Source organism: Streptomyces diastatochromogenes, assembly GCF_002242805.1.
Classification (GTDB): domain Bacteria; phylum Actinomycetota; class Actinomycetes; order Streptomycetales; family Streptomycetaceae; genus Streptomyces; species Streptomyces diastatochromogenes.
Genome location: NZ_MCGQ01000020.1, coordinates 283,111 through 339,840, shown reverse-complemented (window position 1 = coordinate 339,840; position 56,730 = coordinate 283,111). Strand labels below are relative to the sequence as shown.

General features: G+C 71.7%; 56 protein-coding genes and 1 tRNA gene (2 of these 57 cut by a window edge). 36 read left to right on the top strand and 21 right to left on the bottom strand.

Annotated features, from left to right (window positions below; all coding sequences use genetic code 11):
- The 5 genes from BEK98_RS24575 to BEK98_RS24555 all read right to left on the bottom strand — a co-directional run.
- Positions 1-374 carry the start of a cucumopine synthase-related protein gene (locus BEK98_RS24575; RefSeq protein WP_244201957.1) on the bottom strand. It extends 586 nt beyond the left edge of the window, so 374 of the gene's 960 nt are visible here — the first part of the coding sequence; the start codon lies at positions 372-374; its stop codon lies off the left edge, out of view.
- Between the two features lie 376 nt (positions 375-750).
- Entirely contained in the window at positions 751-1,203 is a 453-nt protein-coding gene (locus BEK98_RS24570; protein ID WP_179851893.1) for a nucleoside deaminase, read from the bottom strand.
- Positions 1,204-1,559: 356 nt separating this feature from the next.
- Positions 1,560-2,369, bottom strand: a complete 810-nt coding sequence (gene xdhC / locus BEK98_RS24565; RefSeq protein WP_094218810.1) for a xanthine dehydrogenase accessory protein XdhC — start codon at positions 2,367-2,369, stop codon at positions 1,560-1,562.
- 1 nt (position 2,370) lies between these two features.
- Complete coding sequence (gene xdhB / locus BEK98_RS24560) at positions 2,371-4,803, bottom strand: xanthine dehydrogenase molybdopterin binding subunit (RefSeq protein WP_094218809.1); 2,433 nt, start codon at positions 4,801-4,803, stop codon at positions 2,371-2,373.
- Positions 4,800-6,269: a xanthine dehydrogenase small subunit gene (locus BEK98_RS24555; protein WP_094218808.1), complete on the bottom strand. Its 1,470-nt coding sequence runs from the start codon at positions 6,267-6,269 to the stop codon at positions 4,800-4,802. Before BEK98_RS24555 ends, xdhB begins: the two co-directional genes overlap by 4 nt.
- A gap of 518 nt (positions 6,270-6,787) precedes the next feature.
- Here BEK98_RS24555 and BEK98_RS24550 point away from each other — a divergent pair.
- Complete coding sequence (locus BEK98_RS24550; protein WP_094218807.1) at positions 6,788-7,066, top strand: ribbon-helix-helix domain-containing protein; 279 nt, start codon at positions 6,788-6,790, stop codon at positions 7,064-7,066.
- The gene (locus BEK98_RS24545; RefSeq protein ID WP_094218806.1) at positions 7,063-7,488 is read left to right on the top strand and encodes a PIN domain-containing protein; all 426 of its coding nucleotides are present in this window, start codon (positions 7,063-7,065) and stop codon (positions 7,486-7,488) included. Before BEK98_RS24550 ends, BEK98_RS24545 begins: the two co-directional genes overlap by 4 nt.
- 42 nt (positions 7,489-7,530) lie before the next feature.
- Here BEK98_RS24545 and BEK98_RS24540 read toward each other — a convergent pair whose 3' ends face one another.
- From BEK98_RS24540 to argH, 7 genes are all read right to left on the bottom strand, one after another.
- Positions 7,531-8,796 carry a cation:proton antiporter gene (locus BEK98_RS24540; RefSeq protein ID WP_094218805.1) on the bottom strand — a complete coding sequence of 422 codons (1,266 nt, stop codon included), beginning with the start codon at positions 8,794-8,796 and terminating at the stop codon, positions 7,531-7,533.
- 31 nt (positions 8,797-8,827) lie between these two features.
- The gene (locus BEK98_RS24535; protein WP_094218804.1) at positions 8,828-9,592 is read right to left on the bottom strand and encodes an enoyl-CoA hydratase/isomerase family protein; all 765 of its coding nucleotides are present in this window, start codon (positions 9,590-9,592) and stop codon (positions 8,828-8,830) included.
- Complete coding sequence (locus tag BEK98_RS24530) at positions 9,579-9,947, bottom strand: hypothetical protein (RefSeq protein WP_094218803.1); 369 nt, start codon at positions 9,945-9,947, stop codon at positions 9,579-9,581. The genes BEK98_RS24535 and BEK98_RS24530 overlap by 14 nt, the downstream gene beginning before the upstream one ends.
- Before the next feature lie 43 nt (positions 9,948-9,990).
- A complete protein-coding gene (locus tag BEK98_RS24525) occupies positions 9,991-10,839 on the bottom strand; it encodes an EamA family transporter (RefSeq protein ID WP_094218802.1) in 849 nt (282 codons plus the stop codon).
- A 70-nt stretch (positions 10,840-10,909) separates the two neighbouring features.
- Positions 10,910-11,857, bottom strand: coding sequence for a methionyl-tRNA formyltransferase (locus BEK98_RS24520; RefSeq protein ID WP_094218801.1), 948 nt, complete (start codon positions 11,855-11,857; stop codon positions 10,910-10,912).
- Positions 11,858-11,880: 23 nt separating this feature from the next.
- Positions 11,881-13,053 carry an argininosuccinate synthase gene (locus tag BEK98_RS24515; protein WP_094218800.1) on the bottom strand — a complete coding sequence of 391 codons (1,173 nt, stop codon included), beginning with the start codon at positions 13,051-13,053 and terminating at the stop codon, positions 11,881-11,883.
- Between the two features lie 44 nt (positions 13,054-13,097).
- The gene (gene argH / locus BEK98_RS24510; protein ID WP_167444250.1) at positions 13,098-14,639 is read right to left on the bottom strand and encodes an argininosuccinate lyase; all 1,542 of its coding nucleotides are present in this window, start codon (positions 14,637-14,639) and stop codon (positions 13,098-13,100) included.
- Between the two features lie 451 nt (positions 14,640-15,090).
- On the opposite strand from argH, the gene BEK98_RS49100 reads away from it, so the two are divergent.
- From BEK98_RS49100 to BEK98_RS24445, 14 genes are all read left to right on the top strand, one after another.
- A complete protein-coding gene (locus tag BEK98_RS49100; RefSeq protein ID WP_167444249.1) occupies positions 15,091-15,255 on the top strand; it encodes a hypothetical protein in 165 nt (54 codons plus the stop codon).
- Positions 15,256-15,410: 155 nt separating this feature from the next.
- Positions 15,411-16,418: a helix-turn-helix transcriptional regulator gene (locus BEK98_RS24505; RefSeq protein WP_094218798.1), complete on the top strand. Its 1,008-nt coding sequence runs from the start codon at positions 15,411-15,413 to the stop codon at positions 16,416-16,418.
- Between the two features lie 508 nt (positions 16,419-16,926).
- On the top strand, positions 16,927-18,183 hold the full coding sequence (locus BEK98_RS24500; protein WP_094218797.1) for a beta-ketoacyl-[acyl-carrier-protein] synthase family protein: 1,257 nt from the start codon (positions 16,927-16,929) through the stop codon (positions 18,181-18,183).
- Between the two features lie 38 nt (positions 18,184-18,221).
- Complete coding sequence (locus tag BEK98_RS24495; protein WP_094218796.1) at positions 18,222-19,643, top strand: NAD(P)/FAD-dependent oxidoreductase; 1,422 nt, start codon at positions 18,222-18,224, stop codon at positions 19,641-19,643.
- 154 nt (positions 19,644-19,797) lie between these two features.
- Positions 19,798-21,279: a class I adenylate-forming enzyme family protein gene (locus BEK98_RS24490; protein WP_094218795.1), complete on the top strand. Its 1,482-nt coding sequence runs from the start codon at positions 19,798-19,800 to the stop codon at positions 21,277-21,279.
- Entirely contained in the window at positions 21,276-22,421 is a 1,146-nt protein-coding gene (locus tag BEK98_RS24485) for an acyl-CoA dehydrogenase family protein (protein ID WP_094218794.1), read from the top strand. The genes BEK98_RS24490 and BEK98_RS24485 overlap by 4 nt, the downstream gene beginning before the upstream one ends.
- A 2-nt stretch (positions 22,422-22,423) precedes the next feature.
- A complete protein-coding gene (locus tag BEK98_RS24480) occupies positions 22,424-23,053 on the top strand; it encodes an FMN-binding negative transcriptional regulator (protein WP_094218793.1) in 630 nt (209 codons plus the stop codon).
- 8 nt (positions 23,054-23,061) lie between these two features.
- A complete protein-coding gene (locus BEK98_RS24475) occupies positions 23,062-26,094 on the top strand; it encodes an AMP-binding protein (protein WP_094218792.1) in 3,033 nt (1,010 codons plus the stop codon).
- On the top strand, positions 26,084-27,283 hold the full coding sequence (locus BEK98_RS24470) for an alanine racemase (protein WP_094218791.1): 1,200 nt from the start codon (positions 26,084-26,086) through the stop codon (positions 27,281-27,283). The genes BEK98_RS24475 and BEK98_RS24470 overlap by 11 nt, the downstream gene beginning before the upstream one ends.
- On the top strand, positions 27,283-31,179 hold the full coding sequence (locus BEK98_RS24465; protein WP_094218790.1) for a non-ribosomal peptide synthetase: 3,897 nt from the start codon (positions 27,283-27,285) through the stop codon (positions 31,177-31,179). The genes BEK98_RS24470 and BEK98_RS24465 overlap by 1 nt, the downstream gene beginning before the upstream one ends.
- Positions 31,176-31,421: an acyl carrier protein gene (locus tag BEK98_RS24460; protein ID WP_094218789.1), complete on the top strand. Its 246-nt coding sequence runs from the start codon at positions 31,176-31,178 to the stop codon at positions 31,419-31,421. Before BEK98_RS24465 ends, BEK98_RS24460 begins: the two co-directional genes overlap by 4 nt.
- Before the next feature lie 38 nt (positions 31,422-31,459).
- Entirely contained in the window at positions 31,460-32,299 is an 840-nt protein-coding gene (locus BEK98_RS24455) for a TauD/TfdA dioxygenase family protein (protein ID WP_094218788.1), read from the top strand.
- A 47-nt stretch (positions 32,300-32,346) separates the two neighbouring features.
- Positions 32,347-32,859 carry a peroxiredoxin-like family protein gene (locus BEK98_RS24450; protein WP_094218787.1) on the top strand — a complete coding sequence of 171 codons (513 nt, stop codon included), beginning with the start codon at positions 32,347-32,349 and terminating at the stop codon, positions 32,857-32,859.
- Complete coding sequence (locus BEK98_RS24445) at positions 32,856-33,215, top strand: rhodanese-like domain-containing protein (protein WP_208643210.1); 360 nt, start codon at positions 32,856-32,858, stop codon at positions 33,213-33,215. Before BEK98_RS24450 ends, BEK98_RS24445 begins: the two co-directional genes overlap by 4 nt.
- A gap of 50 nt (positions 33,216-33,265) precedes the next feature.
- On the opposite strand, the gene argJ is transcribed toward BEK98_RS24445, so the two are convergent.
- The gene (gene argJ / locus BEK98_RS24440; RefSeq protein WP_094218785.1) at positions 33,266-34,420 is read right to left on the bottom strand and encodes a bifunctional glutamate N-acetyltransferase/amino-acid acetyltransferase ArgJ; all 1,155 of its coding nucleotides are present in this window, start codon (positions 34,418-34,420) and stop codon (positions 33,266-33,268) included.
- Positions 34,421-34,540: 120 nt separating this feature from the next.
- Here argJ and BEK98_RS24435 point away from each other — a divergent pair, with 120 nt between their 5' ends.
- The 5 genes from BEK98_RS24435 (at position 34,541) to BEK98_RS24415 (ending at position 39,587) form a co-directional block, all read left to right on the top strand.
- Positions 34,541-35,320: an enoyl-CoA hydratase/isomerase family protein gene (locus BEK98_RS24435; protein ID WP_244201956.1), complete on the top strand. Its 780-nt coding sequence runs from the start codon at positions 34,541-34,543 to the stop codon at positions 35,318-35,320.
- Positions 35,317-36,762: an asparagine synthase C-terminal domain-containing protein gene (locus BEK98_RS24430; RefSeq protein ID WP_094218784.1), complete on the top strand. Its 1,446-nt coding sequence runs from the start codon at positions 35,317-35,319 to the stop codon at positions 36,760-36,762. Before BEK98_RS24435 ends, BEK98_RS24430 begins: the two co-directional genes overlap by 4 nt.
- 32 nt (positions 36,763-36,794) lie before the next feature.
- The gene (gene catA / locus BEK98_RS24425; RefSeq protein ID WP_094218783.1) at positions 36,795-37,652 is read left to right on the top strand and encodes a catechol 1,2-dioxygenase; all 858 of its coding nucleotides are present in this window, start codon (positions 36,795-36,797) and stop codon (positions 37,650-37,652) included.
- A 130-nt stretch (positions 37,653-37,782) separates the two neighbouring features.
- A complete protein-coding gene (locus BEK98_RS24420; RefSeq protein ID WP_094218782.1) occupies positions 37,783-38,994 on the top strand; it encodes an FAD-dependent monooxygenase in 1,212 nt (403 codons plus the stop codon).
- Entirely contained in the window at positions 38,991-39,587 is a 597-nt protein-coding gene (locus tag BEK98_RS24415; RefSeq protein WP_094218781.1) for a cation efflux transmembrane domain-containing protein, read from the top strand. The genes BEK98_RS24420 and BEK98_RS24415 overlap by 4 nt, the downstream gene beginning before the upstream one ends.
- Before the next feature lie 20 nt (positions 39,588-39,607).
- Here the strand turns inward: BEK98_RS24415 and BEK98_RS24410 are convergent, their stop codons facing one another.
- From BEK98_RS24410 to BEK98_RS24385, 6 genes are read right to left on the bottom strand one after another with little or no spacing between them, the layout of a single operon-like run.
- Positions 39,608-40,222: a poly-gamma-glutamate hydrolase family protein gene (locus BEK98_RS24410; RefSeq protein WP_167444248.1), complete on the bottom strand. Its 615-nt coding sequence runs from the start codon at positions 40,220-40,222 to the stop codon at positions 39,608-39,610.
- Positions 40,223-40,227: 5 nt separating this feature from the next.
- A complete protein-coding gene (locus tag BEK98_RS24405) occupies positions 40,228-42,021 on the bottom strand; it encodes a copper resistance CopC/CopD family protein (protein WP_244201955.1) in 1,794 nt (597 codons plus the stop codon).
- Between the two features lie 57 nt (positions 42,022-42,078).
- Positions 42,079-42,840: an SDR family NAD(P)-dependent oxidoreductase gene (locus BEK98_RS24400; protein WP_094218778.1), complete on the bottom strand. Its 762-nt coding sequence runs from the start codon at positions 42,838-42,840 to the stop codon at positions 42,079-42,081.
- Entirely contained in the window at positions 42,837-43,313 is a 477-nt protein-coding gene (locus BEK98_RS24395; RefSeq protein ID WP_094218777.1) for a cupin domain-containing protein, read from the bottom strand. Before BEK98_RS24395 ends, BEK98_RS24400 begins: the two co-directional genes overlap by 4 nt.
- Complete coding sequence (locus tag BEK98_RS24390) at positions 43,300-43,902, bottom strand: GNAT family N-acetyltransferase (RefSeq protein ID WP_094218776.1); 603 nt, start codon at positions 43,900-43,902, stop codon at positions 43,300-43,302. Before BEK98_RS24390 ends, BEK98_RS24395 begins: the two co-directional genes overlap by 14 nt.
- On the bottom strand, positions 43,880-45,994 hold the full coding sequence (locus tag BEK98_RS24385) for a penicillin acylase family protein (protein ID WP_094218775.1): 2,115 nt from the start codon (positions 45,992-45,994) through the stop codon (positions 43,880-43,882). The genes BEK98_RS24390 and BEK98_RS24385 overlap by 23 nt, the downstream gene beginning before the upstream one ends.
- Before the next feature lie 78 nt (positions 45,995-46,072).
- Here BEK98_RS24385 and BEK98_RS24380 point away from each other — a divergent pair, with 78 nt between their 5' ends.
- The 5 genes from BEK98_RS24380 (at position 46,073) to BEK98_RS50910 (ending at position 48,891) form a co-directional block, all read left to right on the top strand.
- The gene (locus BEK98_RS24380) at positions 46,073-46,795 is read left to right on the top strand and encodes a siderophore-interacting protein (protein ID WP_094218774.1); all 723 of its coding nucleotides are present in this window, start codon (positions 46,073-46,075) and stop codon (positions 46,793-46,795) included.
- A 24-nt stretch (positions 46,796-46,819) separates the two neighbouring features.
- On the top strand, positions 46,820-47,413 hold the full coding sequence (locus tag BEK98_RS24375) for an HhH-GPD-type base excision DNA repair protein (RefSeq protein WP_094218773.1): 594 nt from the start codon (positions 46,820-46,822) through the stop codon (positions 47,411-47,413).
- Positions 47,414-47,649: 236 nt separating this feature from the next.
- Complete coding sequence (locus BEK98_RS24370) at positions 47,650-48,318, top strand: HdeD family acid-resistance protein (protein WP_094218772.1); 669 nt, start codon at positions 47,650-47,652, stop codon at positions 48,316-48,318.
- 77 nt (positions 48,319-48,395) lie between these two features.
- Complete coding sequence (locus BEK98_RS24365) at positions 48,396-48,719, top strand: hypothetical protein (RefSeq protein WP_244201954.1); 324 nt, start codon at positions 48,396-48,398, stop codon at positions 48,717-48,719.
- A 46-nt stretch (positions 48,720-48,765) separates the two neighbouring features.
- Positions 48,766-48,891 carry a hypothetical protein gene (locus BEK98_RS50910; RefSeq protein ID WP_257033393.1) on the top strand — a complete coding sequence of 42 codons (126 nt, stop codon included), beginning with the start codon at positions 48,766-48,768 and terminating at the stop codon, positions 48,889-48,891.
- A gap of 279 nt (positions 48,892-49,170) precedes the next feature.
- Here the strand turns inward: BEK98_RS50910 and BEK98_RS24360 are convergent, their stop codons facing one another.
- Positions 49,171-50,706, bottom strand: a complete 1,536-nt coding sequence (locus BEK98_RS24360) for a helicase HerA-like domain-containing protein (RefSeq protein ID WP_094218770.1) — start codon at positions 50,704-50,706, stop codon at positions 49,171-49,173.
- A gap of 115 nt (positions 50,707-50,821) precedes the next feature.
- On the opposite strand from BEK98_RS24360, the gene BEK98_RS24355 reads away from it, so the two are divergent.
- Complete coding sequence (locus BEK98_RS24355) at positions 50,822-51,118, top strand: type II toxin-antitoxin system VapB family antitoxin (RefSeq protein ID WP_003999914.1); 297 nt, start codon at positions 50,822-50,824, stop codon at positions 51,116-51,118.
- A 99-nt stretch (positions 51,119-51,217) separates the two neighbouring features.
- Positions 51,218-51,850, top strand: coding sequence for a LytR C-terminal domain-containing protein (locus tag BEK98_RS24350; RefSeq protein ID WP_244201953.1), 633 nt, complete (start codon positions 51,218-51,220; stop codon positions 51,848-51,850).
- A gap of 97 nt (positions 51,851-51,947) precedes the next feature.
- Here the strand turns inward: BEK98_RS24350 and upp are convergent, their stop codons facing one another.
- A complete protein-coding gene (upp, locus tag BEK98_RS24345; RefSeq protein ID WP_094218768.1) occupies positions 51,948-52,583 on the bottom strand; it encodes a uracil phosphoribosyltransferase in 636 nt (211 codons plus the stop codon).
- 96 nt (positions 52,584-52,679) lie between these two features.
- Between upp and BEK98_RS24340 the strand changes: the two genes are divergently transcribed.
- The 8 genes from BEK98_RS24340 to BEK98_RS24305 form a co-directional block, all read left to right on the top strand.
- Positions 52,680-52,877, top strand: a complete 198-nt coding sequence (locus BEK98_RS24340) for a hypothetical protein (protein WP_094218906.1) — start codon at positions 52,680-52,682, stop codon at positions 52,875-52,877.
- Between the two features lie 345 nt (positions 52,878-53,222).
- Entirely contained in the window at positions 53,223-53,759 is a 537-nt protein-coding gene (locus BEK98_RS24335; RefSeq protein WP_094218767.1) for a tRNA adenosine deaminase-associated protein, read from the top strand.
- Between the two features lie 56 nt (positions 53,760-53,815).
- Positions 53,816-54,247: a tRNA adenosine(34) deaminase TadA gene (gene tadA, locus BEK98_RS24330; RefSeq protein WP_244201952.1), complete on the top strand. Its 432-nt coding sequence runs from the start codon at positions 53,816-53,818 to the stop codon at positions 54,245-54,247.
- A 45-nt stretch (positions 54,248-54,292) separates the two neighbouring features.
- Positions 54,293-54,377, top strand: a tRNA-Ser gene (locus BEK98_RS24325).
- A 155-nt stretch (positions 54,378-54,532) separates the two neighbouring features.
- Positions 54,533-54,712, top strand: a complete 180-nt coding sequence (locus tag BEK98_RS24320; RefSeq protein WP_094218765.1) for a hypothetical protein — start codon at positions 54,533-54,535, stop codon at positions 54,710-54,712.
- A gap of 31 nt (positions 54,713-54,743) precedes the next feature.
- On the top strand, positions 54,744-55,037 hold the full coding sequence (locus BEK98_RS24315) for a Dabb family protein (RefSeq protein ID WP_094218764.1): 294 nt from the start codon (positions 54,744-54,746) through the stop codon (positions 55,035-55,037).
- 175 nt (positions 55,038-55,212) lie between these two features.
- The gene (locus BEK98_RS24310; RefSeq protein WP_094218763.1) at positions 55,213-56,082 is read left to right on the top strand and encodes an RNA polymerase sigma factor SigF; all 870 of its coding nucleotides are present in this window, start codon (positions 55,213-55,215) and stop codon (positions 56,080-56,082) included.
- Positions 56,083-56,394: 312 nt separating this feature from the next.
- On the top strand, positions 56,395-56,730 hold the 5' portion of the coding sequence (locus BEK98_RS24305; RefSeq protein ID WP_094218762.1) for an RNA polymerase sigma factor SigF. Its footprint extends 591 nt past the window's final position; only the first 336 of its 927 coding nucleotides appear in the window; the start codon lies at positions 56,395-56,397; its stop codon lies beyond the right edge, outside the window.

The following is a 56,730-nucleotide window of genomic DNA, read 5'->3' as shown; positions in this document are numbered from 1 at the left end:
GCCCCGGCTTCCAGCAGGGCGGGCATGTCCGCCTCACGAATCTGGCCGACGGGGGTGGCGGGCATCGGCTCGGTCAGGGTGCCGTACTTGATGCCCAGGTGCTGCAGGCCGGAGCAGAACACGGTGCCGTCGGGGGCCTCGCGCCGGTCGGGGACACGGGTGGCGTGGGGGGTGTGCAGCAGAGTCGGTATCGGCGCTACGTGGTAGAGGTGTTCTCCCGCGATGAGGGCGTGTCCCTGGAGGCTTTGGTAGGGCAAGGACTCCCACAGGGCGTCGGCGAGTGCCGGGTTGCGGTCGTCAAGGTCGGCGGTGACCGTGATGCCAAGGTCGGGCCAGGAGATCTCGATCTGACGGCCAGGCAGCTTCTCGAACAAGGCTTTTCCAGTTCGTCGATTCGGCTTGTCCCAGGAGTTCATCTCCAACTGGCTTGTTCCAGCGAGGCGTTGAAAACATGAAACCTTGATCGCTCTGAGATCGGCGGTTCGTGTGATTCCCAGGAACCGCAGCTCAGGCGGGCTGGACGCGCTCACCGAGGAAGTGAGCGGGGAGTAACTGGCGCCTACATAAAGGGTGTTGCACCGCCCGGCCGAAACAGGCCCGGGTCGACGCCTGCGCAACGGCCCGAGGATGGAAAGCCAACGAGGCCCCCGGGCTGNNCAGCCCGGGGGCCTCGTTGGGGTTCGCGTCGACCAGCCCGGCACCTGAGCCGGTGACGACGAGGTCCCTGAAGACCTCCGGTCGACCGGGTTTTCAGTAGTCGATGCGGTCGGACTTGGCCAGCCACGCGTCGAACGGCGCCGTACGGTTCGGCATGTCCACTCGCTCGATCGCCATCGGCCACAGCTCCGCGGGCCTCTTTTCGAACAGATCGTAGAACTTGCGATCATCGAAACCGGCCACCGCAGCGTCATCTCGATCAGCGGCGAAGATGATCCGGTCGACTCGCGCCCACAGCGCGGAGGAAAGACACATCGGGCACGGCTCACACGAGGTGACCAGGACACAGCCCTCGAGCGAGAAGGTGCCCAGCTTCTGGCAGGCGGCCCGGATCGCGCTCACCTCGCCATGCGCCGTCGGGTCCAGGTTCGAAGTGACCTTGTTGTTCCCTATCGCGACAATCTCGCCATCCTTGACGATCAGTGCGCCGAACGGACCGCCGCCGTTCTTCACGCTGTTGGTGGCAAGGCCGATGGCCTCGTCCATCCAGGCGCGCTCGCCCTCCTGGATGCTCGCTTCTTGGATGTGCGCGGTCACGGTTACTCCTTTTTTTGCAGTCGGTGGCAAAAGTGGGGCTCCGCAGGTGCCGCTTCGAGATCAGTTCGGTCGGCGACGCCCGGGGAGATCAGCGCTGCTGGACGCCGACAAGGTGCTGGATGGCGTTCACGAACGCCGGGGTTGCGGAATAGCGCAAGTACACCCGCCGGGCCCCGTCGAGGGTCAGTCACCGAAACCATGAAGGAGTTGACTGGTCGGCCGGCCCCTCTTGGAGATTCGCATGAATGGCAGGACTCGGTGACCCCAGCACCTTCGCCGAGGTGCCGCTCCCTCCGGTCGGAGAGTCAGTTCTCCTCGGTTTCGAAGGTGCGCAGCAAATCGGCAGCGACGCTCACGGCAATGGTCGCGGGTTCCTTGCCGGTGATGTCGGCCAGCCCGATCGGGGTCTTGATCCGATCGATGGTGGCTTCGTCGTGACCGCCCTCGGTGGCGAGGCGTTTGCGGAACCGCACCCACTTGGCCGCCGACCCGATCAGCCCGATGGAGCCGAGATGGGTGGTGCGCAGGGCGGCGTCGCACAGAGCGGCGTCCTCGGCGTGATCATGGGTCATGATCAGGATGTGGGTGCCACGCGGCAACTCCTCCAGCACCTCCTCGGGCAGCAGCGGCGTGTGATGCGTGTGCACCTGCGCCACCGCGTCCGCCAACACGTCGAGCCGCTCCTTGGTGAGGATGTCGGAGCGGGTGTCGATCAGATGGAGGTCGAGGTCCTGACGTGCCAGGATGCGCGCCAGTTCCAGCCCGACGTGCCCGACGCCGAAGATCGCCACCGCCCGTACCACCGGCAGCGGTTCGAGCAGCACCTGAACCGTGCCGCCGCAGCACTGCACGCCGTGCTGGTTGGTCACCTTGTCGTTCAGCGCGAAATCCATCAGCTCGGGCTCCGGCTTGGACACGGCGATCATCTCCCTGGCCCGATCGATCGCGACGGCCTCGACATTGCCGCCGCCGATCGAGCCCCACGTGTCGGTCTGCCCCACAACGAGTTTCGCGCCGGCGTCACGCGGGGCATGGCCGCGCACGGTCGCGACGGTCACCAGCACACCGGGCTCCCGGCGTGCTCGCAACCGTGCGACCGCGGCGATCCACGTCATGTCAGGCACCGCTCAGTGCTTCTGCGTCGGTTCGGACCTTGCCGTTGCCGGCGTGGCCGTTGGCGGCAGATCCGTTGAGGGCGTGACCGTTCCGGGAGGCTTCGCCCTGGCGAGCCTCCTCGATCGCCCAGTACACCGCCTCCGGCGTCGCGGGGCAGCCCAGATCGACACTGACCCCGCTCGGCCCGAACGCGGCGGCGGCCTGCCGCAGCGCCTCGCGCACCGAGAACGCCAGCATCAGCGGAGGCTCACCCACCGCCTTGGAGCCGTAGACCGCGCCCTCTTCGGTGGCGTTCTCAAGGAGCGTGACGTTGAACTCCTCGGGCATCTCCGAGAAGCTCGGCAGCTTGTAGGTGCTCGCAGCCTGGGTCAGGAACCGGCCGCGGTTCGGGCCGTCGCTGGTGTCCCAGCGCAGGTCCTCGAGCGTCAGCCAGCCCGCGCCCTGCACGAAGCCACCCTCGACCTGACCGATGTCGATCATCGGGGAGAGGCTCTCGCCGACATCGTGCACGATGTCCACGCGCCGGATGCGGTACTTGCCGGTGAAGCCGTCGACCTCCACCTCGGTCGCCGCGGCGCCGTAGGCGAAGTACTTGAACGGCGTGCCCCGGAACGACTTCGCGTCCCAGTGCAGCCCCTCGGTCCGGTAGAAACCGGACGCCGACAGCTGGACCCGCTGGAAGTACGCGGTGTGCACCAGGTCGTCCCAGGCCAGCTCCTTGTCGCTGCCCAGGACGCGCGCGACGCCCTCGACGATGCGCACGTCCGAGGCGTTCGCACCCAGCTGGGAGGCGGCCACCTGAAGCAGCCGCCCGCGCAGCTGCTCACAGGCGTTCTTGATCGCCCCGCCGTTGAGGTCCGCACCGGAGCTGGCGGCGGTGGCGGAGGTGTTGGGCACCTTGTCGGTACGCGTCGGGGCCAGCCGCACCTTGTGCAGCGGGATGCCCAGCGTGGTCGCGGCCACCTGCATCATCTTGGTGTGCAGGCCCTGGCCCATCTCGGTGCCGCCGTGGTTGATCAGGACGGAGCCGTCCTTGTAGATCAGCACCAGCGCGCCGCCCTGGTTGAAGGCGGTGAGGTTGAACGAGATGCCGAACTTGATGCCGGTGATCGCGAGGGCCCGCTTGGTGTGCGGGTGCGCGGCGTTGAAGGCCGCGATCTCGCGCTTGCGGTCGGCGATGCCGGCGTCGTCCTGCACCTGCTGCCAGATGGTGGAGATCCGCTCGGCCTGCGTGACCGGTTGCCCGTACGGCGTCGTCTGGCCCTGGCCCGGCTGGTAGAAGTTGCGCTCCCGCAGCTCCATGGCGTCCAGGCCCAGCTGCGGCGCGCAGCGGCCCAGGATGTCCTCGATCACCAGCATGCCCTGCGGTCCGCCGAAGCCGCGGAAGGCGGTGTTGGAGACCGTGTTGGTCTTGGCGATGCGACCGGCGACGCGCGCGTTCGGGATCCAGTACGTGTTGTCGATGTGGCACAGCGCGCGGGCGAGCACCGGCTCGGACAGGTCCAGGCTCCAGCCGCCGTCCGCGACCAGGGTGGCGTCGAGGGCCTGGATACGGCCGTCGGCGTCGAAGCCGATCTTCCACGTGGCGTGGAAGCCGTGCCGCTTGCCGGACATGGTCATGTCCTGAGTCCGGTTGAGCCGGAACCGGACCGGCCGACCGGTGAGCTTGGCGCCGAGCGCGGCGACGGCCGCGAACCCGTGCGGCTGCATCTCCTTGCCGCCGAAGCCGCCGCCCATCCGCAGGCACTGCACGGTCACCTCGTGGGCGGGCACACCGAGCACGTGCGAGACGATTTCCTGGGTCTCCGACGGGTGCTGGGTGCTGCTCTGGATGAACAGCTGCCCGTTCTCGTCGACCTGGGCCAGCGCCGCGTGCGTCTCGAGGTAGAAGTGCTCCTGACCGGAGAACTGGAACTCACCGGTGAAGACGTGCGCGGAGTCGGCGAAGCCGGCGTCGATGTCGCCGTGCACCATCAGGGGCTGGGCGCCGTGATAGCTGCCCGCCGCCATCGCGTCCTGCAGCGAGATCAGGGAGGGCAGCTCCTCGAGCTCCACCTCGACGGCCGCCGCACCGAGCCGGGCCGCCTCCAGGGTCTCGCCGAGCACCCAGGCGACCGCGTGGCCGTGGAACATGACCTCGTCGGGGAACAGCGGCTCGTCGTGCTTCATGCCGGCGTCGTTGACGCCGGGCACGTCGGCACCGGTCAGCACGCGGACCACGCCGGGCACGGCGAGCGCGGGCTCGGTGCGCAGCGCGGTGATCCGGCCGCGGGCCTTCATGACCTGGACCGGGTAGGCGTGCAGCACGTCCTTGGTGCGCTGAACCAGGTCGTCGGTGTAGAGCGCGGTGCCGGTGACGTGCAGGAAGGCACTCTCGTGCGGCATCGAAACGCCGACTACGGGCTTCTCGGGACGCTCGGAAAGATGACTCATGACGACACCGCCTCGGTGGTCTGTGCGTGCAGCTTGAGCAAGCTCTGGCCGAGCATCGCGGAACGGTAGAGGGAGCTGGCGCGGTGGTCGTCCATCGGCGTGCCCTCACCCCGCAGCACCCGGGCCGCGGCCTCGACCGTCTCCGCCGACCACGGCTTGCCCTCCAGGGCCGCCTCGGTGGCGAGCGCACGGATCGGGGTGGCGGCCACGCCGCCCAGGCCGATGCGGGCCTTGCGGACGATCCCGTCCTCGATGTCGAGGGCGAAGCCGACCGCGACGCTGGAGATGTCGTCGAAGCGCCGCTTGGCGATCTTGTGGAAGGCCGTGACCGGAGACAGCGGCAGCGGGACGCGCACCGCGCGGATCAGCTCGCCGGGACGGCGCACGCTCTGCCGGTAGCCGGTGAAGTAGTCGGCCAGCGGGACCACGCGCTCACCGTCGACATCGGAGAGCACCAACGACGCCTCAAGGGCGAGCAGCACCGGCGGGCTGTCACCGATGGGCGAGCCGGTACCCAGGTTGCCGCCGAGGGTCCCACTGTTGCGGATGAGCCGGGAGGCGAACTGCGGGAACAGCTCTGCAAGGAGCGGGACGTCGCCGTCGAGGCGGCGCTCGATCTCGGTGAGCGTCAGCGCCGCACCGATCTCGATGTGGTCGGACTCGACGCGCAGCTCCCGCAGTTCGGGCAGCCGGTCGATGGCGACCACGCAATCCGCCCGGCGGGAGCGGATGTTCACCTCGACGCCGTAGTCGGTGGAGCCGGCGACCACCACCGCGTCGGGCCGCTCGCGCAGCAGCTGCAGCGTTTCGGCCAGGGTTTCCTTCCGCAGGAACGTGCTGTCGTCCTGGGTGTACTCGGTGGCGACCGGCGCGGGCGGGGCCTGCTCGCGACGCTGCGCCAGCGGGTCCTCGTCCGTGGGCTCGCCGACGGCGAACGCGGCATCGCGAATCGGGCGGTAACCGGTACATCGGCACAGGTTTCCGCTCAGCGAGTGCAGGTCGAAACCGTTCGGACCGTGCTCGTGATCGGTGCTGTCGGCCGAGTCCGAGTCCGCGTGCGCGCAGCGGTCGGGCCGGTAGTACTCGGAGGCCATGCTGCAGATGAATCCCGGCGTGCAGTAGCCGCACTGGGAGCCGCCGCGGACGGCCATCTCCTCCTGCACCGGGTGCAGGGTGGGCGCCGTGCCGTCTTCGCCGACCGTGGCGAGGCCCTCGGAGGTGATGACCTCCTGGCCGTCGAGCGCCGCGGCCGGGACCAGGCAGGCGTTGACCGCCACCCAGTCGGTGGGCTTGTTCACCCCGGGACGGGCCACCAGGACCGAACAGGCGCCGCATTCACCCTCGGCGCAGCCCTCCTTGGTACCGGTGAGGCCACGCTCGCGCAGAAAATCCAGCACGGTGGTGTGGGGCGCAGCCGGTGAAATCGGTGTTTCTTTCCCGTTGACCGTGATCCGCGCCTCTGTCATGACAGGCCTTCGTTTCCGTGCATGATCGGTCGATTCATGATGTTCGCCAATTTCAGGCAGCTTTCTGTGTTCAGGCGCGCCACGTGAGAGGAGCGGGCGCAAAACGGCACGCAGCAGCGACGTGCCGGAAAGTGGTGACGGGAAACCCGGAATGTGCCACGGACGGGCACATCAGAACGGCGTGCTCAGCAGCCGTGCGCGATCCGACCCGGAACCCAGACCGTGCGCTGGGCGAGGCGACCAAGATCAGAGCTGGTGTTCATCTGCTGGTCGCCTCCTTTCGGTGGTTATGGGTCGGTCGACGTCTACCGCAAAGTAGTAGCCGGGGCCACCGAGGTCAAGGGGTTGCCCTCGGCATCTCGAGAGCCGATCGATCCACTCTCGACGATCCTCGGCGTCCCCCTGTGTCGGCGAACAGGGTCATCAGTCGGCGTCCGGCACAGAACGTTTCGATCGCGACCGCGGCCTGGAGCCTGCCGACTGGTAAGGGGTATGACACCCGGAGTATGGTGCCAAGTATGGCGACCAAGAAAGTGACCGTGACGATCCCCGAGGACCTGCTGGACGAGATCCGCGCCGAGGCGGCTGAGCGGGGACTTTCGGCGTATGTGGCCGAAGCACTGCGATTCAAGCGCGACCGGGACCGGCTGCTGGAGCTGGTCGACTGGCTGCAGGAGGAACACGGCCCGGTCACCGAGGACGAGCGCGCGGCAGCACGCGCGGAACTGGAAGATCTCGACGCCGAGCACGAGCGCCGCCACACCACCGGAGGACACAACCCCGGAGAGGCCGCGTGAAGAAGCGCGCCGGTGAGCACAGCCGGCGGCCACTGCGCGTCTTCGTACTCGACTGCGAGGCCTTGTCCCTGGCCGTGCGCGGCGACCGGAGGATGATCGCCTGGCTCGAACTCGCGGCCGGGGGTGAGGCCGAGGTGGTGACGTCTCCCATGACGCTGATCGAGGCGTACGACGGCAGAACCACCGAGCAGCGCTGGGACTGGGTGCTCTCCCGGCTCAAGGTCGCCGACATCGGAAAGGACGAGGCCCGCCAGGCTCGGCGCCTCCTGGCTGACGCCGAGTTGCACGGTCACAAGTACGCGATCGATGCCGTGCTCGCTGTCATCGCACGCCGGCAGAAGGGGCAGGTCACCGTCTTCACCTCGGACGTGGACGACCTGGAGAAGCTCCTCCCGGACACCATCGTCGTCAAGAAGGTGTGACCCGGCGCCCTGGTCTCATTCCGCAGCCGCAGAACCAGCCGTTCAGGCGGCCTGAACCTCATGTACCTCGGGCTCCTCGGTTGCCGGCGCAGGGCGGACCAAGTGGCTCAGGGCCACGGATGTGACGGCTGTGGTGAGCAGGGCCATGAGAACGAGGATGGTGAACAGGTCCTGGCCGATCACGCCGAGTTCGAGACCGACGTTGAGCACCACCAGCTCGGTGAGACCACGGCAGTTCATCAGTGCTCCGATGGCCAGGGCCTCGCGCCAGGGCCGACCCGTGGCCCGGGCCGCGCCCGTGCTTCCGCCCCATTTACCGATGACCGCGACGGCGAGGACCGCGAGGCCCCACAGCCACTGCGCCGGATCGCCGGCCAGCGCTGACACATCCGTGCGCAGGCCGGTGACGACGAAGAACAGGGGCAGCAGCACCGGCAGGGTGAAGGCACGCAGTTGCTCCGCGCAGCGGTCGACGGTCCGGGAGCCACGAGGTGTGATCACCCCGAAGATGAAGGCCCCGAACAGCGCATGGACACCGATCCGGTCGGTGGTCAGCGCCGACAGGCACAGGCCGCTGAACAGGACGACCATGCCGATGCCGTCCGGGACCCGTCCTGCGCGGGAGGTCCAGCGGGCGAGCAGCGGGCGCCCGAGCCCGACCATGAGGGCGAGAAACCCGGCGGTGAGCACAGCGGCGGTGACCGCCTCGGAGGGCGACCCGCTGGTGCTGAGGGCGACGACCACCGTCAGCAGGCACCAGGCGGTGACGTCGTCGGTGGCCGCGCAGGCCATGGCGAGTGCGCCCAGCCGCGTCCTGTACAGGCCGCGGTCGGTGAGGATCCGGGCGAGCACGGGGAACGCCGTGATGCTCATCGAGACGGCGATGAACAGGACGAAGTCCGCCCGGCCCACGCCACGGGGAGCGAAGGAGCCGTACATGCCGAGCCCGAGCAGGGAACCCAGGACAAGGGGCAGCGCAATGCCGGCCTGGCTGACCGTGATCGCCGTCCGGCTGTGCCCTCGCAGGGTGCCGAGGTCGAGTTCCCGGCCCACGAGGAACATGAAGGCGAGCAGGCCGAGATTGCCGAGCAGACCGATGTACGGCATCACGGTGTCCGGGAACAGCCAGTGCAGACCGGCCGGCCAGATCCAGCCGAGCAGCGAGGGGCCGAGCACGATACCGGTGGCGATCTCGCCCACCACGGGAGGCTGGCCGAGCCTGCGCATCAGCCAGGCCCCGGCCTGACAGGCCAGGATCACCGCCGGAACAGCGACCAGCACATCGGGCAGAGGATCCGCGGCGGGCAAGTCGGAACTCCTTCGGTAGGGACGGGAGAGGTCAGTCGTCGCCGAGGATCCGACGCATGCGCCGTTGGGGCAGGCCGGTGGCGAAAGCGGCCCGGTGCGAGGTACGGGCGGTGCGTTGCGCGTCGCGGAGCCCCAGGGCGTAGGACCGGTTGAGGTGGTGTTTGGTGACGCGGAACGCCGTGGCGTCGTACGCGGCGAAGCGTTCGGCGAGTTTCAGCGCGGTGGCGGCCAGGTCGATGTCGGGGACGACTCGTTGCAGCAGGCCGTCGCTCAGGGCGTCCTCGGACGACCACGGTTCGCCCGAGACCAGCATCTCCTGCATCAGCGACCGGCCGAGGGAACGCTCGAGGACGTACCCGGCGCAGACCCCGACGATGCCGAGCTCGAAGTGCGGCATGCGCAGGGAGCAGCTCTCGGACCCGACGCGGTAGTCGCAGGCGAGGGCGAGCAGCACGCCGACGCCCATGACATGGCCGTCCAGGGCCGCCACGACCGGCTTGGTGACCTCCAGCGCGGTGACGCACAGGTCGGCGATGTCGTCGCTCCACGCGTCGGTCTCGGCGCCGCCGACGAAGTGGCGCATCTCGTGGAAGTCGCCTCCCACGCTGAAGGAGTACTCCTCGTCGGCGCGCAGGACCACCGCCCGCACGGTCGGGTCCGCCTCCAACCGCAGGAGCAGGCCGCGCAGTTCGCGCATGCGCCGTCGGCTCAGGGCGTTCGCGTGGTGCGGGCCCGTGAACACCACGACCGCCACCGGCCCGTGGCGTTCGCATCTGAAGGTCTCAGCGTCGGACACCGCTGCGGCGCTCCCAGTCCTCGACGATCACGTCGAGATCGCAGAGCGTGAATCCGGCGGCGGCCATCTCGCGCGTCTTCTGCTCACCGACGACGGCGCGCAGCGACGCCACCGGGTCCGTGCCGCCCCGCACCCGTTCCCAGACGTCGAGGGGCAGGCCGCGCAGGGCGGGGAGGGTGAACCGGACGCCCTTGAGCTGGTAGTGGAAGGGCCCGGGGAGCGTTTCGGTGCGCTCGGCGGCGAGCTGGTCGAGCGACAGGGCCGCGTCTTGCGCCGACGGTTCGCGCGAGGGGCGCGCGGCGTGTTCCGCGAAGGGCAGGACCCGGGGCGGCGCTATCGGGTCGCTGGCAGGCATGCGGTCTCCAGACAGGAATCGGGGGTGGGACGGTGTGGCCGGGTCAGCTCCAGGCGAGCAGCAGCACGCTTCCGAGGGCGAGGACGACACCGACGTGCTGGACCGTGCGGATGCGCTCCTTGAGCACGAACCGCGCCAGCAGCACCGTGCTGACCGGGTAGAGCGAGGAGAGCAGGCCGACGATGGCGAGGCTGCCCGCCTTGACCGCGATCAGGAACAGGATGCTCGACCCCATGTCGAGCACCCCGGACAGCAGCGCGAGCCGGGCCGGCGTGGCCGGCAGCCGCAGGGACGTACGACGGACCAGGCCCAGGATCAGCAGCAGCGTCAGCGAGGCGCAGCGGGCCCACACCAGCGGCCACAGGCTGGAGTCGCTCGGGGTGTGGGCCAGCAGTACGAAGAACAGCCCGAAGCCGGCGCCGGCCAGCAGGGCGAACCCCACGCTGCGGGCCATCTTGCGCCGGTCGGCCGAGCCGTCGGAGTCGTCGCCCGACAGGGACACCAGCAGGACCGAGGCAAGGGCGCACAGGACGCCGATCACGGCCAGGCCGGTGAGCCGGTCGCCCGACAGCACCCCGGCGATCACGGGCAGGGCGGCGGCCGCCGCCGCGGTCGTCGGGGCGACCAGGCTCATCACGCCGTTGGCCAGGGCGTGGTAGAGGAGGATGGCCCCCAGGCTGCCGCAGAGTCCGGCGAGGCCGCCCCAGACCGCCTCGGACCAACTGGTCCCTCCGTGGGAGAGGATCCCGGCGAACACCAGGGCCGTCAGCAGACCGGCGGTGTTCGACCAGCAGACGACCACCGCGGCGCGGGCGTGTTTGGTCGCCAGTCCGCCGACGAAGTCGGCGGAGCCGAGCACCATCGCGGACGCGAGGGCCAGGAACAGATTCACCGGGTACTCCTTGGGAGGGGCAGGAGGCGGTCCCCGGCGGGGACCGCCTCGGTAGGGGGCTGAGCGACCGTTACGGCCGGCTCGTCAGATATCCGCCCATGGTGCGGAAGAAGTCGACGCCGCGCAGCTCCCGGCCGTCGTCGGTGCGGACCCGCTCCACGACCAGGCCGTACTCCGAGCCGCGGCGCGCGTCGGGGCCGCAGACGACGGCCACGCCTTCGCCCTCCGGGCGGAAGACCCGGCCGACGGTGCCGCCGAGGCGAAGCTGGGAGACCGAGGCGGACAGGATGCGGACGCGCTCGCCCTTGTAGTACGCGAACGCGTTGGGGTACGGGTCGACCTGGGCCCGGACGAGATTCGTGATGTCCCGCGCGGACCAGGTCCAGTCGACGCGGCTGTCCTCGATCGACCGCTTGTGGAAGAACGTGGCCTGCGCGGGGTCCTGCTTGGTCCAGTCGGTGCGGCCGGAGGCGATGAGGTCGATGGCCTCCAGCGTCGCCGGGACGAACAGATCGACCGTCTTGTGGAACAGGTCCGTGACGGTGTCCTTGTCCTCCACCGGCACCCGCTTCTGCACCACGATGTCGCCGAGGTCGAAGTCCTCGTTCATGAAGTGCACGGTCACGCCGACCTCGCGCTCACCGTTGATCAGCGCCCAGTTCAGCGGTGCGAAGCCGCCGTAGCGGGGCAGCAGCGCGTCATGGACGTTGATCGCGCCATAGGTGGCCAGGCCGTAGATGCGGGGGGCCACCCAGGTGCGCCAGTCCGAGGAGACCAGCAGATCGGGCCGCAACTCCTCCAGCAGCGCGGCCACTTCGTCGTCGTTGGCGTACTTGCGCTCCAGTACGGGTATGCCGTGCTGTTCGGCCAGCTGGACCACGGAGTCGTTCCAGATGGTCTCGTAGACATGGCCGCTGGTGGGGTGGGTGATGACGAGCGGAATCTCGTGCTCGGACTGCAGCAGGGCTTCGAGGACCCGGTGCCCCCAGGTCTGGTAGCCCATGAAGACGATGCGCATGCGGTTCGCCTCGTTCCTTCCGGTCACGGTCGTGTGAGGGGCAGGGACCACACGTAGGCGAAGCCCGCGCCCGCCTTGTGGTCGAAGGTGTCGCCGGCCTCGTAGGTGGCCAGTCGGCCGCTGTAACGGGAGTTCTCGGAGCGACGGCCGAGCACCGTGCACGAGCCCTTGTACAGCTCCATCGTGATCTCGCCGGTCACCTGGGGCTGCACGCTGGCGACGAAGCCGTCCAGGGCGCGGCGCAGGTCGGAGAACCAGTAGCCGTAGTAGGCGAGTTCGGCGTAGCGCAGGGCGAGCGCCTGCTTGTGGTGGAGGGTCTCGCGGTCGAGGACGATCGCTTCCAGCTCCTCGTGCGCGGCCATCAGCACGGTGGCGGCGGGCGCCTCGTAGATGCCGCGCGTCTTGAAGCCGACGATGCGGCTCTCGACGATGTCGATGCGTCCCACGCCGTGCTTCGCCGCCAGGGAGTTGAGCCGGCGCACCAGCTCCACCAGCTCCAGCTTCTCCCCGTCGAGGGCCACCGGGACGCCGCTCTCGAAGCGGATCGTGACCTGCTCGGCCTGCTCGGGGGCGGACTTGGGGTCGGCGGTGAGCTGCCAGGCGTGCGGCGGGGGCGGCTGCTCGATGTCGTCCAGCTCACCGCACTCGATGCTGGTGCCCCAGATGTTGGTGTCGATGCTGTACGGGTTCTCCTTGGTGACGGAGACCTCGATGCCGTGCTCGCGTGCGTACGCCAGCTCCGACTCCCGGGTGGTCAGCTCCCAGTCGATGACCGGGGCGAGCACCTTCAGGCCGGAGTCGAGCGCGGTGACGCTGGTGTGGAAGCGCACCTGGTCGTTGCCCTTGCCGGTGGCACCGTGCGCCACGGCGTCGGCGCCCTCGGCGTGCGCGATCTCCACCATGCGCTGGGCGATCAGCGGCCGGGAGAGCGGCGCGGCCACCAGGTACTTGTTCTCGTAGCGGGCGTGCGCCTGCAGGGCGGGCAGGGCGAAGTCGCTCAGGAAGCGCTCGGCGAGCGGCTCCATGTAGACCTTCGAGGCCCCGGTGCGCAGGGCGCGTTCCTTGACGGCGTCGAGGGATTCGAGCTGGCCGATGTCCGCGCAGAAGGCGATGACCTCGGCGTCGTAGCGCTCTTTGAGCCAGTGCAGTGCCACGGAGGTGTCGAGGCCTCCGGAGTAGGCGAGCACGATCTTCATGGGTTCTCCGGGATGTCGTGTCGGCCGGGGTCGGCCCGGTGGGGTCAGCGCTGCTGCACGGCCGGCAGGTCGGCCGTGACGGTGTCGAGGACCTTGGCGAAGTCCGCGCCGTCGGCGATCTCGCGGGCCGCCCGGAGGGTGGCGGCGTGCGCGGTGTCGAGCTTGTCCCGGGTGCGCTCCAGCCACTCCCCGTGCCCCTGCACCGCCTGCCGCAGCTCGGCGCGGACGGCCTCGACGCTCTGCGGGGAGGTGCCGCCGGGGCTGGTGTAACTGGTCACCGCGGCGCGCGGCGCGAAGAGGCGGGCGAGGATCTGCTCCTCGACGGGGTGGCCGAGTCCGGCCAGGATCTCGGCACCCGCGGCGGTGTCCCGCAGGGTCGCGCCGCGCTTGAGCAGGGCGCCGACGAGCGAGCCGGTGACGTGGTGCGCCTCGCGGAAGGGCAGGCCGTGGTCGGAGACCAGGTAGTTGGCCAGTTCGGTCGCGGTGGAGAAGTTGTCCCAGCACAGGTCCTCGCCGCGCTCGCTGTTGAAGCGCAGCCCCCTGGTCTGGCCGGCGACGATACGCAGCGTGGACAGGTAGGTGTCGATGGCGTTCCACAGGTACGGCTTGTCGTCCTGGAGGTCGCAGCTGTAGCCGAGGGTGACGCCCTTGGCCATGGTGAGCAGCTGGACGAGGGTGCCGGCGGTGCGGCCCGCGCGGCCGCGGGTGAGCTCGGCGACGACCGGGTTCTTCTTCTGCGGCATGATCGAGCTGCCGGTGGCGTACGCGTCCGAGACCTCGACGAGGCTGTACTCGTGCCCGCTCCACAGCACGATCTCCTCGGCCATGCGGGAGAGGTTGTTGCCGCCGATCGCGAAGGCCGCCGCGCTCTCGATGAGGTAGTCGCGGGCGCTGGTGGCGTCGAGCGCGTGGCTGAGCACGCCCCGGAAGCCCAGCAGCCGGGCGCTGAGTTCCCGGTCCAGCGGGAAGGAGGTGCCGGCCAGCGCGCACGCGCCCAGCGCGGACTCGTCGGTACGGTCGAAGACGTCACGCAGCCGCCGTACGTCCCGCAGCAGCATGCTCGCGTGGGCGGTCTTCCAGAAGCCGACGGAGACCGGCTGGGCGGCCTGGCTGTGTGTGTAGCCGGGGAGGATGGCGAGCAGGTCCTCCTCCGGGAAGGACAGCAGGACGTCGATGAGCGCCAGGTTCGCGGCGACGGCGTCGAGCTGGACGCGGCGGAGGTACATGCGGGCATCGGTGGAGACCTGGTCGTTACGGGACCGGGCCGTGTGCATGTGACCGCCGACCTCGCGGCCGAGGTCCTCGATGACCATCTGCTCGATGTTGAAGTGGACGTCCTCGAGTTCGGGGCGCAGCCGCAGCTCGCCGCGCTCGTGCCGCTCCGACAGCCTCAGCAGGGCGCCGAGGATCGCCCGCGCGTTCTCGGCCGGGATGATCTCGCGGTGGCCGAGCATCAGCACATGGGCGATGTCCTGCCACAGGTCGGCGAAGACGAGCCGCACATCGACGTCTGTGGTGAGCGTGTAGTCCAGGACATCGGGGGTGATGTCCTCGTCGAACCGGCCGCCCCACAACTTGTCAGTCACTGTTGGTCCTTTGCGTACGGGAAAGTCCGGCCGTTCCAGGCAGCGCCGGAGGACAGGCCCCGTCCCGGGGCTCCTCGGTCGCACAGCGTCTCTGCCGACGGCTGACTCGATCCTCTGCGGGGTCGCAACAGGCTGTCCACAGCGGGACACTGGCCGTGACATGCCGTGTCCGGCTCCGGACAGGGAGCGCGTCCGGGGCGGGCTCGCCACAAGATTCCTCGTGGAACGCGCCGCCCAATTGACAACTCCCCTTTCGGCCACGGGACTTGTGGAGGATTTCCGGAACTTGACCTTCCCCGGGGCTATTTCTGTGTGCCGCGTTACATGGCCGCAATGTGCCATGACCCTTCCTGGACGACGGACTTCTCTTTCCCCGCCCCACGCGAGGGGGGCAACATCGGATCGCCACCGGAACGCCGTACCAGTGGCTCGAATTGACGAGGGGGATGTAATGCGTAACGAGAGCATTCAGGCCAAGGGGAGCTGTCTGGCCGCGCTCTTGATGGGGGCCGCGATGCTCGCGGTGCTGGCCGGCACCGTCGAACGGCCGGCGGGAGGGACCGAGGCGCCGGCCGTGGCGGCGGCCGCGGCACCGGACGATCTGGCCTGGGGCTGATCAGCCACCTGATGCCGACACGGAGCGGGTCATCGCAGCAGCCGATGGCCCGCTCCGGCGTGTCCGGCGGAGCCGTGGCGACCCCGGAGCGATCTCACTGTTTGGATATGCCATAGTCGGCATGAATATGAAGGAGTGGATCGCGTGTGCGCCATATGCTGACCGACCAGGGCCATCGCCTTCTGCGGCTGCTGCTCAGCGACCCCTCGGTGGGTCCGCGTGCGGCGGGCGAGGCGCTGGATCTGTCCGAGGCTGAACTGGACCGCGCCCTGGACCAGTTGAGCCGGACCGGGCTGGTGCGCCGGCTGGGCGGCCACGGTGAGGTGGTCACACTCAGTCCGGACGCGGTCCTCGCCCGGATGGTGGCCCTGCAGGAGGAGGCGGCCGGCGAGTGCCTCGCCGAGCTGGAGCGCGCCCGGACCACCCTTTCGGTGCTCAGCGCCTCGCTGATGCGGCTGCGCACCGACGGCGAGCAGCCGTCCCTTGCCAGTCGGCTGGTCGGTCAGCGCGAGATCTCCGTCGCGCTGGAGGGAGCGGCCACGCAGGCCCGCACCGAGGTGCTGAGCATGCACCCGGGCTCCCCGCTGCCGCACACCATGCTGAAGGACAGCATGAAGCGCAACCGCGAGGTCATCGACCGCGGTGTCACCATGCGCTCCATCCACCTGAGCACGATGCTCAAGGTCCCGCACGGCCGAGCCCACCTGGAAGAACTCCAGGAGGCGGGCGCCCAGGTCCGGGTGGCGTCGGTGCTGCCGTTCCGGCTCATCGTGGTCGACCGGGTCGTGGCCTACGTACCGGCCGGAACCGCTGATACCGATCCGGACGCGAACCCGGACGCCATCACGGCCCTGGAGGTCCGGGACCCCGACATGCTCGCCCTGTTCGTGTCGGTCTTCGAGTTCTGCTGGGTGCACGGCGCCACCGCGTCGGCGGCCGTCGCCCCGAACGCGGACACCGCGGACGAGGACCTCGACAGCCGGGAACTCTCCCTGGTGCGGATGCTCAGCCAGGGCATGAAGGACGACGCCATCGCCCGGTCGCTCGGGATCTCCTCGCGCACGCTGCGCCGCATCATGACCGACCTCATGCGCAAGCTCAAGGCCGACTCCCGCTTCCAGGCCGGCGCGCATGCCGCGGCCCGCGGCTGGCTCGACGTCTGACCGGACGCCCGCCCCCGTTCTCCCGGCGTCCCCCCTGTCTCCCACGCGCTTTCGCCACGTCCAGTCTGGCAGTCGGCGCCCCCTGTCGTGACCCAGGGGGCTGACCGCCCGGTGCCACGACCGCACTCGGCCAGCCCCGCGCAGGGGCCGTCGAGGGGTCGGCCGGGATAAGTTTTCAGTCATCGAGGGTCAGAAACCTTCGCGCTCAACTGGCCATTTACCGACGAGACTTACCCGGGTCTCGATATGTGGAAAGATCTTGTGCGGCTGATTGGAACTGTGATGTGGTCACGTTCCGGCGAAGCAGTGTCACGAATTCCCGCGCTCGCCGCGTTCCTGGACAGGTAATTCCGTCCAGGAACCGCTCGTTACCGTCCCTGCGATATCTGAGGCAGTCCTGTGCGACTGCCCGGCAGGCGAATCGAATTCCGCGCGATCCACGGCGTCGAACCGGCGCGTATTCAGCGACCGCCCCTGCTCTGGGGAGCGGTTCAGGAGAGGACAGACGATGGACCGACGTGTGGTCATCACCGGTCTCGGGGCCGTAACCCCGGTCGGCGAGCGTGTCGACGAGATCTTCACCAACCTCATGAACGGCCACAGCGGGGTACGGGAGACCACCCGTTTCGACACCTCCCGCTGCCCGGTCAAGACCTCCGGCGAGGTCGTCGGGTTCAACCCCGAGGACCACGGAATCTCCCCGCGGGACCAGCGCGTTCTGGACCGCTATCAGCAGTACGCGCTGGCCGCCTCCAACGCCGCGCTGCTCGACGCGGGCCTGGACCTGCCCCGCAACGAGATCGTCTCCCGCAAGAAGTCCGACCAGCGGTTCCAGCGGTACGGCGCCGCCATCGGCATGGCGTTCTCCAGCACCGAGGTGCTCCAGGACCAGTTCGCGAAGATGGCGGAGAAGGGCACGCGGGGTGTGTCGCCGCGGCTGTTCAACATGACCCTGCCCAACGCGGGCACCTCGCTGCTGTCCGTGCGGTACGGGCTGTGCGGGCCGCTGGTCACCGTCTCCGGCGCCTCGGCCTCGGGCTCCGACTCGGTCATCGCCGCGTACGACAAGATCCGGCACGGCCGCGCCGAGGTGATGCTCGCCGGTGGTGCCGAGTCCCCCGTCACCGAGATCATCGTCTCCGGCTTCGCGCAGAACCACACCGGGGCCGCCTCCGGCGCGTGCCGGCCCTTCGACCGCGACCGCGACGGCACGGTGCTCGGCGAGGGTGCGGCCGTGTTCGTCCTGGAGGAGCGCGAGCACGCCCTCGCCCGCAAGGCCCGTATCTACGGAGAACTCCTCGGCTACGGCCTGCGCGGCGACGCCTTCGACATGAGCGACATCCCGCCGAGCGACGCCCCCGGCATGACCGCGTGCCTGGAGGAGGCCCTCGCCGACGCCGGCATCACCCCGGAGCAGGTCGGCTACCTCAACGTGCACGGTACGGCGACCAAGTCCAACGACCCGGCCGAGGTCACCGCGATCCGCAAGGTGTTCGGCGGGCACGCCGACAACCTGCGGGTCAGCGGCATCAAGGGCGCCACGGGGCACATGCTCGGCGCGTCCGGCGCGATGGAGGCCATGACCGCGCTGCTCGCCTCCTGCCACGACCAGGTGCCGCCGACCTGGGGTCTGCGGGTGCCCGACGAGGGCTGCGAACTCAACCACGTCATCGACAAGGGCGCGCACACGCCGGTCGACGTCGCCGTCTCGACCAGCGTCGGCATGGGCGGCAACAACTCCGCGCTCGTCTTCCGCGGCGCGTGAACCGTCCTCCCATCCGCACCCAGGACCGGAAGCAGGTCATGACCGTACCGAGCAACGTCCTCGTCGTGGGTGGCGGCCCGGCGGGGTCCGTCACCGCGACCCTTCTCGCGCAGGAGGGATTCGACGTCCGGCTGGTGGAGAGCCGGCAGTTCCCGCGCTACCACATCGGGGAGTCCCTCACCCCCTCCACCCGGCACGTGCTCCAACTGATCGGTGTCGCCGACAAGTTGGACGCGGGCGGCTTCCAGGTCAAACGCGGCGGCGCGTTCCGCTGGGGCGACGACAGCTGGGTCATCGACTGGAGCAAGCAGTTCGGCGACCACGTGAGCACCTGGCAGGTCGACCGGGCCGCCTTCGACGCGCTGCTGCTCGACAACGCCCGCGAGAAAGGCGTCCGGGTCGAGCACGGGATCGCCGCGAAGTCCGTGGACTTCGACGAGGACGGACGCCCCCGCGCGGTGCACTGTGTGCGTGAGGGCGAGGGACCCGTCACCCTCGACGGGTTCGACTTCCTCATCGACGCCTCGGGCCGCGCCGGACTGCTCAGCGCCCAGCACTTCCGCAACCGGCAGCAGCACCGGTTCTTCCGCAACGTGGCCCTGTGGAGCTACTGGGAGAACGCCCGGCTGCTGCCGGACAGCCCCGAAGGCGGGGTGAACGTGATCTCGTCGCCCAAGGGCTGGTACTGGGTCATCCCGCTGCACGGCGGCCGCACCAGCATCGGTCTGGTCACCCACAAGGACGTCTTCGCGCGGGACCGCCGCGCCCACGGCTCCCTGGACGACCTGTACCGGTCGGTGATCGCCGAGTCCGACATCGTCAGCGACCTGGTCGCGGACGCCACCTGTGTCGCCGAGGCGCGGGCGGAGACCGACTACTCGTATGTCGCCGACCGGTTCTGCGGCCCCGGCTACATGCTGATCGGCGACGCGGCGTGCTTCCTCGACCCACTGCTGTCGACGGGCGTCCACCTCGCCCTGTACGGCGGCCTGGTGGGGGCGGCGGCGCTGGCCTCGGTGCGGCGGGGCGAACTGCCGGAGGCCGAGGGGCTCACCTTCTTCGAGGCCGCCTACCGCCGCGCCTACACCCGCGCCCTCGCCCTGGTGAGCAGCATGTACGAGACCTACCAGGGCAAGGACGACTTCTTCTGGACCGCCGACCGGCTGGTCCGGGAGGACGCCGGAGCCGAACGCGGGGCCCGGGACTCGGTCTCCTTCGGCGAGATCATCGCCGGCATGTCGGACATCCGCGAGGCGACCGACGCCCGTACGCGGGTGCTGACGGACCGCCTGGCGGACGAGGCGCTGCGCGTCCAGAAGGAGGCCACGGCGGGCGACCCGGACGTCGGCGAGCCGTCGTTCGACGTCCTGCGGACCGAGCCGCACCGCGACGACAGCCTGCTGGGCCTGCGCGTCGTGACCGAGCCCCGGCTCGGCCTGCGTCCCGCCGACCCGGCCTGATCAGCCAGCCCGTGACACCTCGGCTCGGACCGGGGCCGGCCCCCGGTCCGAGCCGCCAAGACCGCAGCAACCCGGCCCGGACCAGGCCCCGTTCACCCCGTCCGAGCCGCACGAAGCGCGCCCCGGCGCGCCCTCACCAGGGAGGAGGTCCACCATGACGGACGGCATCCACACCGCCCCGGACGGCGAGTTGTACCCGGCGTTCCGCACGGTGGCGCTCGCCGCGCCCACGGCCCGGGCGGTGGTCGGCTACGACGGCACCGAGTCGACGTACGCCGAACTGCTCGCCGCCGTCGACGCCGCGGCCGGTGAGCTGGCCGCCCGGTTCGGCCCGCGCGATGTGCTGGGGCTGGCCGTCGACGACCCCTTCACCTTCCTGTCGCTCTACCTCGCCGCCGCCCGGCTCGGCATCGTCACCGTCCTGCTGGACAGCCGCCTGTCCGCATCGGAGCGCAGGCACAACGCGGCCCGTTTCGACGTCAGTCTGCTGGCCGTGGACCAGCAGCCGTACCCCGGGCGGGGCGCGTTCGCCCTGCGGGCGGTCGAGGACGCCGAGCGGCACCGCGCCCGGGCGGCGACCGGCTACGCGCCCGGCGACTGGGTGGTGCACTGCACCTCCGGCTCCACCGGCGAGCCCAAGGGCATCGTCATGAGCCAGGCGGCCATCGGCGCCCGGGTCCGGCTGTGGGGCGGCGAGCTGGAGCTGACCCCGGACGACGTGGTCCTGTGTCCGCTGCCGCTGGCGCACTGCCACGGCATCGACGTCCTCACCCTGCCGGCCCTGCTCGCCGGCGCGACCGTGGTGTTCGCCCGGGGCGGCCGGCTGACCGGCCGGGGCCTGGCCCGGCAGATCGACCGGAACGGCGTCACGCTGATGAGCGGCCTGCCCGTCCTGTACCAACTGCTCACGCAGGCGCGGCAACTGCCGCCGGCCTGGGCGCGTTCGCTGCGGACGGTCATCTCCGGGAGCGCGCCCCTGGGCCTCGACACGCAGGAGAGGTTCCACGAGCGGTTCGGGGTGCCGCTGCGCCAGGTGTACGGCCTGTCCGAGATCGGCGTCATCTGCTTCGACCGGACGTACGTCGGCCACGGCTCCATCGGCACCCCCGTCGCCGGTGTCGAATGGCGGCTGGAGCCCGTGCCCGACGGCACCGGCCGGGAGCCCCTGCACGAGCTGTACGTCCGGGGCCCCGCGCTCGCCCGCGGCTACTACCACGACCCCGCATCGAGCGCCGAGATGTTCGAGGACGGGTGGCTGCGCACCCGCGACCTCGTCCGCGCCGACCGCGACGGCTGGTACGTACGGGGCCGGTTGTCCGGCTTCATCAACGTCGCCGGGAACAAGGTCGGCCCCCTCCAGGTCGAGGCCGCGCTGCGCCGCTGCCCCGGCGTGCTGGACAGCGCCGTGGTCGGCGTCACGGACGCGGGACAGACCGAACGGGTCGCCGCGCTGCTCGTCGCCGACGACGGGTTCGACCTGACCGAGGTACGGCGGCTGCTCGGCGAGCGGCTGCTGTCGTACCAGCTCCCCCAGCGGTACGAGATCACCTCGGCGATCCCGCGCACCCCCCTCGGAAAGACCGACTACGCCGCCGTACGGCGGCTCATGCACGCTCAGGAGGGCAGCACCCAGTGACCGGTCGTGAGATCGAGGACGTCGTCGTCGCCGACGCCCGGGCAGGACTGGACGCGATGGCCGACGGGCTCTTCGCCGCCCTGTCCGCCCGGTCGGCCGAGCAGCACGAGCAGGACGCCGGGCCCGCGTTCGCGGCGCTGAAGCGGACCCGCGCCACGGCTCTGCTCGTGCCCCGGGAGTACGCGGGCACCGGGGCGTCAGCGGCGGACGCCGTACGCTTCCAGGTCGCGCTCGGCACCCTGGCCCCGGCCGTGGCCATCGCCACGACCATGCACCACTACAAGATCGCCGCGCTCGGCCGGGTGGCCCGCTCCGGCGACGAGCGGGCCGCGGCGATCGTGAAGGACCTCGGCACCGGCGCCGGGCTCCTCGCCTCGGGCGGCGCGGAGTCGGCGCCCGGCCGCGACCTGCGCACGCTCGGCAGCTGGGCGGTCCGCGACGGCGCCGACTGGCTCGTCACCGGCCTGAAGCGGCCGTGCTCCCTGTCCACCAGCATGGACGTGCTGTCCCTGATGGCCGAGCTGCGCGCGGCCGACGACACCCCCGAGGGATACGCGCAGGTCTTCGTCCCGGCCGGGGCCGGGAGCCTGGAGCGCGAACCGTTCTGGACCAGCCCGGTGTTCGGCGCGGCGGAGAGCCACGCCGTCCGCCTGTCCGGTGTGCGCGTACCGGACGACCGCGTCTTCCCGCTGCGCGGCGAGACCGGCCGGCGCTTCGCCACCGACTGCTACACCTGGTTCCAACTGCTGATCAGCGCCTCCTACCTCGGCGTCGCCCGCTGCCTGGCGACCGCCACCCCGGCCGAGCGGCGGGCGGGCTCCAGGCGGTGGACGGAAGCCTTCGACGGGCTGCGCCGACTGCAGGCGGAACTGCTCGACGCGGCCGACGCGATCGACACCGGCCGGCCGGCGGGCGACCAGCTCAACCTGGCCGTCCGCGCCCGCGACCGCGTCGAGGACGAGATCGGCGCCCTCGGCGGACTGCTGCTGCGCGCGGCCGGTGGCGGCACCTTCGCCCGTACGGGCTTCTTCACCCTGCTCGCCGGAGCCCTGCACGCCATCGCGTTCCACCCGCCGCAACGCGGAGCCCGCGAGGGCATCGGCCTGGAACCGCTGGACGCCGAGTCGAAGGACCGTCGCTGACCATGTACACCCGAGACCACTTCAGCCTGCCGCTGCCCGCCATGGCCGACTTCGTACGGGCGAGGTCCTTCGGGGTCCTCGCGACCCATCACGCCGGCACGGTGTACACCTCGCCGCTCCCCGTGGACCTGCGCGGCAGCGAGCAGAGCGGACTGTTCGTCGCCGGGCACGTCGCCCGCGCCAACGCGATGACGGCGGCCTTCGAGGCGGGCGCCCCGGCCACGATCACCGTGCTCGGCCCGGACACCTACGTGCCCGCCGAGTGGTTCGGCACCCGCAGCCGCATCCCCACCTGGCTGTACTGCGCGGTGGAGATCTCCGGCCGGCTGGAGGTCAGCGACGCGGCCCGCACCCGCGCCGACGTCACCGGCCTCATCGACCGGCTGCAGAAGGAGACCGTCGAGGGGTCGACCTGGTCCCTGGACGAGATGCCGGCCCAGCTCACGGACGGCTATCTCAAGAACATCGTCGGCTTCCGCCTGTACGACCTCCAGCTCGCCTCCTGCTTCCGGCTGAACCAGCGCAAGGACCACTCCGGCGAGCTGGCCGAGGTGCTCGCCGCGAGTGACGACGCCGCCCGGCAGGAACTCGCCCGGCTGGTCCTGCGGCCGCCGACCGCCCGGACCGAGTGAGCGCCGCCATGCAGACACCGGATGCCCTGAGCCGGCTGCTCGACCTCGGCCGGGCCGACCGCACGGCCGTCGAGTGGTGCGGGCACGAGCTGTCGTACGCCGGGCTCGGCGCGGCCGTCGACGACGTGGCCCGCCGCCTGACCGAGGCGGGCGCGGCACGGACCAACGTGCTGCTCCTCGGCCCGCTGACCCCCGCTTACGTCGTCGGGCTGCTGGCCGCGCTGCGCAGCGGTGCCGTCCCCGTGCCCGTCGACGCCGGGATGACGTCCGCCCAGTACGCGTGGACCGAGCGCATCTCCCGGCCGTCGGTCCTGCTGAGCAGCGACGTCTCCCCGGTGGCGCACTTCCGTGGCGCCACCGGCGCGGACGTCGGCGAGCTGGTCGTCGACGCGGCCACCGGCCGGGTCGTCCTCGACACCACGGGCCCACAGCGCCCCGACAGCGCCTGGCGGTACCCCGGCGACGACGCCGGCTACCTCATTCCGACGTCCGGTTCGACGGGCGCCCCGAAGGCGATCGTCGGCAGCAGGACGGGCCTGAACGCGTTCCTGTCCTGGTTCGTCGAGGAGTTCGAGCTGGGCGAGGACGACACCTGCGCCGCCCTCACCCGCGTCAACTTCGACCCCTCGCTGCGCGAGCTGCTCGGCGTGCTCGTCGCCGGCGGCAGACTGAACCTGCCCCCCGTGGACGTCCAGCTGGACCTGGCCGCGCTCGGCGGACACCTCGTCGAGAGCAGGCCGACGCTCGCCTTCCTCGTCCCGTCCCTCGCCCGGCGCGTCGCGGACGTCCTGCGCGCCGACTCCACGCGGCTCGGCGCGCTGCGGCTGGCCTTCTTCGCCGGGGAGGTGCTGCCCGCGCGCGTGGCGCAGCAGTGGCGCGGCCTCGCCCCCGGCGCCGAGATCGTGAACCTGTACGGCATGACCGAGGGCACCCTCGCCCAGCTCTTCCGGCGCGCGGCGCGCCCCGAGGACGCGGCCGGGACCTGGGGGCTGCCCGTCGGACGGCCCCGCCCCGGGGTGACGGTGACGCTCGCCGAGCCGGACGCGGACGGCCGGGGCGAGGTGCTCATCGCCTCCGCCGCGCCGGCCCTGGGCATCCTCACGGACGGCCCCGGCACGACCCCGCGCACCTTCCACGTCGAGCCGATGCCCCCTGTCCTGCGCACCGGCGACATCGGCTTCCGCTCCGACGGTGACCTGGTGATCGCCGGGCGCGCGGGCAACGACCTGAAGGTGTCCGGCCGGCGCGTCTCGTACCACCGCTTCGTCGCCGAGGCCGAGGAGCTGGCGGACGTGGCCCAGTGTGTCGTCGTCGACCGGCAGGGCCCGCACGCCTTCGTCGCCGTACGGGATCTCGCGCCCGAGGACGAGGGCACGCTGCGGGAGCGGGTGCGCGCGGTGGCGGGGCGGCTGGAGCTGCCCGCGCCGGACGTCCATGTGCGCCGGGAACTTCCGTTGCTGCGCAGCGGGAAGGTCGACCGGATGGCGCTCGCGGCCTCCGTCTCCGCAGAGGAGGCGTCCGGGCCGGGTGCGCCGAGCCAGGAGGCGACCACGACGGACGTCCTGCTCGAACTACTGGATGCGCAGGGGGAGTCGACCGCATCGACCGCGTTCGTCGAGGCGGGCCTCGGCTCGCTCGACATGATCGCGTTCGTCGCCCGGGTCAACCGGCACTTCGGGCTGGCCCTCTCGGCCCAGGACTGCTTCGGCCACCGCGATGTGGCCTCCCTCGCCGCGGCGATCGAGCGGCTGGGCCGCACGGAGACACCCGCGTCGGCCGTGCCCGAGGACGCCGCGGACACCGTTTCCGGCGAGCCGGGCACCCACCCCCTCTCCACCCGGCAACTCGCCTACCTGGCCACCTGTATGGCGGACGGCAACGCCAACTGGTGCAACCTCTCCCGCGAGGTCCGCGTCGAGGGGACGGTGACCCCGGCCGAGGCGCGTGCCGCGCTGGACGCGCTGGTGGCCCGGCACGACGTGCTGCGGCTCTCCCTCACCCCGGAGTGGACCGGGCAGGTCCACACCGAGCCCGCCGGGGTGCGCTGCCCGCTCACCGTCCACGAGGCCGGATCCCGCACGGTGCAGGAGGCCCGCTTCCAGGCGGTGACGCGGCTGATCGACCCGACGACGGCTCCCCCGCTGCGGGCCGTCCTGGTGCCGGGCGAGGGCACGACGTCCGTCGTCGTGGTCGCCCACCATCTGTTCCTGGACGGGCTGAGCATGGACCTGATCGCCCGCGAGCTGCGCGCGCTCCTGCTCGGCGCACCTCTCGGCGACGCCCCACCGCCGGACGGCTTCCGCACCTACTGCGCGGCGACGCGCCGCCCCACGGAGCCGACGCCGGACGCGGAGTACTGGCGGGAGGCCCTGAAGGGCGCCGGGCAGACCGAACTGCCCGAGGCGGCCGGCGCGCGCGACGGACTCCTGCTCTCCCGGCCCTTCGGCGTACGGGCGGTACGGGCCGCCCACCGGCTCGCGGCGGCGACCGGGGTCTCGGTCTTCGCGGTCGTCCTCGCCGCCTTCGACCAGGCCGTCTCCCGGACCTTCGGCCTCGGCGCGCTGAACGTCGTCGTCCCCGTCCAGGCCCGCGACGGCATGCCGGACACGGCGGCCGGCATGTTCATGAGCCAGCTCGTGCTGCGCGGCGGCGGACCGGCCCCGGTCGAGGACAAGGCCAGGGAGTACGCCGGCCAGTTGGCGGCCGGTACGGCGCACAGCGCGTGGGAGTTCGACCAGCGGGCCGCGGAGCACGGACTCGACGGCACCGACCGCTTCCCGTTCTCCACGGTGCTGTTCAACCAGCACCCCAAGGAGCGCGGCCTGCGGGCCCGCGACCTCGGCTCCTGGGAGCCGCGCCCGCTGGGCCGCTCGCTGCGCTACCAGCTCCAGGGCGAACTGCAGATGTCGGCGGCGGAGATGGCGCTGACCTACTACTACCGACGGGGGATCGCGATGCACGGAACCGACGTCATCGACCGGCTCCACGCCTGCGTCATCGAAGCGCTGTGTCAGGCGGGAGGGACCCGCTGTGCGCACTGACGAACCTTCCGTCCCGGCCGGGTTCTGGATGCCCACCGAGCGCGAGGCCCGGCTCCTGGTGCAGCGCGCCGGCGGAACCCCGGCGTTCGTCTACGGCCGTGCCGCCCTGCGCGCCGCCGTCGACCGGGTCCGGGCCGCCTCGGTATCCGGCGCGGAGCTGTACTACTCGCTGAAGGCCAACCCGCACCCCGGTGTCGTCACCGCCCTGGCGTCCCTCGTGGACGGCTTCGACGTGTGCTCCACGGCCGAACTGGAGACCGCGCTGAACGCCGGTATGCCGGCCGCGAAGGTGCTGTTCACCGGCCCGGCGAAGACGCGGTCCGAGGCGGCCGCCGCGCTGGCCGCCGGGGTCGCGGTGACCGTCGAGTCCCCGGGCCAGGCCCGCCTGTTCGCCGAGGTGGCGGACGGACTCGGCGTCGCCGGGCGGGCCGTCGTACGCCTGAACACGCCGTATCCGGGCCGCACCCCGGGCAGCGCGCCGTCCCCCAACCAGTTCGGGGTGGCCGCGGAGGATCTCGCCGAGGTCGTGGACGTCCTGCGGGACTCCGCCCTGTCGGTCGACGGCCTGCACCTGTTCTTCGGCTCGCAGTACGCCGACGCGGGGGTCATCGGCGCGGCCCGCCGGGCGGCCCTGGAGCGGGCCCGGGACGTCGAGGAGCGGTTCGGGCTGAAGCTCGGGCTCGTCTCCGTCGGCGGTGGCATCGCCCTGCCGTGGTGCGCCGCCGACCCGGACGTGGACTGGGCGGGGCTGGAGGCGGCGAGCGACGAGCCGCAGGCGTGGGGAGACGACGGCGACCGGACCGTCGTCTGCGAGTACGGCCGCGCCATCGCCGGCCCGGCCGGGGTGCTGCTCACCACCGTGCTGGACGTGAAGACCGTCGGCGACCGGCGCTATGTGGTCGTCGACGCCGGCCTGAACCACCTGTTCGTCGCCGGCCGGCTGGTGGCCGGCGGCGGCCGGGGCGAGCCCCTGGTCCGGGCGGTGGGTCCGGGGCGCCCGGGTGCTCCGGAGCGCGCCTACGTGACCGGGCCGCTGTGTTCGCAGCTGGACGTGCTCGCCGAGGACGTGCCGCTGCCTCAGGTGGCGGCCGGCGACACGCTGATGTTCCTCGGCGTGGGCGCCTACGGGCCGACGTTCAGTCCCAGCGGCTTCCTCAGCCGCGACAAGGCCGGGGAGATCGTCCACTGATGACCGAGACCGCAACCGAAGCACTGGCGGCCGTCCTGCCGCCCGACGCGCTGAGCCCGATCCAGCGCGCCTACCTGGTCGGCGAGCAGGCGGGCATGGAACTCTCCGGGCCCGCCCGGTACTACGTGGGCTGCGACCTGGACCCGGCGTGCGTCCCCGGGCTCGGGGACCGGCTGCGCCGGCTGGTGCGCGCCAACCCCGTCCTGCGCGTCGCCCTGGCTGACGACCTGTCGATGCCGGTCCTGCCCGAGGCGGCCGCGGACGAGACCGACGTCGAGATCCGCCGGGTCGCCGACGCCGACTTCGACGCCGTCGACACCGCCGTGCGCGAGACCTGCACCGCGGACACCTTCGCCTTCGCCGGCGGGCCGCGCCTGCGCGTCGTCGCCGTGTGCTCGGAGCAGCGGGCGCGCCTGCACCTCGTCTACGCCCTGTGGCTGATGGACGCGGCGTCGCTGGACGTCTTCCTCGCCGCACTGGTGTCGGACCGGGCGGCCACGGGCACGGCCCCGGCCGGCGTCTCTCGTGCGGCGGGCGGCCGGGACCGGTCCGCGCGGGACCGGCGGTTCTGGAGCGAGCGGGCCGCCGCCCTGCCCGACCCGGCGGAACTGCCGCTGCGACCCGACTGGCGGCGCGCCGGCCCGGACGTCACGCACCGCATGCTGACCGTCGACGCGGCCACCGCGCGCGCCCTCGCCGGGACGGCCCGCGAGCACGGTCTGACGCCCGCGATGGTCTACCTCTCCGTCTACGGCGTGCTCCTGGGCCGCCTCGGCGGCGGTGTCCCGCACACCCTGACCGTGCTGTACTCCCGGCGCGCCGGACAGCCACCGGCCCTGGACGGCCTCGGCAACCACGGCACCACCATGCCGCTGGAGATCCCGGCGACCGCCGGGCAGGGCTTCGCCGGGATCGCGGGGACCGTGCAGCGCCGCTACCTGGCCCAGGCCCTGCACGGCTCCCTCAGCGGCGCCGAGATCGCCCGGCTGGCCGACCCCGGCGGCGACCCGCGCCGGCTGCCGTACCCGTTCGCCTTCACCGCGCTGACGGCCGACGGGCGCCGCGAGGCGGACCTCGGGTTCCGGCGGCGCTGGGACGAGGTGCAGCTGAGGGTGCCCCAGGTGCTGTTCGACCACCAGGTGGTCATGGACGCCGACGGCAGCGTCCGGCTGGGCTTCGACTGGCGGACGGACGCCTTCGACACCGGCTTCGTCGAGGACTTCGTCGGCCAGTACGCCGACCTCGTCGGGGAACTCGCCGCGTCCCGCGACCACTGGGCGCGCCTGCCGTACCGCACCCCGGCCCCGGCCCGGCCCCTCGCCTCCGTCGCGGGGGAGACCCTGCACGACCGGGTGATGCGCCGCGCCGCCGAAACACCCGACGCCCCGGCCGTGCACGACGAGCAGGGCACCCTCGGCTACGCGGAGCTGGCCGCACACGCGGCGGCGGTGGCGGACGCCCTGCGCGCGGCGGGCGCCCGCCCCGGGGACAAGGTCGCCGTGCATCTGCCGCGCGGGCGCGGCCAGGTGATCGCCGTTCTCGGAAGTCTGCTCGCCGGCTGCGTCTACATCCCGCTGGACCACGGCATCCCGGCCGGCCGTCTCGACAGCATCGCGCGGCGCGGCGAGGTCCGCTTCGCGTTCACCGACGGCCGGCCGGAGGCGGACCAGGGCTGGGCGCGGCGCGGGGTACGGCCCCTGCACCTGCCGGAGCCGGACGCCGTGCCCTCCGGGCCGCCCGCGCACCGCCCGGCCCCGGACGCGACGCCCACGGCGTACATCATCTTCACCTCCGGCTCGACCGGTGAACCGAAGGGCGTGGTGATCTCGCACGCCGCGGCCCTCACCACGATCGACGCGGTCAACGACGAACTCGGCCTCGGCGCCGGCGACTGCGTGCTGTCGGTCTCGTCGATCGGCTTCGACCTGTCCGTGTACGACATCTTCGGACCGCTGCTGCGCGGCGGCGCCGTCGTGATGCTCTCCGAGCGGTCCGCGCGCAACCCCGCCGCCTGGGCCGACCTCATCGGCCGGCACGGTGTGACGATCTGGAACTCGGCCCCCGCGCTGGCGTCCCTGCTGGCCGAGGAGGGGACCGCCGTCCCGACGGTGCGGACCTTCATGCTCAGCGGCGACTGGATCCCGCTGACGCTTCCCGCCGCCCTGCGGCGCCTTGCGCCGGCCGCGCGGGTGATGAGCCTGGGCGGGGCGACCGAGGGCGCGATCTGGTCCATCCGGCACCCGGTCACGGACGCCGACTGCGCGGGCCGTTCCATCCCGTACGGCACGGCCCTGCCGGGCCAGGACATCCATGTGCTCGACGCGGAACGGCGGCTGTGTCCGGACTGGCACATCGGGGAGATCTGCATCGGCGGCGCGGGCGTGGCCGACGGCTACGTCAACGACCCGGAGAAGACGGCGGCGGCGTTCGTCGACCACCCCGTGTTCGGGCGGATCTACCGCACCGGCGACCGAGGCCGCCGGCACCCCGACGGCGTGGTGGAGTTCCTGGGCCGCACCGACACCCAGGTGAAGCTCAACGGACACCGGGTGGAGCTGGGCGAGGTGGAACACCTCCTGGACCGCCTGCCGGGCGTCCGGGGCAGTGCCGCGTGCGTTCGTGGGGAAGGCCGCCGCAAGAGTCTCGTCGCGTACGTCACCCTCGCCGAGGACCCGCCGGGGACCTGGCAGCGGGACGCGTACGCCGCGCTCGGCAAGGCCCTGCCGCACTACATGGTCCCGGACGCCGTGGTCGCCCTCGACGAGATCCCCCTGACCGGCAACGGCAAGGTGGACCGGCGCCGGCTCCAGTCGCTGCCCCTGCCCGACGACGAGCGCGCGGACGCGGAACCGGCGGTCCCCGCAGGCGACCCGCTGGGCCAGGAGATCGCCGGGTGCTGGCGGGAGGTGCTGGGCGAACCCCCGGGCCGACGAGGCTTCTTCGAGGCCGGAGGCAGTTCGTACGACGCGATCCGGCTGCTCTCCCTGGTACGCGGCCGGCTCGGACACGAGGTGTCGTTCGGCGACTTCATGGCGGACCCCACGGTCGCGGGTCTGGCCTCGCTGTGCCGCCGGGTGCGGGGCGAACGCGGCTCCGGCATCTGGACGTACCGCCCGCGCGCCGCCGTGCGTCCACGGCTGCGGCTGGTGCTCTTCCCGCCGGTGGGCGGTGGTGTCTCCTGCTATGCGGGGCTGATCCGGGAGCTGCCGGGCGACATCGACGTCCATGTGGCCGGGTTCGACGCTCCGGTGGCCCGGTCCGGCCCGGCGGTCTCGCTGACCGGGCTCGCCCGGGGCTGTCTGCGGGAGCTGCCCGCCGAGGTGCTGTCCGGTGACGGGCCGCTGGTCTTCGCCGGGTGGTCCTTCGGGGGCGCGCTGGCCTTCGAAGCGGCACGGATCTGCGGGGTGCCGGTGGCCCGGGTCGTGGTGGTCGACACCCCGGTCTCCGCCGCGTCCCGTGCCCACGGCGACCCCGGGGACGATGCCCTGCTCGCGGGGTTCCTCAGGGACATCCGGGAGACCAGCGGGGCGGACGTCGACCGGGCCGACGTGGCCACGGATCCGACGTTGCGCACCCGGTTCGAGGTGTACCGGCAGAACATCGCGGCGCTGGCCGCCTGGAGTCCGCGACCGGCCGCCCTGCCCGTCGTGGAGTTCCGGGCCGGTGAGCAGCCGGCCGAGCGGGACGCCGGCGCCTGGGGCCGGGTGGCGCGGACCGCCGGTACGGCCGTGCTGACCGGCGGGCACTTCGACGTGTTCCGGCCGGACAACGCCCGTCACGTCCGGGACGCCATCGACGCCAGCGATGCCGTCGACGGGATCGAAGGCATCGAAGGCATCGAAGGCATCGAAGGCATCGAGGAATTCGACGGGATCGAAAGGGCCGAAAGCCGATGACCAGAACCGATGTACCGGTCGCCGTCCGCGAGGAATTCGTCTCCCGGGGCCACCCGCTCTCCCCGTCGCAGGACGACGTGGATCTGATCAGCCTCGGCGTCAACTCGGTGACGCTGATCCAGGTCCTGTCCGCGCTGGAGGACGTCTTCGGGATCGATTTCGACATGGAACGCCTGTTCTCCGCGCCCGTGACGGTGGCCCGGCTGGAGACGGAGATAGCGCGCGGCACCGCGCTCGCCTAACGGCACACGCAGAAAAGCACTTTGGGAGGGGATTCGGCATGTCCGACATCGAGAACACCGAGAACGACGGCTATCAGCGGCTGACTCCGTCCGGCATGGGCGCGGTCATTCCCTGGAGTCCCGGCCGGCCCGTCGAGGCACTGGCCCAGGAGACCAAGCGGGCCGCGCTGGGCAACGGGTGCGCCCTGGTCCGCGGACTCGGCCTGGACGAGGCGGACTTCAAGCTGCTGGTCCGCTCGCTCGGGGACACCGTCGACCACAAGTTCGGCGAGGGCGGCGCCGACCTGCTCAAGCTCAACGCCTCGCACGACGAGGGGAAGGTCGTCACCGGGCGCGGCCCGCTGCCCGTCCACACGGACGGGCTGCTGGTCGGCGAGCGTGTCGACCTGATCATCCTGTACGCCGCCGAGTTCTCCGACGCGCCGGGCTCCGGCGAAACCTACATCAGCGACCAGCTCACCGCCTGGGCGGAAATGCCCGAGCACCTGCGCCGGGTTCTCGACGAGTACGAGATCGAGTACCTGGTCACCGAGCGCGGCTACTTCCCGACGGTCCCCGAGGACTGGTACGCCATCCCGGTGACCCGGGACTACGGCCGGGTGAAGTCCCTGAACCTGGCGACGGCCTTTCCCCCCGACGTCACCCCGCGCTCCTGGGAGGTCAGGGTCAAGGGGATGGACCCCGAGCTGTCCGAGCGGTTCTTCACCGAGCTGGACGCCTTCCTGCGCTCCGAGCGGTACGCGTACACGCACCGCTGGCAGGTCGGGGACCTGCTGATCATCGACAACCAGCGGACCCTGCACGGCCGTACGGCCATCGGCCCGGGCGGCACCCGGGTGCTGTTCCGGGGCCAGCTGACCCTGCCCGACGCGGCCTGAGTCCCGTCCCGACCGCCCGATCGTCCTCGCCGTCACTGGAGCCTCACATGCCCATACCCCGTCAGCCCGTCCCCGCCCTCGACGTCCCGCTGGTCGGCGGCGGCCGCTGGGTCCTCGCCGACCAGCGGCCCGACCGCTTCAGCCTGGTGGTCTTCTACCGGGGTGTGCACTGCCCGATGTGCCGAGCCCACGTCACCGAACTCGACGGACTGATCGACGAGTTCGCCGCCGTGGGAGTGGACCGCGTCCTCGCGGTCAGCGGAGACGACGAGGACCGCGCCCGGCGCGCTGTCGAGGAGTGGGGCATCAGCCGGGTGCCGATCGGCTACGGCCTGTCCCTCGCGTCCATGCGGGAGTGGGGCCTGTACGTCTCCAAGGCCATCAAGGAAGGCCAGCCGAACGAGTTCAGTGAGCCGGGCCTGTTCCTCGTCCGCCCGGACGGCACCCTCTACGCGGCCGTGCAGACCACGATGCCGTTCCTGCGGCCGCATCTGGACGAGGTCGTGGAGACGGTCCGCTGGATCAACGAGAACGACTACCCCGCGCGGGGCGAGTTGTGAGCGACGACCGGCACCGGGCGGCCCCGGCCGACGGGTCCGCCATCACACCACGGCACCTGAAGCGACTGCTCGACCAAGGGGCCCCGATCGACCTCGTCGACGTCCGGGAGCCCCACGAGTGGGAGATCGTGCGCATCCCCGGTGCGCGCCTGGTTCCGATGCGGGAATGGCTGGACGGTTCCGCCCTGCCGACGTTGCGGCAGGGCCGTACACCGGTCTTCTACTGCCGGACCGGCCGACGCACGCTCGAGGTCCTGGCCGTGGCGCGGGAGGCCGGGTTCGCCGACGCCGTACACCTGGAAGGGGGCGTCGTGGCATGGGTGAACGAGATCGATCCCCGGCTCCCGGTGTACTGAGCGCGGCCCTGCGGCACGGTCCGGGCGGACCGTGCCGCGCCGCGGCCGGCTCAGGTGGTGTAGTCGGCGTTGAGCTTCACATAGCCCTCGGTGAGGTCGCAGCCGTAGACCGTGAACGCGCCCTCGCCGATGCCGAGGTCCACCCGGATGACCACCTCGTCGCCGGTGAGATACCGGGCCGCCCGCTCCAGCAGCGCGTCACTCGGCTCCTCCGGGTGCATGGGGAGATCGTCGAACCAGATGCGGACGCGGTGCGGCTGGATGTCGGTCTCGTCGTCGAGCTTGCCGATGGCCATCGCGACCCGGCCCCAGTTGGGGTCGGCGCCGTGCACGGCCGTCTTCACCAGGGGGGAGTTGACCACGCTCTTGCCGACCCGCTTGGCCTGGGCGTCGTCGCGGGCCCCGGTGACCTGGACCTCGATGAGCTTGCTGGCGCCCTCGCCGTCCGAGGCGATGTCGCGTACGAGGCGCAGCGCGACGGTGTACAGCGCCTCCTCGAACTCGGCGAGGTCGACGGGGCCGGCCAGGCCGTTGGCGAAGAGCGCGGCCGTGTCGCTGGTGGAGGTGTCGGTGTCGATGCTCAGGGCGTTGAACGTCCGGTCCATCACACGCCGGAACAGGGCGTCGAGTTCGGCGGCCGGGATGTCGGCATCGGTGAAGAAGAACGTCAGCAGGGTCGCCATGTTCGGCTCGATCATGCCGACGCCCTTGGCGATACCGGCGAGGACGGCATCGCCGACCCGCACGCTGAAGTGCTTCGGGCGGGTGTCGGTCGTCATGATGGCCGCGGCCGCCGTCGCGTAGTCCGCCTCCGGGAACGGCCAGGACAGCGCGTCGAGTCCGGCCCGGATGCTCTCCATGGGGTAGGGGCGGCCGATCACACCGGTCGAGCCGATGACCAGCTCCTCGGGGTCGATGCCGACGATCTCGGCGACCCTGCGGCGCACTTCGGCGGCGTTGTCCGCGCCCGCCTTGCCGGTGGCCACGTTGGCGTTCCGGGAGAGCACGACCATGCCGCGGCTCTGCTGCCGGTGCGCCACCTCGCGGCTGATGACGACGCTCGGTCCCGCGAAACGCGAACGCGTGAACACGGCGGCGGAGCGGGCGGGAACGTCGGAGACGACGACCGCGAAGTCGTCCTCGATGTCCTTGAGCCCCATGTTCCTGGTCACGCTGCGAAAGCCCTTCGGGCCCGTGATCGCCATGTCTCACATTCCTTCTCGATGAATGAACATTCCGATCACCGTACATTCAATCAACTCCTCGTGCACCAGGGCACCGAACCGACCGCATAAATATTCCAACTGTTTGCTGAGGGAGGGTCCGTGTCGACGATCGACATCGAGACAGCGACCATGAAGTGCGAGGTACTTTCCGAGGGCATCGCCCTGGTGGAGTTCTCGCAGGCACACGAACAGAACCCGTTCAGCAGGGCGCGCATGCGCGAGCTGACCAGGGTGCTGACCGACCTCGACGGCGACGACCGGATCCGCTGTGTCGTCCTGTACGGCGGCGCCGGCCGGTCCTTCGGGGCCGGCGGCGACTTCCACGAGGTCTCGGAGTTCTCCGGCGGCGACGAGGTCGACGCCTGGATCGACGACATCACCGAGCTGTACGGCACCATCGCCGGCATCTCGAAACCCGTCGTCGCCGCCATCGACGGCTTCGCGATCGGCGTCGGACTGCAGATCGCCCTCTGCTGCGACCTCCGCGTCGGCAGCCGTACCTCGACGCTGGTGATGCCCGAGTTCCGGGTCGGCATCGCCTGCAACTTCGGCGGCTACATGCTGGAGACGGTGGTGGGCCGCAGCGTCATGCAGGAGATGCTCTACACCTGCGCCGAGTGGCCCGCCGACCGCGCCCTCACGGACGGCCTCCTCCAGGAGGTCACCGCCCCGGAGGACCTGCTGGACAGCGCGCTCGGCCACGCCCGGCGCATCGCCTCGTACACCGCCGCCGCCGTGCAGTCGACCCGTGCCCGGGTCAACGGCCCCTTCGTGGAAGGCCTGCGCCGGGTCCGCGACGAGGGCAAGCGATCCCACCGCACCGCCTTCTCGGCGGGCGAGGCCCAGCAGCGCATGCGCCGGATCATCGGAAAGGCGTGACCGTGACCTCCCTCGTCGACCTGCCTCCGGTCAGCAAGTGGTGCGTGGTCACCAACGCGCCCGTCCCGGAACTGGCCCGCCTGTCCCAGAGCGCCGACCTCGGCGACCTGAACGTGTACTACCGGGGGCCCGCCGGCGCCGTACTCCCCGACAACCCCCCGTTCACCCTCGACGTGCGCACCCTGACCACGTCCGCGGAGGACCCCGGCCACACCGCCGCCACCGTCCTGCGCGTCGAGGCGGACACCGTCACCCTGCACATCTCCGCGTTCAACGAGGACCCGGTCTACTACGCCGTCAACCGCCTGCGCGGCCTGTTCGCCTACTTCACGGACCTGCTGCTCGCGCCCCTCGTGCTGCCCGCCCTCGACCTGCCCGTCGCGTCCACCGAGGGCACCCCCGGCCATGAACGCGGCACCCTCCTGCTCGGCGTGAACCGGCTGCGCCACGGCATCCACACCCGCACCCGGCGCACCGACGGCGCCTGGCTGATGGAGGCCCGCGACGAGCACGACCCGCTCGCCTCGTTCCGCGCCCCGCTCCGCGACGACCCGCTCGCCGCCGGCGAGGCCCAGATCGAGGCGCTGACCGAGGAGATCCGCCGGATCGCCGCGGCCACCCCCGAGGGCACCGGCTACGCCACCCTCCTGTCGGGCGGGATCGACTCCGGCACGGTGACCTACCTCGCCGCCCGGGCCGGCCTGCCCGTCACCCCGTACAGCGTGGCCACCCCCTGGGGCGACGAACTCGCCGACGCGGCCGAACTCTGCGCCGAGCTGGGCATCGCGCTCGAACCCGTCCATCTGACCGAGGACGAGATCATCGCCTCCATACCGGAGGCCGTCCGCTGGCTGGGCGTCACCGACCCCGAGGTCGTCGAAGTCGCCCTGACCGCCACGTCCGTGCAGCGGCTGGGCGCCGTCGCCCCCGAGAAGGTGCTGCTCACCGGCTACGGCAGCGATCTGATCAACGCCGGCCTCTACCGCCCCTTCGACCACCGCGACGACCTGATCGACCAGTGCCTCACGGCCGTCGACCGCACCCGGCGCAGCAACGAACTGTCCAACCGCATGCCGCTCGCCTACGGCACCACCACCCACCACCCCTTCTGGGCCTGGCCGGTGATGCGGGTGGCCCTGGAGACCGCGCCGGAGTGCAAGGTGCGCGAGGGCCGCGAGAAGTACCACCTGCGCACGGCGATGGGCACACGGCTGCCCGAGCCGATCGCCTGGCGCAAGAAGATCGCCGTGCACCACGGCGGCGGACTCCAGCAGGGCGTGATCCGTCGCCTGGAGAAGGAGACGGGCCCCGTCGACCGTGAACGCCTCTACCGGGCCTGCTTCGCCGAACTCCTCGACCGGGCCGCGCAGGGCGAACTGGAGCCCGCCGACCCCTGGGCCCTCCTGGAGGGCGCGGTACGCCGCGTCCGCCGCCCGCACTGACCACGACAGCACCCGTAGAACCGAGGGAACCGATGACCGAGCAACTGACAGCACCGACCGCCACCGCGGCCTCCTCCGGTGCGGCCGCCACCGAGCAGTTCCGCGCCCGCCAACGCGACCAGGCGCCGGTCGCCGACACCGCGAGGGTCAGCGCCCTCGCCGGCGAACTGATCGGCGCCGCACGCGACATCATCCGCCGCCACAAGGTGACGTACGCCGAGTTCGACGCGCTGAAGGCGTGGCTCATCCAGGTGGGCGAGGACGGCGAGTGGCCGCTGTTCCTCGACGTCTGGATCGAGCAGACCATCGAGCAGGTGGCCAACGAGAACCGGGACGGCACCAAGGGCAGCCCGGAGGGCCCGTACTTCGTGCCGGACGCCCCTCGCCTGCCGGCCGACAGCGCGCTTCCCATGCGGGAGAGCGAAGGGGGCGTCCCGCTGGTCTTCCAGGGCCGGGTCACCTCGACCGACGGAACGCCCCTGCCCGGCGCGACCATCGAGATGTGGCAGGCCGACGACGACGGCGTGTACTCCCAGTTCGCGCCCGGCCTGCCCGAATGGAACCTCCGCGGCACGGTGGTGACCGGCGACGACGGCGCCTTCAAGGTGCGCACCGTCGAGCCGTCTCCGTACGAGATTCCCACCGACGGCTCCTGCGGCAGGCTCATCGCCGCGGCGGGCTGGCACGCGTGGCGCCCTGCCCACCTGCACGTGCGGGTGTCCGCCGAGGGGCACCAGGTCCTGACCACCCAGCTGTACTTCAAGGGCGGCCCGCACATCGAGGACGACATCGCGTCGGCGGTCAAGCCGGAACTGATCCTGGACCCCACACCCGTCGGGGACGGCAGCAGCCGTGAAGTGACCTACGGCCTGGTCCTCGACCCGGCCTGACGACCGACGACAGCCGAGCACGGGATCACACCGCCGACCGGAGGGCGACCGGTCCGGTCCGGCGCACCAGGGCGTGCGCCCGGCCGGACCGGACCGCCGTGGGTCGGCCACGAGAAGCGGGGACTACGAAGTGAGGCGACGCGTTCGCACTCAGGTCGGCATCATCGGTGCGGGACCGGCGGGCCTGGTCACCGCCGCCGTACTGGGCCAGGCGGGCATCGACCACGTGGTGCTGGAGCGGCAGACCCGTCAGCACATCGAACAACGCGCCCGCGCGGGCCTGTTGGAACATCGCACGGTGGAATACCTCCGAAGCCGGGGACTCGCCGGCCGCCTCGTGGCGGAGGGCCGCCGGGCCGGCTGGTCGGACTTCCGGATGACCGGCAGCCGTATGCGCCTGGACTACGAGGCACTCACCGGCGGCCTGCGGCACTGGGTGTATCCGCAGCACCTTCTGGTGCGGGACCTGTGCGACGAGCTGGCGGCCGCCGGACGCGCGCCGCTGTTCTCGCACCCCGTCCGGGAGGTGAACGGCCTGACCGGACCGACGCCCCGCATCGTCTGCGACGACGTGGAGATCGACTGCGATTTCGTCATCGGGTGCGACGGCTACCGGGGCATCGCGCGCACGCTCCTGCCCAGCGGTCCGGACTCCCCCCAGGACGCCGCCGTACGGTATCCGTACGAGACCCTGACCATGCTCGCCGAGGTGGACGTCCCGGCAGAAGGGGTTCTCTACGCGATCACGGAGGACGGGTTCGCCGGAATGATGCCGCGCACCCCGCAGATCAGCCGCTTCCACCTGCAGATCCCGCACGGGGACACTCCCGGGGACTGGCCGGCTTCCCGCATCAGGGAACGGCTGGTCCGCCGCCTGGCCGACAGTGGCACCGGGGCGCCGGACATCGGCGCCATCACCGAAGTACGCACCCTGCTGATGCGCAGCCACATCGCCGGGTCGCTGCGCCACGGCCGGCTGCTGCTGGCCGGGGACGCGGCCCACATCCTGACACCGTTCGGCGGCAAGGGAGCCAACCTGGCGATCGCCGACGTCGCGGACCTGACCCGGGCCCTGATCGCGCACTACCGGCACGGTGACGACCACGAGCTGGACACCTACAGCGACCGGCGCATGCCCGAGATCTGGCAGGTCCAGGAGTTCTCCCACCGTCTTCTGCAGCTGGTGATGCTGCCTGCCGGTATCAGCACCGCCGCTGAACGCCGCTTCGCACTCGGCCTGAAACGCACCGTCGTCGAACGCATCACCCAAGGACCCGAAGCCGTGGCATTCGCCCATGACTATGTGGGGTCCGGAACGGGGCCTGGAAAACTCAAGCCGTGACCACCCTGGACAGCACCACCCACGGAGTTCTGCTTCGCCGGGGCTTCGCCCTGGAGTACGTGACGCTGGGCTGGAACGTGATCGGCATCGTGGTTCTCGCGGTGGCGGCCGTGTCGGCCCGCTCGGTCGCGCTCGCCGGATTCGGATTGGACTCCCTGATCGAGATCGGTGCCTCGACCGTGGTGGTCTGGGAGCTGTCCGGCACCGGCGAGGCCCGCCGGCGCCGTGCGCTGCGGCTGATCGGCGTCGGCTTCGCCGCACTGGCGGTGTACCTGCTGGTGCAGTCCACGTGGGTGCTGGCCACCGGCTTCCACCCGCGGACCTCGCCGCTGGGCATCGGCTGGACAGCGGTCACCGCTGCCGTGATGTTCGCCCTGGCGTTCGGCAAGGCCCGCACCGGGGCGGCCCTCGGCAACCCGGTGCTGTCCACCGAGGGCCGGGTGACGCTGATCGACGGCCTGCTCGCCGCGGCGGTCCTGCTCGGCCTGGTCCTGAACACCGCGTTCGGCTGGTGGTGGGCCGACCCGGCCGCCGGATACGTGCTCGTCCACTACGCGATCCGGGAAGTGCGGGAGATCTTCTCCGGCGACTGATCGCCGCAGGGCGGTCCCGGTCAGCAGTCGCGGAACCCGAGCGACGACTCCATCAGCTGCCGGACCCCGGCCGTGAGTGCGGTCGTCACCGTCGGGGGTGGGGTGTCCGGGGCTCCGAAGGTCTTCTGAGGGCCCTGGGTCCGGGCGCTCAGGGGGAGTTCGATCTGGACCCCGCCGGCCGGGGTCAGGTTCACCGGGTTGCGGGGGCCGAGGCCGCGCAGGCCGGTCGGGATGCGGTCCAGGTCGGCGACGGTCTCGAAGTCCGGGGCGAGGAGGGTGAGGCTGTGGGCCAGGGTGCCGGCCGCCGCGCGGTTGCGGCCGCCCAGGAAGATCGAGCGGGGGGCCTCGGGCCTCAGGTGGCCGTGCAGGGAGACCGTCAGGGACACATGGGCCAGGAACCGCCGCAGGGCCCCGCAGGTGGGCACGGACATGCGGTGCGAGGGGATGTGCACCGGGTCGCCGGCGGGCTGGGTGAAGACGAGGCAGCTGGCGCCCGTGCGGGCCGCCACCTCGTGGGCCAGTTCCGCCGTGCCGCCCTCCTTGCTGCCGTGCAGGGCCAGCAGCCCGACACCGGACGACCGGACCGTCAGGGCGGCGGCGAACTCCACGCCCTCGATCAGCACACGCTCGGTCACCACCGCTAGCGCACCACCCGCACGGTCTTCGCCACCGTCACCTGGTCCACCTCCGACACCCGTACCGTCACCTTCATCGTCCATGTGCCCGGGATCGGCACGTTGAAGGCGTCCGCGGCCCAGTACCCGCCCCGGTCGGTGACCTTGGTGTCCAGCGGGCCGATCCGCTGGGCGGGGAGAGTGAAGGTGATGCGCAGTTCGGGGACCGCGGACAGGCCGCCGTCGGGACCGTAGACCACCGCCTGGACGGAGTTCGTGCCGACCCGGCCGGCGTCCAGGGTGATCTGTACCTTGCCGTGTCCGCCGGGGGTGCCGACGTCGAAGGGGATCGTGGTGACCGAGGCCGCCTGGATGCCGGTCGTCGCCGTGCCCGACTCCGCCGCCTCGGCCGCCGCCCGGCCCGGCAGCGTGCTCGTCAGGAGGGTCGTCAGGACGAGCACCACGATGCCCACGCCCATCTCGGCCAGCACCCAGCGGCGCAGGTGGTGAGCGTCAGGGGAGGGAGCGGGTGAAGGGGCCGGCTCCGGAGGGAGCGGGGGGCCTCCGGCGGGCTCCGGAACACGGTCCCGGTCCCGTTCCCGTGCCGTGGGCAGGCTCGCCAGGCGGGTCGTCCAGCGGCGGGAGCGGGACGCGGCCGCGAGCAGCAGGGTGACCGCCGCCAGCTTCGCCAGCAGGATGCGGCCGTACGTCGTGTCGGTGAGCGCCTGCCAGGAGCCGAGGCCCCGCCAGGACTGGTAGACGCCGGTCACCACCAGGACCGCCACCGAGGCGAAGGCCAGCCGGGAGAAGCGGGTGACGGTCCGGGCCGGCAGCGCGGCCGGGTCCGGTGCGGTGCGGCGCAGGGTCAGCAGCAGGGCGGTCAGCCCGCCCAGCCAGGCCGCCATCGCCAGCAGGTGGAGCGTGGCGGAGGTGATCGCCACGGGTACCTGGAGGCCCGCCGAGGCGTGCTCCGAGGCCGCCCAGGTCAGGGCGAGGGCGACGGAGAGGATCGCGGCGGTCGCCAGGGCGGCCCGGCGGGGGATCCTGCGGCGCCATCTCCGCAGGGCCAGTGCGCAGGCGCCGGCCAGGAGCAGCAGGGCCAGGCGGGTGAGGAGGAGTTCGCCGGGGCGGGTCGTCGTCGTACGGGAGAGGGCGGAGAGGGCGAACGCCGTCGTCGGGGCGGTGCCCTCCTCGTACGGGGCCCGCAGGAGGAAGAGGGCGATCGTCGAGGCGAACAGGGTGCCCCAGGCGGCCACCACCGGTGTGCGCAGGTGGGCCGGCCGCGGCGGGCGGCAGTACGCCACGAACGCCGCCGGGCCCAGCAGCAGCGCCACGGCCAGGTAGGCGAGGTAGCGCGCGATGTTGTAGAGGCTGGTCGTCGCCCGGTTCTCGGCACGGTCCGGGAGCACGCTCGTCGCCGTCGCCGTGCGTTTGCCGACCGAGAAGGTGAGCGCGCCGGACACCGGGTGGCTGTCCGCCGACACCACCCGCCAGGCCACCGTGTACGTGCCGGTGCCCAGCTTGGCGGGCAGGCGGACCCGGACGGTGTCCGAACGGCCGGCGGCGTGGTCCGCCTCGCCGGTGCGGAGGCGTCGGTTCCCGGGGTCGTAGACACGCAGGGAGTCGGTGAGCAGGCCGACCGACTCCGTGAAGGTCAGGGTCACTTGGCGCGGCGCCGTCCTGAGGACGGTTCCGTCGGCGGGGTCCGTCTGGCGCAGGGCCGCGTGGGCCGAGGCGGGGGCGGTCGTGCCGAGGAGGAGCAGGAGCAGGCCCGCGCCGAGGACGGTCAGCCGTCGCAGCCACCGGTGTTCGTCGCGCACCTCACCCCTCCGTCCCACTGGCCTTCTGTGTACGTACGGATGGATCGGCCGCCGCGCTCACCACGTCGGCCGGGCCGACACCCCGCCGTCCACCACCAGATCATGGCCCGTGATCCAGGAGGCGAGGGGCGAGGCGAGGAACACACAGGCGTCGGCCACGTCCCGCGCCCGGCCCAGCCGCCCGGTGGGAACGGCGTCGAGCCAGCGGCGCACGCCGTCCGGCCAGGCCTGGGCCAGGCCCTCCCGGTCGATGAGGCCCGGCGAGACCGAGTTGACCCGGATGCCGAGGGGGCCGTACTCCAGGGCGGCCGCGCGCGCGTGCATGACGACGGCGGCCTTGGCGGCGCTGTAGTGGGCGTGGCCGGGGGCGGGCCGGTCGGCCTCGATGGAGGCGATGTGGGTGATGGTGCCGCCGCCGTGCTCGCGCAGGTGGGCCGCGGCGGCCTGGGTGCAGGCGAAGACGCTGGTGAGGTTGGTGTCGACGACCGTGCGCCACTCGGCCGCCGTCATCCCGGCCAGCGCCTGGACGGGCTGGACGGCCGCGTTGTTGACGAGGGCCGTGAGGCGGCCGCCGGACCAGTCGGTCGTCTCGCGGACCAGCCGGTGGCACGCCTCCTCGTCCGTCAGGTCCGCCCGCAGGACGACCGCCTCACCGCCCAGCTCCCGGATGCGGGCGGCTACTTCACCGGCCGCCTCCACCGCCGTACGGCAGTGGAGGGCCACCGCTGCGCCCTCCTCGGCGAAGCGCAGGGCGATGGCGGAGCCGATGCCGCCGCCCGCGCCGGTCACCAGGGCGGTCTGTCCGTCGAGGAGGGTCATGGGCGGCACAGTTCCGCGATCCGGGCGGCCTCCGCCGGGTAACGCGCCGTGAGGTCCCCCGGGTCGCCGTGTTCGTAGCCCTCGTAGGTGAATCCGGGGGCCATCGTGCAGCCGAAGAAGGCCCAGGCGCCGCCGGGGGTCACCCGGGCGCCCATCCAGGTGCGGGCGGGCACGGTGAGCTGGAGGTGCTGGCCGGCCCGCAGGTCGGGTCCCAGGACGGTGGTGCGGGTCGTGCCGTCGGGGGCGAGGAGCAGCAGGTGGAGCGGGTCGCCCAGGTAGAAGTGCCAGATCTCGTCGCTGGGGAGGCGGTGCAGGGCGCAGAAGTCGTCCGCGGTGAGCAGGGCCACTATGGCGGAGCCCTCGGGGCGGCCGTCCGGGCGTTCGGGCCCGGCCCAGGTGCGCCGGAACAGGCCGCCCTCGCGGGGGATCGGCTCCAGGTCGTAGTGGGCGATCAGCTCCTCAGGCGTGGTCACCCGGGAAGGCTACCTCCCGGTCCAGAAAGGCCAGTTGGGCACGCTTCTCGGGCAGGTACACGTCCGGGATGTCGACCTCGGGGAGGACCACCTCGGGGCCGGTCCTGAATCCCTGGCGTTCGAAGCGGGCGATCGCCTTGGTGTTGCGCACGTCCGGGTCGACCACGACCCGGCGGCGGTCCAGGGCCAGCAGGACGTACGACGTCATCGCCGTCAGCAGGGCCTCGGTCCAGCCGGGGCGCGGGCCGCCCGCCGCGGCGGGCGCGAGGAGGAGGTGGACGCCGATGTCGCCGGGGCGGACCTCGTAGCACTCGCCGACCCGGTCGGCCCCGGGCTCGTAGGTCTGGAGCAGGGCGGCCGGTTCGCCGTCCTTGGTGACGAGGTGGGCGTGGTGGGTGTCGAGGCCGGCCATATGGGCGTAGATCTCGGCGACTTGAGTCCGGGTGAGGCCGGTCATGCCCCAGAACGCGGCCCGTTCGTCGCTCACCCAGGCGTGCACCACCTCCGCGTCGGCCGCCGGGTCGAGGGGGCGGATGCGGACGGTGCCGTAGCCGTCGATCACCTGTTCATGGACGTGCGGGTCGGTCATCGGTCTCCTTCTCCAGGCGGTCCCAGTCGGTGACGACGGGAACGAGTTCTCCCCTGAGCCACAGGGGGAGTTGGTCACGGTGGTGCGGTGAGCCGGGGATCCCGGACGCGCCGAAGGGCACCACCCAGCGGCTGTCCTCACGGCGGGCCAGGTCCCAGACGTAACGGGCCGCCGGGCCGCGCGCGGCGAGGTCGGTCAGGCCGGGCACGGCGGAGGTGCACAGCACGCAGTCGTGGTCGCCGGACAGGCCCGGTTCGTCGTACGACTCGTCGGGCAGCGCCCGCCAGGGAGCGAGGCGGTGGGTGTCGCCCCACGGGCCCGCCGGCGCCCCGGCGGCGACCTCCTCGACGGCGGCGCGTACGGCGGCGGGCCGGTCGATGCCGTACAACTCCTCGGCGCTCAGCAGGTGTTCGAGGGCGAAGCCGATGCGCGGAACGAGGGCCAGCCAGGGGAGCAGGACCTCCGGGTAGGCGGGTGCTTCGGTCAGCGCGGCGAACGCCGGGTGCGCGGCGAGGTGCCGTACGACCGCGCCGCGCACCGCCGCGTACGTCGCCGCGTCGGCGCTGTCCGCGTCCATGCGGCGGTTCCAGGCCAGGAGGCGGTCCCTGAGCCGGGCGGCCTCGGGGCTGAGGTCGTCGAGCTTGGCCAGGTGGTCCAGGAGGGGCGCGGCGGAGGCGAGGTGGGTGTCCATGTGGATCGCGGGCAGTTCGGCGGCGGACCAGGTGCGGCGCTCGTCGAGGAGGGTGCGGATGCGGTCGGCGCGGTGCGGTGGGGCGAACTCGGTGCCGAGGGGGGTGGCCGGGCCGCGCTGGTTGGCCATCACCGCGATGCTGTCGGTCAGGTCGGCGCGGGGCATCTCGTGCCAGCCCTGCCACTCGTGGCCGGGGTGCCAGGCGGGTACCAGGCGGGTGCGGTTGGCCTCCGGCCGTACGGGTACGCGGCCTGCGACTCGGTGCAGGGTGGCGCCCTCGGTGTCGGCTGCCTGTACGACGTTGACGGGCTCGGCCCAGGTGTCGAAGGCGTGGTCGATGTCCTCGACCCGGCGGGCCCTGAGGAGGGGGAGGAGGGTGCTGAAGCCGAGGTCCTCTGTGACGCGGGGTGGGTAACGGAGGGCCAGGGCCTCCTCGGCTCCGCCTTCGGTGGCTCGCCTCGGTTCCGTTGAGTCCAGGCCCTCCGGGCCGCCGGCGATCACCGGGCCCCGGTCCGTCTCGATGACCTCGATCTCCAGCGGGTCCTCCCCCGCGATCCGCACGGTCTCCGTGTGTCGATGGGCGCGGTGCCAGGTGCCGTCGGGGCCCAGGGCCTCCACGCCCGCGCCCGTGCGGCGGAGGCGTTCGCGGTAGAGGTCCTGGTAGTCGGCCATGGCGTTGGTGATGGACCAGGCGACCGTGCCGGTGTGGCCGAAGTGGGCGATGCCGGGGACACCCGGGACGGCCAGGCCGACGACGTCGAACTCGGGGCAGGAGAGGCGGATCTGCTGGTAGACGCCGGGGGCCTCGATGAAGCGGTGCGGGTCGCCGGCCAGGAGGGGCAGGCCGGTGACCGTCCGGTCGCCTGCGAGGAGCCAGCCGTTGCTGCCCGCCGTGCCGGGGCCGTCGGTGGCGAACAGGCCGACCGCTTCCGGGCCGAGGTGCCGTATCGCCTCCTCACGCCACAGCTTGGCCGGGAAGCCCGCGAACAGGATGTGCGTGGCGAGCCAGATGCCGAGCGGGGTCCACGGCTGCCAGGGGGTGGGGGTGAGGCCGGTCCGGGTGAACTCGGGGGCGCGGCGGGCTCCTTCCGGCAGGCCCTCGTTGACGCCGTCCACGTACGCCCGGACCCAGTCCGCCGTCTCCGGGTCCCGTCTCTCCAGCGCGGTGAAGCAGCGTCTCGCGGTGTCGTCGAGGCGGGCGCGCCGGGCGAAGACGTCCCAGGGGAGGGCGCTCGCGCCGAGGAAGGCTGCCGAGGTGCCCTGGGAGCGGTGCCGCTCGACCTCCACCTGCCAGGCACGGTCCAGGGCGGTGACGCGGCCCTGGGCGTGGGCGAGTTCGCGGGCGCCGGCGGCGCGCAGGTGGGGGATGCCCCAGGCGTCGCGGTAGGTCTCGGTGGTCACCCTGGGACACCCCTTCATTTTAGGTTAGCCTTGCCTAAGTCGATCGTGCAGGAATCGTACGCGAGGGGTGGAGACGCGATGGGTCAGGGGCGGGGCTGGGAGGGAGCGGTCCTACGGCTGCTGCGCGCCAAGGACTTCGTGTGCGCGGTCACCGAGGCGGAGGACGTCAGCCCGCACTACCGGCGGCTGTGGATGACCGACGGCGGGCTGCTCGCCGCTGCCGGCGTCCACCCCACGATGTGGATACGGCTGTGGTTCTCCGACGACGGCCGCCCGCACCAGCGGGCCTTCACCCTGGTCGACCCGGATCCGGCGACCGGCACCTTCGGCCTGGAGTTCGCGCTGCACGAGGGGTGCGCCAGTGACTGGGCGCGGGCCGCCCGGCCCGGGGACACCATCGAGGCGACCGTCCAGGGCACCGGGTTCCAGCAGCCCGATCCCGCCCCCTCCCATCTCGTCGCCGTCGGTGACCCGGCCTCGCTGCCCGCGATCAACTCCCTGCTCGGCGCCCTGGGTTCGGCCCCGGCGACGATCTGGTTCGAGGGCACCCTGGACGGCCTCCCCTGCCACGCCGACCCGGCCCGCCACGAGATCCGCGAGGTGCCCCGCCGCGACGCGGGCGCCCACCTCGCCGAGCGGGTCCGCGCCGAGCTGCCCGTCGTACTCGACGGCACCTCTGACCCGTACGTCTGGATCGCCTGCGACACGGCCACCACCCGCACGCTGACCTCGTACGTGCGCAAGGAGCTGGGGCTGCCGAAGACCCGGGTACATGCCCTGGGGTACTGGCGCGCGACCTGACGCCGCAGGCGCGATCATCGACCCATGGACGTCACTCTGCACCTCGCCCAGGACCCCGAGGCCGACGCGCTGCTCGGGCGCAGTCCGCTCGCCGCGCTGACCGGGATGCTGCTCGACCAGCAGGTTCCGATGGAGTGGGCGTTCAAGGGGCCCGCGACCATCGCCGGGCGGATGGACGCCGAGGACCTGGACGCGCACGAGATCGCCGTGATGGACCCGGAGGCCTTCGCCGCGCTGCTCTCCGAGAAGCCCGCCGTGCACCGCTACCCGGGCTCGATGGCCAAGCGGATCCAGCAGCTGTGCCAGTACCTCGTCGAGCACTACGACGGAGACGCCGAGCTGGTCTGGAAGGGCGTCGAGGACGGGCCTGAGCTGCTGCGGCGGCTGCAGGACCTGCCCGGGTTCGGCCGGCAGAAGGCCCAGATCTTCCTCGCCCTGCTCGGCAAGCAGCTGGGCGTCACACCCACGGGGTGGCGGGAGGCCGCCGGCGCCTACGGCGAGGCGAAGTCCTTCCGCTCCGTCGCCGACATCACCGGCCCCGAGTCGCTGGCCAAGGTACGCGCCCACAAACAGGAGATGAAGGCAGCGGCCAAGGCCGCGAAGGCTGCGGGGAAGTAGGGCTGGGCCGGCACCCGACCCGAGCGGCGGGGCCCAGTCGGGCGACCCACCCCAGCGGCGAAGCCCACACGGACAGGCAGCTCAGCCGGTGACCGCCCCCGACGGCGAGCCGCGCCCACGAGCCCCGCCGTTCAGCCCCACGACCCGCCCCAAGGACAAAGCCCACGCTGGCGCGCAGCTCACCCGGACGCCCCACCCCGGTGGCCGGGCCTGTCCGGGCGGGCCAAGCATGGAGCATGACCGAGGCACCCAGCGGTGACCCCTCCTGGGGGCGCGAGTACGACGATCGCAACGTCCACGCGGGAGGGGGCCCGCAGGCACACCACGAGCCCGAGCCGCCCTTCGAGGGCCCCCTGCACGCGCTGTCCCGGGCCGCCTGGCAGGTTGTGCTGCTCACCGGTATCGCCTCGCTGGTCCTCGGCGTCCTGGTGCTGATCTGGCCGGGCCCCTCCCTGCTCGCCGCGGGTGTCCTGTTCGGCGTCTACCTCCTGATCAGCGGCGTCTTCCAGCTGGTCGCCGCGTTCGGCACCCACAAGACGACCTCGCTGCGGGTGCTCGCCTTCATCAGCGGCGCCCTGTCGATCGTGCTGGGCCTGTTCTGCTTCCGCGGGCCCATGCAGTCGATCCTGCTGCTCGCCCTGTGGATCGGCATCGGCTGGGTGATCCGCGGGATCACCCAGACCCTGGCCGCCGCCTCCGACAGCCGTATGCCCGCCCGGGGCTGGCAGATCTTCCTCGGGATCGTCACCTTCATCGCCGGGATCGTGCTGATCGACTCGCCGTTCGAGTCGGTCGCCGTGCTGACGCTGGTCGGCGGCTGGTGGCTGGTGGTCGTCGGCGTCGTGGAGATCGTCACCGCGTTCCGCATCCGCGGCCGCGCCCGGCAGGTTCCCCGCACGGTGTGATCCCCGTGCTACGCCGAGCGGGCGAATCTCCCGGCATGCGGGCTACGGGACGGGTGCCCGGCGGGCACAGAACCGCCGTGAGCGGGACCCCGAGCCTTCCCCGGAGCCGTACCTGGCTGCGGGTGCTCGTGCTGCTCCTCGCCCTGTGGGTGCCCGGCGCCCATCTGCAGGCCCAGGCGGCTCCCGCCCCGGCCGTGTCGGCCGAGACCTCCGAACACGACGTCCTCGACACGCTGCTACGGCCGCCCGCGCGCACCCTCCACCACGCCGACGCACCCGAGCGCACCGCTCCCCTGCCCGACCCGCCGGCGCCGGTACGCCCGGCGCTGCGCCCACGCCCCGCCGTGCCACGGCCGCCGTACGCCGTCCCCCTGCTCAGAACGGTGGTCCTGCGCTGCTGACCGTGCCCTTCCCCCAGGCCAGTCAGCTCGACGCAAGGAACCGACCATGCCCACAGACCCGTACGCGGTCCTGCGCGCCCTGCTGCGCGCGGAGGCCCGACGCAGCGCACCACCCCAGCCGGAACGGAAGAACCCGCAACCACGGCAGCCGGCGAAGGAGGACGACCGCTGACACGCCGGCGGAGGCGACCACCGCCTCCGCCGGCCCACACGACACGTCCGCCGCCCCTGCCCTGCGGCACGGCCAACGCCCCCGCCCTGCCGAGCGGTACGGCCGACGCCCCCCGCCAAGCCGCGCGGGACGGGCAGCGCCCCCGCCAAGCCCCGCGGGACGGGCAGCGCCCCCAGCGCCACACCAAACACCCACCGCCACGCCCGGCCACACGACACGGGTAGCGCCCCGCCCTGCCGAGCAGTACGGCCGACGCCCACGCCCGCCCCCGCCGAACGCCTACCGTCTCCGTCGCGCAGTACCGAACAGGGACCGGGTGATCTCGCGGCCGATCTGGGTGCCGACCGAGCGGGCCAGGGACCTGAACATTCCGCTGCTGACGACCTGTTCGACGAGGGACGGCTCCTCCTTGGGAGCCTTGGGAGCCGCGGGCGGCCTGGCGGCCTCGGGCGCCTGTGGCCGCTCGGCGCTCAGCTTCTCGTACGCCGACTCACGGTCCACAGCCTGTGCATAACGCCCGTGGAGCGCGGACCCCTGCACCGCGCGGTCCAGCTCGGCCCCGTCCACCGGACCCATCAGGGACTCCGGTGCGCGCAACCGGGTGGCGGCGACCGGGGTCGGGGCGCCCTTCTCGCTGAGCACGGTCACCACGGCCTCGCCCGTGCCCAGGCCGGTGAGGAGTTCCTCCAGGTCGTAGACGGAGTTCGGGAAGGTCTTCACGGTCGCCTTCAGCGCCTTCTGGTCATCCGGGGTGAAGGCCCGGAGCGCGTGCTGGACCCGGTTGCCGAGCTGGGCGAGGACGTCGGACGGTACGTCCTTCGGGGTCTGCGTCACGAAGAAGACGCCCACCCCTTTCGAGCGAATCAGACGCACGGTCTGCGTGATCGACTCCAGGAACGCCTTGGAGGCGTCGTTGAACAGCAGGTGCGCCTCGTCGAAGAAGAAGACCAGCTTGGGCTTGTCGGCATCGCCGATCTCCGGCAGGTCGTGGAAGAGGTCGGCCAGCAGCCACATCAGGAACGTCGAGAAGAGCAGCGGCCGGTCCTGGACGGCCGGGAGTTCGAGCACCGAGACGACGCCCCGCCCGTCCGGCGCCGTACGCAGCAGATCCGCCGTGTCGAACTCCGGCTCCCCGAAGAAGTCCGCCATGCCCTGCGCCTCGAAGGCGGTCAGGGAGCGCAGGATCACCCCGGCCGTGGCCGTGGACAGGCCGCCGATGTTCCTCAGCTCGGCCTTGCCCTCGTCGGAGGTCAGGAACGCGACGACCGCCCTGAGGTCCTTGAGGTCGATCAGCTCCAGGCCCTTGGTGTCGGCGTAGTGGAAGATCAGGCCGAGGGACTGCTCCTGGGTCTGGTTGAGCTGGAGCACCTTCGACAGCAGCACCGGGCCGAAGCTGGTGATCGTGGCCCGCACCGGGATGCCGTGGCCGAGCCCGCCGAGCGCGAGGAACTCCGCCGGGAAGCCGGCCGGCGTCCACTGCTGGCCCACCTCGGCGGCGCGCCCCTGGACCCGGTCGCTCGGCTGCCCCGGCCGCGCGATGCCGGACAGGTCGCCCTTGATGTCCGCGAGGAACACCGGCACACCCTGCGCCGACAGCTGCTCGGCGATCAGCTGGAGCGTCTTGGTCTTGCCGGTGCCGGTGGCGCCCGCGACGAGACCGTGCCGGTTCAGCACGGGGAGCGGGATGCGCACCGGCGCGCCCGGGTGACAGCCGCCGTCCCACAGGAGCGCGCCGAGGTCGAGCGCGGGACCGGTGAAGGCGTACCCGGCCGCGATCCGCTGGGCCTCTGCGGGGAGCGTCTCGCCGTCACTCATCTCCGACCCCTGTTCCCGATAGGCCCCGCTATGATCCGTTTCGCCACGGCTTTTCCAGCGTCGCACTCCGTCGCCTTGGCTGCGCCCGGAACGTCTTGACCGGTAGGCTTTCCGTGTGATCTTCAAGCGCATCGGAAACGGCCGGCCGTACCCCGACCACGGCCGGGAAAGCACCCGGCAGTGGGCGGACGTCGCGCCGCGCCCGGTCCGCCTCGATCAGCTCGTGACGACCAAGGGGCAGCTCGACCTGGAGACCCTGCTGGCCGAGGACTCGACGTTCTACGGCGACCTCTTCGCGCATGTCGTGAAGTGGCAGGGCGACCTGTACCTGGAGGACGGCCTCCACCGTGCGGTCCGCGCCGCCCTCCAGCAGCGCCAGGTGCTGCACGCGCGCGTGCTCGAACTCGACTGACCGCGGCACGACACGGCCGTTGACCCTTTTGGGTTCCGCTGAGCGGCGTCGACTGATCATCTAATAGGCATCGCCGCCCGGGCGCACTACGCTGCGCTCATGAGCATGCTGACTCCTCCCGGCATGGGCGGCCAGTACCGGATCACGGGGGACAAATACCCTCGGATGCGCCCTCCCCGGCGACGCGGCAGGCTCGTGTTCGCCGTGGTGGCGTCCGTCGCCGTCCTCGGCCTGATCGGCTGGGGCACGCTGCAGCTCATCGACGCCTTCACCGGCGGCGACAAGAAGACCTCGGCGTCCGGCCCCAAGGCGGGGTGCCGTACCAAGGCGAGTACCGCCGCACAGGTGAAGGCGCTGCCCAAGCCCGGCGAGATCACCGTGAACGTCTACAACGCGACCACACGCGCCGGGCTCGCCAAGGACACGGCGGACGAACTGAAGAAGCGCGGCTTCAAGATCGGCGACGTGGGCAACGCGTCCAAGCAGTACGACAAGAAGGTCAAGGGCACCGGAATACTCCTCGGCCCCGCCTCCGCCCTGAACACCTCGCTGCCGGTCCTCGCCACCCAACTGACCAACACCGAACCCCGCACCGACACCCGCAAGGGCACCGACGTCGACCTGATCCTGGGCGACGGCTTCAAGGCACTGACCAGCAAGCCCGACGCGACCAAGGCCCTCACGGCCCTGACCGCACCCGAGCCGACGGCAACCACGAAAAAGAGCTGCTGAGCAACTCCCTGGGGGCGCGGGGAACTGCGCGACCAGCCACAACCGGCCCGCAGCCGCCACACAACCGCACCCCTACGGCGACAAGGCGCCCCGGCCGTTACTCCGCCGCGCCGTAAAGCCGATCCCCCGCATCCCCCAGCCCCGGCACGATGTACCCGTGCTCGTTGAGGTGATCGTCGACGGCCGCCGTCACCACGGTCACCGGCGTCCCCGCCAGCTCCCGCTCCATGACCTCGACGCCCTCGGGCGCGGCGAGCAGCACCACCGCGGTCACATCATCCGCACCGCGCTTGATCAGTTCCTGGATGGCCGCGACCAGCGTGCCGCCGGTGGCCAGCATCGGGTCCAGCACGTACACCTGCCGCCCCGAGAGGTCCTCCGGCATCCGCGAGGCGTACGTGGACGCCTGCAGCGTCTCCTCGTTGCGGATCATGCCCAGGAAGCCCACCTCGGCGGTCGGCAGCAGCCGGACCATGCCGTCCAGCATGCCGAGACCGGCGCGCAGGATCGGCACGACCAGCGGGCGCGGGCGGGCGAGCTTGACGCCGGTGGTCTGCGCGACCGGCGTCCGGAGATCGACGGCCTCGGTCCGTACGTCCCGCGTGGCCTCGTAGGCGAGCAGGGTGACCAGTTCGTCGGCGAGTCGCCGGAAGGTCGCGGAGTCGGTGCGCTGGTCGCGCAGCGTGGTGAGCTTGTGGGCGACCAGGGGATGGTCGACGACGTGGAGACGCATGCCCCTAACAGTAACCGCGCTCGGTGGCCCCTTGCTCTGGCATCAAACCGCCCGTCCGAGGGAAAGTGGGAGGGACGGACCGGGGGTGGTGTGACCGTGCCTGACCAGCCTGACCGCGAAACCGACGCCGCCGAGCCGGAACAGCCCGAGACCGACGCCGAGCGCCGGCGCCGCCGCGCCCAGTTCCTGCGCGACCTCGCCGAGGCCCGCGCGCTGCGCGAGCGCGTCCAGCCCCGGCGCACCAAGGCCGCCCGACTGCGCCACGCCATGCGGATGCGGACCTTCCGCTGGTAGGGCGGGCCGGGTGCACGGGCAGCGCCAAGGTGAGATCCCGGTGAGGAAGATCCGTGCCCGCTCCGACATTTGGGAGGTGGGCGTGCGTGGGTGCTCGGAAAAGCCGCGTACGATCCGCAGGTGGCGGCAACGAGTGCGCTGGTGAGTCCTTCGCCCCCGGAAGTTCCCCCGGGTGCCGGACTCACGATCAAAACAGCCAGACACAGGGAGCCGAAGACGTCCCCTGAGCGCCTTGTTTCTGCCACGATTCCGAGTGGGTGGGGCTCGGAGCACAGCTCTCTCCGCCCAGAACCTCCGCCGGGGGGACCCCCAACCGGCACGCCTATGACCAGTGGGAGAGTCACGGTGTACTTCGCCGCACTGCTCGCGCGCACCGAAGACGGGTGGGAAGCGAGCGACACAGAGCTCGACGACGTGGAGACCCTGTCGGATCTGGCCGACCTGGCCCGGGAAGCCACTCCCGACGAGGACACGGTGTTCGTCCTGATCGAACAGGAGGACTCCTGGTTCGGTCTCGTCCGCGTGGACGGCGAGGAGGACCCTCGCATCTTCGTCTCGGACGCGGCCGCCGCCGCCCGCAGCGCCTACGGTGAGCTGCTGCTCACCGACGAGCTGCTCGGCCGGGAGCCCGGCTCCGACGACGGCCCCGACCTGGACTCGCTGGACCTCGACGGCACCGAGGACGGCGAGACCGAGGACGAGGACGACGAGGAGGAGGGCTCCGCCGTCGGCGCGGTGCCGCACGGCCCGGTGGGCGACGGCCGCATCCTCGACGACCTGGGCGTCAGCGAGAAGGAGCTGCTGGGCCTGGACCCGAACGAGGCGCTGGCCGAGATCGCCGAGGCCCTGGGCGCCTCGGACGTGCTGGAGACCGTCCGCTGACCGCTTCGCACACGGAAGGCGCGCCGGACCCGGTACGCGACCGCTGGCGGGCCGCGATGCGGCTCGCCCTGGACGAGGCCGAGCTGGCCGTCCGGGGCGGGGACGTCCCGGTCGGCGCCGTCGTGCTGTCCCCGGACGGTACGACGGTGCTCGGGGCCGGGCACAACGAGCGCGAGGCCACCGGCGACCCCACGGCCCACGCGGAGGTCCTGGCGATCCGGCAGGCCGCGGCGAGGCTCGGTGAATGGCGGCTGAGCGGCTGCACGCTGGTGGTCACCCTGGAGCCCTGCACGATGTGTGCGGGCGCGCTCGTGCAGTCCCGCGTGGACCGGGTGGTCTACGGCGCCCGCGACGACAAGGCGGGCGCGGCCGGCTCCCTCTGGGACGTCGTACGGGACCGGCGGCTCAACCACCGGCCCGAGGTCATCGAGGGCGTCCTGGCCGAGGACTGCGCCCGGATTCTCACGGAGTTTTTCCGGGGCCGCTGAATACCGATTTCAAACCCTGCCCCACCTTGCTGTAAGGTCTCCCTCGGTAGCGTGTCCGAGCGGCCGAAGGAGCTCGCCTCGAAAGCGAGTGTGGCGCAAGTCACCGAGGGTTCAAATCCCTCCGCTACCGCTGAAGAAGGGCCCCGTCGCGAGACGGGGCCCTTCGTGCATGGTCGGCAAAGGACCCCGACGGGCGGGCCGTTGGTCCCGGCACGGGGCGTGAAGGTTACACTCGCCGCCGGCAACAGGGGTCCCACGGGGCACACAGGCACAGGGGAGGCCGCGGTGACGGTGAACGCCAAGAAGATCGCCGTGTACGTGCTCGTGGTCTTCGCGCTGTACGTGATCATCACGGATCCGGCCAAGGCGGCCGACTACGTCCAGATAGCCTTCGAGGGCATATCGGACGCGGCCAAGGCCATAGGCGACTTCATGACCTGGCTCGCCAACGGAGCAAAGAACTGAGCACACAGCCGAGAGAGCTGAGGTACACCCCATGATCCGCCACCTGGTCCTCTTCAAGCTCAACGAGGGCGTCGAGCGCGACGATCCGCGGGTCGTCGAGGGCGTCGAGGCCTTCCGGGCGCTCGGCGGCCAGATCGAGGAGCTGCGCTTCTGGGAGTGCGCCTGGAACATCAGCGACCGCCCGATCGCCTACGACTTCGCGATCAACTCGGCGGTCGAGGACACGGACGCCCTCAAGCGCTACCTGGAGCACCCGGCCCATCAGGCGGGCGTCGCGCTGTGGCGGGAGTTCGCCACGTGGGTGATCGCCGACTACGAGTTCTGAGCCCCTCACCCCAGGAGCCCTCCGCCGGGAACGGCGGGGGGCTTTCGTGCGTCTTATGGCCCAACTTAGCGCCGTTTGAACACAACACGGCGTTATCCGGTGCTTGCACACAGTGCACATGTCTTGTGATGCTATGACCGCTTTTGACGGATGATTGACCGATGAAGAGGTGGCGTTGACCGTGTCGGCCAGTACTGCGCCGCCCCAGGACGAGGCGCCCGCCCCAGGCCCCGCCTCCGCTCCCCCCGCCCCTGCCACGGCCCCTACCGCCCCCGAGAAGCGCCGCGGCGCCGACACCCGCGCCCTGACCCAGGTGCTCTTCGGCGAGCTGAAGGACCTCAGGCCGGGCACCCCGGAGCACAACCGGGTACGCGGGGCGCTCATCGAGGCCAACCTCCCGCTCGTGCGCTACGCCGCCGCCCGCTTCCGCTCCCGCAACGAGCCGATGGAGGACGTCATCCAGGTCGGCACCATCGGCCTGATCAACGCCATCGACCGCTTCGACCCCGACCGGGGCGTGCAGTTCCCGACCTTCGCGATGCCGACCGTCGTCGGCGAGATCAAGCGGTACTTCCGGGACAACGTCCGCACGGTCCACGTACCGCGCCGGCTGCACGAGCTGTGGGTCCAGGTCAACAGCGCCACCGAGGACCTCACCACGGCCTTCGGGCGCCAGCCGTCGACCGCCGAGATCGCCGAGCGGCTGCGGATCGGCGAGGACGAGGTGCTCTCCTGCATCGAGGCCGGGCGGTCGTACCACGCCACCTCGCTGGAGGCCGCGCAGGAGGGCGACGGGCTGCCGGGCCTGCTGGACCGCATCGGCTACGAGGACCCGGCCCTGGACGGCGTGGAACACCGCGACCTGGTCCGCCATCTCCTCGTCCAACTCCCCGAGCGCGAACAGAGAATCCTTCTCCTGCGCTACTACAGCAATCTCACCCAGTCTCAGATCAGCGCGGAACTCGGTGTGTCCCAGATGCACGTCTCGCGGCTACTCGCGCGTAGCTTTCAGCGGCTGCGTTCCGCGAATCGGATCGAGGCATAACCGGCGCACGGGCGCACGGACCGGAACACACCAGCTCGCACCCGTTCGCAAGCAGGATCGATCGGTAACCGGCGAGAGCGAATCGCTCACCAGGGCGGTTCCCGACAGTTGTGCCCCGAAAAGCCGTCAGACCCCTTCTTTCCAGGGCCGATTCGTAACTCACGTGTCGACATGTCACTACAGCGTGTTGCCGACATGTGACATTCTGCGGGAAGCGCGTTTGCCGGGCCTCCGGCACCGGTATTCAGGTGAAGGCTGCGTTGCTCGAAAGGCATCGCCGCCACGACCGTCCCGCGACCCAAAGGGGGTGGCATGTCCGCAGACCAGGGCAGCTCGAAGGTGCTCACGCCCACGAGCGAGGCAGCGCCCAAGGAGCTCCACGCTCTCGACGTCCTCGATGACGTCACGGCCCTCGAAGCCGTGCCGGCCCCGCCCGTCCAGGCCCCCGATGCCGCTCCGGCCCTCCCGGCCACGGCGGACATCGACACCCGCACCCTGTCCCGCTCCCTGTTCCTGCGGCTCGCCGCACTCGACGAGAACAGCCCCGAGCGCGCCTACGTCCGGGACACCCTGATCGAGCTGAACCTCCCGCTCGTGCGCTACGCGGCGGCCCGCTTCCGCTCGCGCAACGAGCCGATGGAGGACATC

Coding starts and splice junctions, on each gene's coding strand:
- BEK98_RS24570 (WP_179851893.1), bottom strand. CDS start 1,203: ATGGACGAGGCCATCGGCCTTGCCACCAACAGCGTGAAGAACGGCGGC.
- xdhC (WP_094218810.1), bottom strand. CDS start 2,369: ATGACGTGGATCGCCGCGGTCGCACGGTTGCGAGCACGCCGGGAGCCC.
- xdhB (WP_094218809.1), bottom strand. CDS start 4,803: ATGAGTCATCTTTCCGAGCGTCCCGAGAAGCCCGTAGTCGGCGTTTCG.
- BEK98_RS24555 (WP_094218808.1), bottom strand. CDS start 6,269: ATGACAGAGGCGCGGATCACGGTCAACGGGAAAGAAACACCGATTTCA.
- BEK98_RS24550 (WP_094218807.1), top strand. CDS start 6,788: ATGGCGACCAAGAAAGTGACCGTGACGATCCCCGAGGACCTGCTGGAC.
- BEK98_RS24530 (WP_094218803.1), bottom strand. CDS start 9,947: ATGCCTGCCAGCGACCCGATAGCGCCGCCCCGGGTCCTGCCCTTCGCG.
- BEK98_RS24520 (WP_094218801.1), bottom strand. CDS start 11,857: ATGCGCATCGTCTTCATGGGCTACCAGACCTGGGGGCACCGGGTCCTC.
- BEK98_RS24515 (WP_094218800.1), bottom strand. CDS start 13,053: ATGAAGATCGTGCTCGCCTACTCCGGAGGCCTCGACACCTCCGTGGCA.
- BEK98_RS49100 (WP_167444249.1), top strand. CDS start 15,091: ATGCGTAACGAGAGCATTCAGGCCAAGGGGAGCTGTCTGGCCGCGCTC.
- BEK98_RS24505 (WP_094218798.1), top strand. CDS start 15,411: ATGCTGACCGACCAGGGCCATCGCCTTCTGCGGCTGCTGCTCAGCGAC.
- BEK98_RS24500 (WP_094218797.1), top strand. CDS start 16,927: ATGGACCGACGTGTGGTCATCACCGGTCTCGGGGCCGTAACCCCGGTC.
- BEK98_RS24495 (WP_094218796.1), top strand. CDS start 18,222: ATGACCGTACCGAGCAACGTCCTCGTCGTGGGTGGCGGCCCGGCGGGG.
- BEK98_RS24490 (WP_094218795.1), top strand. CDS start 19,798: ATGACGGACGGCATCCACACCGCCCCGGACGGCGAGTTGTACCCGGCG.
- BEK98_RS24480 (WP_094218793.1), top strand. CDS start 22,424: ATGTACACCCGAGACCACTTCAGCCTGCCGCTGCCCGCCATGGCCGAC.
- BEK98_RS24475 (WP_094218792.1), top strand. CDS start 23,062: ATGCAGACACCGGATGCCCTGAGCCGGCTGCTCGACCTCGGCCGGGCC.
- BEK98_RS24465 (WP_094218790.1), top strand. CDS start 27,283: ATGACCGAGACCGCAACCGAAGCACTGGCGGCCGTCCTGCCGCCCGAC.
- BEK98_RS24460 (WP_094218789.1), top strand. CDS start 31,176: ATGACCAGAACCGATGTACCGGTCGCCGTCCGCGAGGAATTCGTCTCC.
- BEK98_RS24455 (WP_094218788.1), top strand. CDS start 31,460: ATGTCCGACATCGAGAACACCGAGAACGACGGCTATCAGCGGCTGACT.
- BEK98_RS24450 (WP_094218787.1), top strand. CDS start 32,347: ATGCCCATACCCCGTCAGCCCGTCCCCGCCCTCGACGTCCCGCTGGTC.
- argJ (WP_094218785.1), bottom strand. CDS start 34,420: ATGGCGATCACGGGCCCGAAGGGCTTTCGCAGCGTGACCAGGAACATG.
- catA (WP_094218783.1), top strand. CDS start 36,795: ATGACCGAGCAACTGACAGCACCGACCGCCACCGCGGCCTCCTCCGGT.
- BEK98_RS24400 (WP_094218778.1), bottom strand. CDS start 42,840: ATGACCCTCCTCGACGGACAGACCGCCCTGGTGACCGGCGCGGGCGGC.
- BEK98_RS24390 (WP_094218776.1), bottom strand. CDS start 43,902: ATGACCGACCCGCACGTCCATGAACAGGTGATCGACGGCTACGGCACC.
- BEK98_RS24380 (WP_094218774.1), top strand. CDS start 46,073: ATGGGTCAGGGGCGGGGCTGGGAGGGAGCGGTCCTACGGCTGCTGCGC.
- BEK98_RS24375 (WP_094218773.1), top strand. CDS start 46,820: ATGGACGTCACTCTGCACCTCGCCCAGGACCCCGAGGCCGACGCGCTG.
- BEK98_RS24370 (WP_094218772.1), top strand. CDS start 47,650: ATGACCGAGGCACCCAGCGGTGACCCCTCCTGGGGGCGCGAGTACGAC.
- BEK98_RS50910 (WP_257033393.1), top strand. CDS start 48,766: ATGCCCACAGACCCGTACGCGGTCCTGCGCGCCCTGCTGCGCGCGGAG.
- BEK98_RS24360 (WP_094218770.1), bottom strand. CDS start 50,706: ATGAGTGACGGCGAGACGCTCCCCGCAGAGGCCCAGCGGATCGCGGCC.
- BEK98_RS24350 (WP_244201953.1), top strand. CDS start 51,218: ATGAGCATGCTGACTCCTCCCGGCATGGGCGGCCAGTACCGGATCACG.
- upp (WP_094218768.1), bottom strand. CDS start 52,583: ATGCGTCTCCACGTCGTCGACCATCCCCTGGTCGCCCACAAGCTCACC.
- tadA (WP_244201952.1), top strand. CDS start 53,816: ATGCGGCTCGCCCTGGACGAGGCCGAGCTGGCCGTCCGGGGCGGGGAC.
- BEK98_RS24315 (WP_094218764.1), top strand. CDS start 54,744: ATGATCCGCCACCTGGTCCTCTTCAAGCTCAACGAGGGCGTCGAGCGC.